The sequence below is a fragment of the Mucilaginibacter gynuensis genome (assembly GCF_039541195.1).
In the GTDB taxonomy this organism is placed as follows: domain Bacteria; phylum Bacteroidota; class Bacteroidia; order Sphingobacteriales; family Sphingobacteriaceae; genus Mucilaginibacter; species Mucilaginibacter gynuensis.
Window position 1 is genome coordinate 57,672 of sequence record NZ_BAABFT010000001.1, and the last position, 57,671, is coordinate 115,342.

At 43.2% G+C, this 57,671-nt stretch carries 38 protein-coding genes (2 of these 38 cut by a window edge); 30 read left to right on the forward strand and 8 right to left on the reverse strand.

The genetic code is table 11. From position 1 onward, the window contains the following. The 4 genes in view from ABD894_RS00185 to ABD894_RS00200 are tightly spaced (at most 34 nt apart) and all read left to right on the forward strand, a layout consistent with a single transcriptional unit that may run on beyond the window. A protein-coding gene (locus tag ABD894_RS00185) for a phosphatase PAP2 family protein (protein WP_345208947.1) crosses the window boundary here: on the forward strand, window positions 1-116 show its final stretch. It extends 517 nt beyond the left edge of the window; the window shows 116 of its 633 coding nt (coding positions 518-633); the start codon falls outside the window, past its left edge; the stop codon is at window positions 114-116. Further along, window positions 106-3,717, forward strand: a complete 3,612-nt coding sequence (locus tag ABD894_RS00190; protein ID WP_345208948.1) for a BamA/TamA family outer membrane protein — start codon at window positions 106-108, stop codon at window positions 3,715-3,717. Before ABD894_RS00185 ends, ABD894_RS00190 begins: the two co-directional genes overlap by 11 nt. A gap of 14 nt (window positions 3,718-3,731) precedes the next feature. Continuing rightward, window positions 3,732-6,071: a hypothetical protein gene (locus ABD894_RS00195; protein ID WP_345208949.1), complete on the forward strand. Its 2,340-nt coding sequence runs from the start codon at window positions 3,732-3,734 to the stop codon at window positions 6,069-6,071. A gap of 34 nt (window positions 6,072-6,105) precedes the next feature. Next, window positions 6,106-8,703, forward strand: coding sequence for a BamA/TamA family outer membrane protein (locus ABD894_RS00200; RefSeq protein WP_345208950.1), 2,598 nt, complete (start codon window positions 6,106-6,108; stop codon window positions 8,701-8,703). A gap of 28 nt (window positions 8,704-8,731) precedes the next feature. On the opposite strand, the gene ABD894_RS00205 is transcribed toward ABD894_RS00200, so the two are convergent. Then, complete coding sequence (locus ABD894_RS00205) at window positions 8,732-9,691, reverse strand: glycoside hydrolase family 43 protein (RefSeq protein WP_345208951.1); 960 nt, start codon at window positions 9,689-9,691, stop codon at window positions 8,732-8,734. Window positions 9,692-9,908: 217 nt separating this feature from the next. On the opposite strand from ABD894_RS00205, the gene ABD894_RS00210 reads away from it, so the two are divergent. Together ABD894_RS00210 and ABD894_RS00215 are read left to right on the forward strand one after the other, a co-directional pair. After that, window positions 9,909-13,073 (forward strand): ligand-binding sensor domain-containing protein, encoded by a 3,165-nt coding sequence (locus tag ABD894_RS00210; RefSeq protein ID WP_345208952.1) that lies wholly within the window; start codon window positions 9,909-9,911, stop codon window positions 13,071-13,073. Then, the gene (locus tag ABD894_RS00215; RefSeq protein WP_345208953.1) at window positions 13,058-13,876 is read left to right on the forward strand and encodes a response regulator transcription factor; all 819 of its coding nucleotides are present in this window, start codon (window positions 13,058-13,060) and stop codon (window positions 13,874-13,876) included. The genes ABD894_RS00210 and ABD894_RS00215 overlap by 16 nt, the downstream gene beginning before the upstream one ends. Window positions 13,877-13,962: 86 nt before the next feature. Here the strand turns inward: ABD894_RS00215 and ABD894_RS00220 are convergent, their stop codons facing one another. From ABD894_RS00220 to ABD894_RS00230, 3 genes are all read right to left on the reverse strand, one after another. Beyond that, window positions 13,963-16,170: an alpha-galactosidase gene (locus ABD894_RS00220; protein WP_345208954.1), complete on the reverse strand. Its 2,208-nt coding sequence runs from the start codon at window positions 16,168-16,170 to the stop codon at window positions 13,963-13,965. A gap of 188 nt (window positions 16,171-16,358) precedes the next feature. Continuing rightward, window positions 16,359-18,323 carry a glycoside hydrolase family 97 protein gene (locus ABD894_RS00225; protein ID WP_345208955.1) on the reverse strand — a complete coding sequence of 655 codons (1,965 nt, stop codon included), beginning with the start codon at window positions 18,321-18,323 and terminating at the stop codon, window positions 16,359-16,361. Further along, window positions 18,320-19,336, reverse strand: a complete 1,017-nt coding sequence (locus tag ABD894_RS00230; protein WP_345208956.1) for an aldose epimerase family protein — start codon at window positions 19,334-19,336, stop codon at window positions 18,320-18,322. The genes ABD894_RS00225 and ABD894_RS00230 overlap by 4 nt, the downstream gene beginning before the upstream one ends. 514 nt (window positions 19,337-19,850) lie before the next feature. On the opposite strand from ABD894_RS00230, the gene ABD894_RS00235 reads away from it, so the two are divergent. From ABD894_RS00235 to ABD894_RS00305, 15 genes are all read left to right on the forward strand, one after another. Continuing rightward, complete coding sequence (locus tag ABD894_RS00235) at window positions 19,851-20,624, forward strand: SDR family NAD(P)-dependent oxidoreductase (RefSeq protein ID WP_345208957.1); 774 nt, start codon at window positions 19,851-19,853, stop codon at window positions 20,622-20,624. 23 nt (window positions 20,625-20,647) lie between these two features. Beyond that, window positions 20,648-21,868, forward strand: a complete 1,221-nt coding sequence (locus ABD894_RS00240) for an enolase C-terminal domain-like protein (protein WP_345208958.1) — start codon at window positions 20,648-20,650, stop codon at window positions 21,866-21,868. Between the two features lie 18 nt (window positions 21,869-21,886). Then, entirely contained in the window at window positions 21,887-23,542 is a 1,656-nt protein-coding gene (locus ABD894_RS00245) for a sodium:solute symporter (protein WP_345208959.1), read from the forward strand. A 5-nt stretch (window positions 23,543-23,547) separates the two neighbouring features. Beyond that, window positions 23,548-23,994 (forward strand): L-rhamnose mutarotase, encoded by a 447-nt coding sequence (locus ABD894_RS00250; RefSeq protein ID WP_345208960.1) that lies wholly within the window; start codon window positions 23,548-23,550, stop codon window positions 23,992-23,994. A gap of 386 nt (window positions 23,995-24,380) precedes the next feature. Then, complete coding sequence (locus ABD894_RS00255) at window positions 24,381-27,641, forward strand: SusC/RagA family TonB-linked outer membrane protein (protein ID WP_345208961.1); 3,261 nt, start codon at window positions 24,381-24,383, stop codon at window positions 27,639-27,641. Window positions 27,642-27,691: 50 nt separating this feature from the next. Continuing rightward, complete coding sequence (locus tag ABD894_RS00260; protein WP_345208962.1) at window positions 27,692-29,587, forward strand: RagB/SusD family nutrient uptake outer membrane protein; 1,896 nt, start codon at window positions 27,692-27,694, stop codon at window positions 29,585-29,587. Between the two features lie 29 nt (window positions 29,588-29,616). Then, window positions 29,617-30,846 carry a DUF4959 domain-containing protein gene (locus ABD894_RS00265; RefSeq protein WP_345208963.1) on the forward strand — a complete coding sequence of 410 codons (1,230 nt, stop codon included), beginning with the start codon at window positions 29,617-29,619 and terminating at the stop codon, window positions 30,844-30,846. Window positions 30,847-30,874: 28 nt separating this feature from the next. Further along, window positions 30,875-32,083: a DUF4998 domain-containing protein gene (locus ABD894_RS00270; protein WP_345208964.1), complete on the forward strand. Its 1,209-nt coding sequence runs from the start codon at window positions 30,875-30,877 to the stop codon at window positions 32,081-32,083. Between the two features lie 61 nt (window positions 32,084-32,144). Beyond that, window positions 32,145-33,437 (forward strand): alpha-L-fucosidase, encoded by a 1,293-nt coding sequence (locus ABD894_RS00275; protein ID WP_345208965.1) that lies wholly within the window; start codon window positions 32,145-32,147, stop codon window positions 33,435-33,437. A 45-nt stretch (window positions 33,438-33,482) separates the two neighbouring features. Continuing rightward, window positions 33,483-34,247: an SDR family NAD(P)-dependent oxidoreductase gene (locus ABD894_RS00280; protein WP_345208966.1), complete on the forward strand. Its 765-nt coding sequence runs from the start codon at window positions 33,483-33,485 to the stop codon at window positions 34,245-34,247. Window positions 34,248-34,275: 28 nt separating this feature from the next. Further along, a complete protein-coding gene (locus ABD894_RS00285; RefSeq protein WP_345208967.1) occupies window positions 34,276-35,133 on the forward strand; it encodes a fumarylacetoacetate hydrolase family protein in 858 nt (285 codons plus the stop codon). Further along, window positions 35,120-35,950, forward strand: coding sequence for an amidohydrolase family protein (locus tag ABD894_RS00290; protein WP_345208968.1), 831 nt, complete (start codon window positions 35,120-35,122; stop codon window positions 35,948-35,950). The genes ABD894_RS00285 and ABD894_RS00290 overlap by 14 nt, the downstream gene beginning before the upstream one ends. A gap of 55 nt (window positions 35,951-36,005) precedes the next feature. Next, the gene (locus tag ABD894_RS00295; RefSeq protein ID WP_345208969.1) at window positions 36,006-36,740 is read left to right on the forward strand and encodes a (Fe-S)-binding protein; all 735 of its coding nucleotides are present in this window, start codon (window positions 36,006-36,008) and stop codon (window positions 36,738-36,740) included. 2 nt (window positions 36,741-36,742) lie between these two features. After that, the gene (locus ABD894_RS00300; protein WP_345208970.1) at window positions 36,743-38,113 is read left to right on the forward strand and encodes a lactate utilization protein B; all 1,371 of its coding nucleotides are present in this window, start codon (window positions 36,743-36,745) and stop codon (window positions 38,111-38,113) included. Window positions 38,114-38,115: 2 nt separating this feature from the next. Next, the gene (locus ABD894_RS00305; protein ID WP_345208971.1) at window positions 38,116-38,694 is read left to right on the forward strand and encodes a LutC/YkgG family protein; all 579 of its coding nucleotides are present in this window, start codon (window positions 38,116-38,118) and stop codon (window positions 38,692-38,694) included. Between the two features lie 2 nt (window positions 38,695-38,696). Here ABD894_RS00305 and ABD894_RS00310 read toward each other — a convergent pair whose 3' ends face one another. Further along, window positions 38,697-39,596: an AraC family transcriptional regulator gene (locus ABD894_RS00310; protein ID WP_345208972.1), complete on the reverse strand. Its 900-nt coding sequence runs from the start codon at window positions 39,594-39,596 to the stop codon at window positions 38,697-38,699. Window positions 39,597-39,895: 299 nt separating this feature from the next. On the opposite strand from ABD894_RS00310, the gene ABD894_RS00315 reads away from it, so the two are divergent. From ABD894_RS00315 to eutC, 7 genes are all read left to right on the forward strand, one after another. Then, window positions 39,896-41,848 (forward strand): SGNH/GDSL hydrolase family protein, encoded by a 1,953-nt coding sequence (locus ABD894_RS00315; protein ID WP_345208973.1) that lies wholly within the window; start codon window positions 39,896-39,898, stop codon window positions 41,846-41,848. A 27-nt stretch (window positions 41,849-41,875) separates the two neighbouring features. Continuing rightward, window positions 41,876-44,218 (forward strand): glycoside hydrolase family 95 protein, encoded by a 2,343-nt coding sequence (locus tag ABD894_RS00320; RefSeq protein ID WP_345208974.1) that lies wholly within the window; start codon window positions 41,876-41,878, stop codon window positions 44,216-44,218. Between the two features lie 83 nt (window positions 44,219-44,301). Beyond that, on the forward strand, window positions 44,302-46,323 hold the full coding sequence (locus ABD894_RS00325; RefSeq protein WP_345208975.1) for an alpha-galactosidase: 2,022 nt from the start codon (window positions 44,302-44,304) through the stop codon (window positions 46,321-46,323). Window positions 46,324-46,450: 127 nt separating this feature from the next. Next, window positions 46,451-47,635: an MFS transporter gene (locus tag ABD894_RS00330; RefSeq protein WP_345208976.1), complete on the forward strand. Its 1,185-nt coding sequence runs from the start codon at window positions 46,451-46,453 to the stop codon at window positions 47,633-47,635. Window positions 47,636-47,712: 77 nt separating this feature from the next. Beyond that, on the forward strand, window positions 47,713-49,065 hold the full coding sequence (gene eat / locus ABD894_RS00335) for an ethanolamine permease (RefSeq protein ID WP_345208977.1): 1,353 nt from the start codon (window positions 47,713-47,715) through the stop codon (window positions 49,063-49,065). A gap of 1 nt (window position 49,066) precedes the next feature. Next, window positions 49,067-50,449 (forward strand): ethanolamine ammonia-lyase subunit EutB, encoded by a 1,383-nt coding sequence (locus tag ABD894_RS00340; protein WP_345208978.1) that lies wholly within the window; start codon window positions 49,067-49,069, stop codon window positions 50,447-50,449. Beyond that, complete coding sequence (gene eutC, locus ABD894_RS00345) at window positions 50,442-51,203, forward strand: ethanolamine ammonia-lyase subunit EutC (RefSeq protein WP_345208979.1); 762 nt, start codon at window positions 50,442-50,444, stop codon at window positions 51,201-51,203. Before ABD894_RS00340 ends, eutC begins: the two co-directional genes overlap by 8 nt. Here the strand turns inward: eutC and ABD894_RS00350 are convergent. Next, entirely contained in the window at window positions 51,200-51,700 is a 501-nt protein-coding gene (locus tag ABD894_RS00350; protein WP_345208980.1) for a DUF4251 domain-containing protein, read from the reverse strand. The two genes, eutC and ABD894_RS00350, sit on opposite strands and share 4 nt — an antisense overlap. Window positions 51,701-51,776: 76 nt before the next feature. Continuing rightward, entirely contained in the window at window positions 51,777-53,855 is a 2,079-nt protein-coding gene (locus ABD894_RS00355; RefSeq protein WP_345208981.1) for a glycoside hydrolase domain-containing protein, read from the reverse strand. A 144-nt stretch (window positions 53,856-53,999) separates the two neighbouring features. Between ABD894_RS00355 and ABD894_RS00360 the strand changes: the two genes are divergently transcribed. Continuing rightward, window positions 54,000-54,977 (forward strand): glycosyl hydrolase, encoded by a 978-nt coding sequence (locus ABD894_RS00360; RefSeq protein WP_345208982.1) that lies wholly within the window; start codon window positions 54,000-54,002, stop codon window positions 54,975-54,977. A 1-nt stretch (window position 54,978) separates the two neighbouring features. On the opposite strand, the gene ABD894_RS00365 is transcribed toward ABD894_RS00360, so the two are convergent. Beyond that, a complete protein-coding gene (locus ABD894_RS00365) occupies window positions 54,979-55,881 on the reverse strand; it encodes an AraC family transcriptional regulator (RefSeq protein ID WP_345208983.1) in 903 nt (300 codons plus the stop codon). Window positions 55,882-56,275: 394 nt separating this feature from the next. On the opposite strand from ABD894_RS00365, the gene ABD894_RS00370 reads away from it, so the two are divergent. Next, window positions 56,276-57,671: the start of a SusC/RagA family TonB-linked outer membrane protein gene (locus ABD894_RS00370; protein ID WP_345208984.1), read on the forward strand. 1,853 nt of this gene lie beyond the right edge of the window; only the first 1,396 of its 3,249 coding nucleotides appear in the window; the start codon lies at window positions 56,276-56,278; its stop codon lies beyond the right edge, outside the window.

Sequence of the window (57,671 nt, forward strand, 5' to 3'; positions counted from 1 at the left end):
CTTCGGATGTACTTGGCGGAGCAGCGGTTGGAATAGGGAGTGCATTGGCAAGCAGATGGCTTAACCGGCAACTATTTAAACCCTACTACAAAAAGAAACCTACCTATGATCAATAAATTTACTCTATTAGCTACTTTATTATTGGGCAGTTTCTATGCCTCCGCGCAAGATTCGGTTAAATACCGTGTGATATTAATTGGCGATGCCGGTGAAATGGATAAGCAGCAGGGTGAAGTGATGAAACACGCCAGCGCTAAGGTGATTACCAATAAAACCACGGTAATGTACCTGGGCGATAATATTTATCCGCGTGGCATGGGTTTGCCCGGCAGTCCCCAAGAAAAAGAAACCGAAGAGATCTTGCGGTCGCAATACCAGCCATTTCGCGCGGTAGGCGCGCCTGTATACTTTGTACCCGGCAACCACGACTGGGATAGGATGGGGCCGCTTGGTTTGGCCAAAATAAAACGCCAATGGGCTTTTTTAGAAGAACAGAAAGACCCGCAACTAAAAATGGTTCCGCGCGATGGATGCCCCGATCCGGTAGAGATCAACGTGAGCGACAACCTCACTATCATCGCTTTTGATAGCGAGTGGTGGGTATATACTTATAAAAAGGACAACCCTGATGCCGAATGCGATTGTAACACTAAAGACGCGGTAATTGATAAGCTGGAAGAGTTGTTTCAAAAGAACCGCGGCAAGGTGATCTTGCTGGCCTCGCATCACCCATTTCAAACCTATGGTACACATGGAGGCTATTATTCTTTTAAAGATCATTTGTTTCCGTTAACGGCAGCTAACAAGAACCTGTACATTCCATTGCCGGTTATAGGTTCACTGTACCCTTTACTGCGTACGCTTTTCACCAACCCCGAAGATACTGGGCATCCGCTGTATAAAAGCATGATAGCCCGTATTGATAATGTATTTAAAGGCTATCCAAACATGGTGCATGTAGCAGGGCACGAGCACGGCTTACAATTTATCAAAAACAAACAGAAAGTACAGGTGGTAAGCGGTGCGGGCGCTAAAAACACGTATGCCAAAAAAGGTAAGCACTCCTTATTTGCAGATGCTACACAAGGTTATGTAACCGCCGATATATTGCTGGATAACAGCATGGTATTTACCTACTATATTGTAACCGACGAAGGTGTAAAACAAGCTTTCACTTACAAACAACCTTACACCCCTATAAAAGATAAAGAAGTAGCCAAGGCTAAACCTATCGCGGGCGATAGTACCGTTGTGAAGATAAGGCCGGAATATAATAATGTAAGTGGCTTTCATAAATCCCTGTTCGGTAAAAACTACCGTGAGGAGTGGGCGGCTGCTACGAAATTGCCGGTTATAAGAATATCGCAAATTGCGGGCGGATTAAAACCTACCCAATTAGGCGGTGGCTATCAGTCGAAATCGTTACGCTTGGTTGATAAAAGCGGCAAGGAATGGGTATTACGCAGTGTAGAAAAAAGCCCGGAAAAGGTATTGCCGCCCGAATTGCAGGAAACCTTTGCCAAAGATTGGGTGAACGATGCCATGAGCGCGCAGCACCCGTATTCGGCATTGATAGTACCGCCATTGGCCGAGGCCGCCGGTGTGCCGCATGCTAACCCGATAATAGGGATAGTATCTGCCGATGATAACTTAGGTAAGTATGCCGATACCTTTACCAATATGATATGTTTATTGGAAGAACGTGAACCTGCCGGCGATTCAAAGAATACCATAAAAATGATCAAAGACCTGAATAAGGACAATGATAATACTTACGATAGCCGCGAGTTTTTACGTGCCCGCATGCTCGATTTGCTGATTGGCGATTGGGACAGGCACGAAGATCAATGGCGCTGGATACACAAAGAAAAAGACGGCAAAACAACCTACACTGCCGTTCCGCGCGACCGCGACCAGGTGCTTTATACTAACGAAGGGCTGTTGCCAAGCATCGCGTCGTTACCGTTTGTGGTACCTACCTTGCAGGGTTTTGATAGCGATATCCCAAGTGTAAAATGGTCGATATTTAAAACGCGCTTTTTAAATATGTATCCTGCAACACACTTCAGCTTAAAAGAATGGATGCAGATGGCCAATGAGTTTGTAGCAGCCGAAACTGACGCGGTGCTGGAAGCAGGTTTGCGCAGGTTGCCGGAATCAGCCTACAAATTGCGCCATGATGAATTACTGAAAACGTTGAAAGAACGCCGCGCGCATATCCCGGAAGCTATGGCCGAGTACTATCGTTTTATGAATAAGATAGTGGATATACGCACTACCGATAAAAACGAATTGGTAGAAATAAAAGACGATACTGCTAAATCAGTGAACATCGTTATCCGCAAAATAAATAAAGATGGTGTAGTTAAAGACACGCTGTTAAATAACACGTTTGCCGCGGGTATTACCAAAGAGATCAGGCTGTATGTAGAAGATGGGGATGATCATGTGGTCATCAACAAAAAAGAATCGCCCATAAACATCAGGCTTATCGGTAAAAAAGGCGATAAAGTTTACGATGTTGTAAACTCTAACAAAAGCATCAAGCTTTACAACAAAACCAATAAGATAACTTTCAAGGGTGATTCGGGCGTATTTAATAAACATATTTCTGCCGATAGCGCGAACACCGCCTTTGAGCCTGTAAACTTGTATAATACGTTTATACCTATGGCAACCGCCGGTTTGAATGCCGATGATGGCTTTTCTTTAGGCTTGGGCTTCAGATATATACACCAGCAAGGCTTTCATAAACAGCCATATAACTATTCGCAACAGTTAATGGTGAGTCATTCATTTGCAACAAAAGCTTTCGCGGTTAAATATAATGCCGAATGGATACGGGCAATTGGAAAAGCCGACTTAACTTTGCAGGTGTTAGCAAAGGCTCCGGATAATGCGGCAAATTTCTTCGGGCGTGGTAACGAATCTGTTTTTGATAGAACGGGTAATTTTAAAAGATATTACCGTACCAGGTATAATACTTTTCAATTCGACCCGGCCTTGAGATGGCACACGTCATCGGGTAGTACATTAAGTATAGGTCCGTCTGTACAATTGTACCACATGGATGCCAGCGAAAACGTAGGCAGGTTTATCAATAATACTTCGTTAATAGGCTCTTACGATAGCGCTACCGTAGCTAAAGATAAAGCACATGCCGGTGTAATTATAAATTACATCAGCGATACAAGGAACAATGCCATATTGCCAACATGGGGCAATGTGGTGAATATCAAAATACAGGGATATGCAGGGTTAAACAGCTACTCAAAATCATTTATTCAGATACTGCCCGAAGTAGCATTCTATAAAAGCTTAAACTCAACCTCAACTATTGTACTGGCCGATAGGTTAGGCGGTGGGGTTACCATAGGTAAAACAGCTTTTTATCAGTCGTTATTTTTGGGAGGACAACAAAATTTACTGGGTTTCAGAAACTTCCGCTTTGCCGGTCAGCACAGTGTATATAACAATTTAGAGCTCAGAATAAAGATAGGTGATTTTGCAAGTTATGTTTTACCCGGCCAATTTGGCATAACGGGTTTCTTTGATACCGGCAGGGTATGGGAAAAAGGCGAAAATTCTGATAAATGGCACATCGGTAATGGAGGTGGCATTTATTTTGCACCCGCTCGTATGGCAGTTGTACAATTGCTTGCGGGCCACTCTGACGAAGGCTGGTATCCGTATTTGCTCCTGCGTTTCAGATATTAATAATATTTAAGAAAATGCACACCGAGATACTCGAAATAAATGAAAATGTATGCGTTACCTGCCAGGTTGATACGCGGCTGTCGTTTAACGCGCTCATTAATCATCTGGAAGACAGGGTTAAAACAGAGCACCCTATAAAAGCTCAGTTCTACAAGTTTCTTTTAGATAAACTGAACCAGTTAAGCACAAGTGATATCGACATCACTATTGCCAACGTGGAAAAATACCAGGAAGTACTGGTACTGATATACACTATTTTAACGCCGTTGGTGGCCAGCGAAAAAGATTTTTTCTGGGCTATGAGCACACCTGTGCCCGATAAGATCTTCTTTAGCACCGACGCGTTCTATAATTTCTATACCGATCATAAGTTTCATCAGCGTGATGAGAACGAATCAACTGCCGATACGATAGAAAAGAAACAGATCCAGTTTATATATCAGCTAATACTTAAAAAGTTCTACAACTTTACATCGGCATTTAAAAACGAGAAGCTGTACACGTATACCGATCCTGAAACCGGATTGAACCGTTATTACAGCATACAGGCCGATACGCAGTTTATTGATGTAAAAGTGAACGGCGAATTGCCCGAACTTGATTTTGAAGAGATTGCTACCGTAATGCAGGCCGGTAAAGAAATTGAGGTATTAGCCCAGTTATTGCCGCTTAATAAATTCAAGCTCGAAGGTTTTACCATCATCACGATGGAGGACATTACACAGAACCATGCCATTCACAAAATAAGATCGGCACTGGTTAACCATACTTATGAGCGTGAGGCTTATACGCCAATTATCGAATCGTTACGCACACTGGCGGGTAACAGCAAGGTTCATTTCGGGCTAATGCCTTTTCTTACGGTGAATGATAAGCTGGTGGTTGATTCTAATGCCTGCGATGATAGTATATTGGTGATTGCGTCACGCAAAGCCGGTATCGACGATCAGGTGTTTTACGACCTGGTTGAGGAATACCGTAAAGACCCGAAACCGATATTCTACAACAAGATCACCGAAGAGCGTACGCACGACAGCCAGTTCCTTAAAATTATCAGTGCTGCCGGTATCTACTCATATACGCTTATTCCCATCTTTCATAATAACAAGCTGGCTGGTGTAATGGAGCTGTATTCGGATCATGAACTGGTGATCGACGAAGTTTTACTGTCGAAACTAAAAACCGCTATTCCATTGCTCGCGCAGTTATTTAAGTATAGTATTGATGCCTTTAACGCGCAGATAGACGCGGTATTGAAAGATAAGTTTACCTCTTTGCAACCATCTGTACAATGGAAATTTAACGAGGTAGCGCTAAACTACATCCGTGAGCTGAACGATACGCAACAAATACCGGAAATTGAAACAGTAATGTTTGAAAATACCTACCCGCTTTTTGGCGCGGTAGATATCCGTAATTCCACGATTGAGCGCAACATAGCCTTGCAGCAGGATCTTAAAGCATTATTGCTGGTATTGATAGAAACCCTTAAATCTATTAAGGAGCATGTAGTGCTCAGTTTGATAGATAAGCTGATCTATAATACTGAAGAATGGCTCATCAGGATTGGTGATTATACCAGCACTAATGACGAGATCATGCTTAGCGGCTTTTTGCAGGGCGAAGTAGAGCCATTTTTAAAACACGTAAAGGAAAGCAAATCAGTAGCCACACCGGCTGTTGACGCTTATTTTGACGCGGTGAAGGAAGAAAGCGGTATAGGCTTTCAAAAACGGAGAGAGCTGGAGGCATCGATGCAGCTCATTAATACCTCTGTCAGTCATTACCTTGATACGGCGCAATCAACTTTGCAGGAATCGTATCCATGCTATTTCAGTAAGTTCCGTACCGATGGTGTAGAGTATGATATATACATAGGCCAATCCATAGCGCCAGAACGCCGTTTCAGTAATATGTACCTGAAGAACCTTCGCTTGTGGCAAATACGTTCAATGGCAGATATTGCCCGTATCACGGAAGGTTTATCGCACAAGATGGAAAAGCCGTTGTATACTACGCAACTGATCTTCATCCACTCAAACCCGATAAATATCAGTTTCAGGAATGATGAACGCCGTTTTGATGTGGAGGGGGCATATAACATCCGCTACGAAATAGTGAAGAAACGGATAGACAAGGTTTTGATAAAGGGAACAACTGAACGCCTGACCCAACCTGATAAAATAGCGCTGGTTTATTTTCATCAGCAGGAAGAATTTGAATACCTCGAATACATTCAATATCTGCAAGAGCAGGGCAGCTTAACCTCCGAAGTTGAAAAACTCGACCTGGAAGAATTGCAGGGCGTATCGGGATTAAAAGCTTTAAGGGTAGGGGTTAACTATAAAAAATAGATAGATTAGGGATCAATTTTTACATTCATAAATAATGCCTGTACAATTACGTTTAAAGTTTGCAAAGCTTATCTTATTGGCAGGCACTTTTTTATTGTCGCTCCATAGCATTGCTCATGCGCAGCAAAACGCGGCAGGCGATAGTATCACCATTGCCATAGCTCCCGAATACAATAAGGTGAGCAATACACACCGTTTCTTTTTGGGCGATAACCACCGCAGGTTATGGGCTACGCCCGTAAAGATCAAGATATTTCATATAGCTAAAGAAAAGGGCGGACTGAAGATATTACAGTTGGGAGGCGGCAAGCAAACCAAATCATTACGCCTGGCCGACCCAACCGGGCAGGAATGGGTGTTGCGTACCATCCAAAAATTCCCGGAAAATGGATTACCCGCCAACTTGCGCAAAACGGTAACCAAAGATATTTTACAGGATCAGGTATCGGCAGCTCATCCTTTTTCAGCCTTAACGGTACCGCCGTTGGCCCAGGCCTTGGATATTCCGCATTCAAATCCACAAATAGTTTATGTGCCCGATGATGCCGCTTTAGGTGAATACAGAGAAAAGTTTGCTAACCAGGTGTTTCTGTTTGAAGAACGTGAACCGATAGACGCGGAGAAAACGTACAACACGGTAAAGGCACAGGAGAAATTAAAGGAAGATAACGACAACCATGTTGATCAGAAACTGGTTTTGCGCGCCCGTTTACTGGATATGCTGCTGGGCGACTGGGACCGCCACGAAGACCAATGGCGCTGGGAAAAGATAGATGAAAAGAAAGGCGCGAATCTTTACAAACCCGTTCCGCGCGACCGCGACCAGGTTTATTATAAAACTTCGGGACTTTTCCCGTGGATAGTATCGCACCAGTGGTTAAACTCTAAATTTCAGGGCTATGATTATGAAATAAGGGATGTAAAAGGCTGGAATGTGCAGGCTCGTTATTTTGATCGTTACTTTTTGAATAGTTTAAGTGAAGATGATTGGAAAAAGGAGATAGGCTACGTTCAAAATACCCTTACCGACGAACTCATCACCACAGCGGTAAAGCGGATGCCTGATAGCATTTACGAGATATCGGGTAAAGAGATAGTTGCCAAAATGATATCGCGCCGTAATTTGTTGATGAAACAAGCTATGGAGTATTATCGTTTCATAGCCATTTATGTAGATGTACCCGCTACCGACAAGCGCGATAATTTTGCGATAGTTAACAAAGATGACGGCACTTTAGAGGTCAGTATAAACAAAATCAAAAAAGACGGCACTTTGGATCAAGTGACCTATCACCGTATTTTTGATCCGGCTGTTACCAGGGAGGTAAGGCTTTATGGTTTTGCCGGTAAGGACGATTTTAATGTAAGCGGAACTAAGCCGTCGCCTGTAAAATTGCGCATTATAGGTGGCGACGATGAAGATAGTGTAACGGTAAATAAAGAACTGCACAACAAAGGCAATATTTATGTGTACGACAGATCGGATCAGCCGAATGTTGTGCCCACTTCATCGCAAGCTAAATTGCGTTTATCAAAAGATACCACGGTAAATAGTTACGATAAGCAAAGCTTTAAATACGACAGGTTTATGCCTATTACGCTGGCTAACTACAGTATTGATAATGGCATTTTGCTGATAGGTGGTTTCTCTTACGAAAAGCATGGTTTCCGTAAAGAGCCTTATGCTTTTAAACACGAGTTACTGGCTAATTATTCCATCGGTCGTAAATCGTTCATATTTACTTACACGGCCGATTATAAGGGCATCTTCGGTAAGAACAATCTATTGGTCAGCCTTAGATCGCTTGGCCCTAATAACCTGAGCAATTTTTTTGGTATAGGTAACGAGAGTGTTTTTGTGAACGAGGGCGATAAAGAGATCAGCTACTACCGCAACCGTTACGATCTGATAACAGGCAATGTTTCCATCTATCGTGATTATAATAACTGGCGGTTCAGCGCGGGGGCTGCGGGGCAGTTTTATACCAGCGAGGAAGCCGATAACCCGAAACGTTTTCTGCTTGATTATAATCAGCTGCATCCCGATGAAAAGGTATTCGATGATAAATTATATGCAGGTTTCGTAACCAGCGCCTTGTATGATAGTCGCAATAAACCATTGATGGCTACACAAGGTATTTATTGGTCTACCACTATATCAGGTTACAAGGGAGTTAAGCATGCCGATAATAAGTATATGCGTATCGCCTCGGAATTTGGTGTCGCTTATAATCCTGATAAAGATTCAATACTGATTATTAGCAATCGTACCGGAGCGGCAACCACCATAGGTCATGCCGAATTTTTTCAGAAGGTAAAATTAGGCGGTGTGCAAAATCTGCGCGGCTTCCATACGGGTCGTTTTACAGGCGAAACCATGGCCTATAATGACCTGGAAATGCGCGTAAAGGTGCTTGATTTTAATTCGTACCTGCTGCCCGGCTCCATCGGCCTTATCGGTTTTAACGATATTGGCCGTGTATGGACACCCGGCGAAAGCTCGAACGCTATACACGTAGGCTACGGCGGCGGTTTATACGTTATCCCCGCTAAACTGGTACTGATTGAGGCGGTGTTTGGCTTTTCAAAAGAAGGGTCATTGCCTTACATCTCATTCGGGGTTAACTTTTAAAATTTCTTAAACCGCCAGCTTTACTTTACTAATCCAGCAATAAAAAGCGGAATGTACTTTTATCCACTATCATTTTAGCGGGTTTATCATTAGTGAACTTTGCCTTAATGATAGCTGTTTTACGCTTGCCAGTTTTTGAATTAGTTTCGTGCGTGTGCATTACATAATTTAAATTACCGGCCTTATCAATAAAGAAGTCGCCATGCCCGGTACCGTTTCGCCCGGTTACTTTACGGCTTAGTATTGGGCTGTCCTTTTGTTTGGCCCATGGCCCCATAGGGCTTTTTGAGGTGGCGTAACCCACGGCATAATCAATATTGCGGTAATCATTTGCCGAATAGAAAAGATAATACAGTCCGTTATGTTTCAACACTGTAGGGCCTTCGGCGATTGTCCACGGCGTACTTGCCGTATTTTCCCATCCCGTTTCGGAGTGTATACATTCTTTGGTAGTGCTGCTGTCAATGTCTGACAGGTCTGCTTTCATCCTCGATACATAAATGCGGTTGCCATTTTTTAAACGAACATGATACAGGTATAGCTTACCATCGGTATCTTTAAAAATATAAGGGTCTATTTGTTTATCAGCCTCGGTTATACTGCCGAACTTTTTCTGTGTAAATGGCCCCAGCGGACTGTCGCCTTCTGCAATGGCAATGTGCTCGTTAGCGGTATAAGCCATGTAATATTTGCTTTTGTGCTTAAATAACTGCGGAGCCCAAAAGCCTTCGGTACCATAACTTTCGCCTTTAATTAGCGCATGGCCGTCGCGTTTACCAACAGGGCCTTTCCATGTTTTCAAATCAGTTGAACTATATACCAGGAAACCCTTGCTACTGCCGGTACCATATAAATAGTAAACGCCTTTATCTAAAAAGATGGTAGGGTCGGCCATCTGCAAGGTATCAGGAGCAGTTTGTGCTTTGGTATTAATAGAAACACATAGCATCGAGATGATGGCGAGGCAATAATTGAGTGCTTTATTCATAGTGCAGTAGTCGGTGGTTTATAATGTATGTTAACGATTTACCCGGTAAATCATCAATAACCAAATATGGGTTATAAGGCTTAATCATTCATCTTATTTCGTTTCAATATTTCATCAATTCGTCTCAAACAAATTAAATAACGCTCGTTAGTTTACATCGATGAGCTTTAGTGCGGCATTTCAATTATATTTGAATTACCTAAAATTCAAATAAACGTTGAGGTACAAATTATTGCTGGTGTGTTTGCTGTGCTTTTTACAAAGCAGGCTAAACGCGCAATCTTACTATTTTAGCCATTACCAGGTAGAGAACGGCCTGTCTAACAACGCGGTGATATGCGTGTTGCAGGATAGGATGGGCTTTATGTGGTTTGGTACTAAAGATGGTCTCAACCGTTTTGATGGTTACACCTACAAAGTTTTTCGTAACGATCCCGCTAATAAGCGCAGCCTGGGCAGCAACTTTATTTTCTCGGTTTTTGAAGATCATTATGGCGTTATATGGGTAGGTACCGAGAGGGGCCTGTATTATTATAACCGCGAAACAGAAGACTTTACTTTTTTGAACAACAGCCTGATTAAACCAACCCGCAGCATTATGATGGATAACGGGCATAATTTGTGGTTTGTATCCGGAGGTTTATTCAAATACACTCCTAAAACAAAGAAACTGGTATCATATACCAGTTTTTGGTCGACTTCGGTTTGCACTTCGAGCGATGGTACTATTTGGGCATCTACCCCCGACGGTATGCTGCAAAAGTATAATCCGAGGTCAAACAGCTTTTCGCCTTACTCTATGTTCAGTCACTCAAAACCCACCTCAAATAAGGCGATTGAGAAGATTTATGATGGCGGCAATGGGCATATACTGGTAGCTACATCAACGCAAGGCGTTAAAGATTTTGATACCCATAGCAATACTTACACCGATATCCTCACGCAGGACGATGCCTTCGACGAGATCTACGCCCGCGATTTTGTATACCGGTCGCCTAACGAACTTTGGATAGCGTCGGAATCGGGCATTTATATTTATGATAAAACTCAGAACAAAATAACCAATCTGCGCAAACAGTATAACGATCCTTATTCCCTGTCAGACAATGCGGTGTATTCCCTGTGTAAGGATAAAGAAGGCGGTATTTGGGCGGGTACTTATTTCGGCGGAGCCAATTATTATCCAAAGCAGTATACCAATTTTGAAAAGTATTTTCCTAAAACCGGGCAAAACTCCTTAAGCGGCAACGCCGTACGCGAAATTTGTAAGGATAGTAATAATAACCTTTGGATAGGAACTGAAGATGCCGGGTTAAATAAGCTGAACCTTACAACGGGTAAGTTTTCGAGCTTCAAGCCCAATGGTGCAAAAACAGGCATCAGTACAACCAATATCCATGGTTTGCTGATCAATGGCGATCAATTGCTGATAGGTACTTTTGAACATGGCTTGGATGTGATGGACCTGCGTACCGAAAAAGTTGTAAAACATTTTAGTGCCGGGCCCGGTAAGAACGACCTGAAGAGCAACTTTATTTACACCATGCTCAAAACCCGTGAAGGCGATATTATCATTGGTACATCCTGGGGTTTATTCAGGTATAATGTAAGTGACAATAACTTTACCCATATTTCGGCCATGCCGCGAACTTCCTTTTATACCAGTATTATGGAGGATAGTAAGGGCAATATTTGGGTGGGCACTTTCCGCGACGGCGTGCATTGTTTTAGTATTGAGGGGAAAGATAAGTTTGTAGTTAAAAAGCACGATTTTAAGATAGACATGAGCGTAAGCCGTATCACGGGACTAATTGAAGATTCGGAACAGAATATTTGGATAGGTACAGAGTCAGGCTTGTATAAATACACGCCATCAACAAAAAAAACAGTCGAATACTCGGTAAGAACAGGGTTGCCTAACGAGCTTATTTACAGCATGCTCGAAGATGCTCAAAAGCGACTTTGGATAAGCAGCTCAAAAGGGTTGATGTGTATCGATATTAAAACTAATAAGCTGATAAGGTATACCCGATCCAACGGTTTATTGAACGACCAGTTTAACTACAACTCTGCATTTGAGGATAGCAACGGCACCATGTATTTTGGCAGCGTAAAAGGGATGATCAGTTTTAACCCGGCAACCTTTAAGCCTGTTAGCTTTACACCGCCTATATATATTACCGGTTTCCAGGTGCATAACAAGGAGCTGGCGGTAAACCGTAACGGGTCGCCGCTTAAAAGATCGGTATTATTGTCGCGGGAGATTACGCTTAATGATAACCAATCGTCGTTTAGTATTGATTTTTCTTCACTTAGTTACACGTCGCCGGCCACTACCGAGTATAAATATAAGCTTGATGGCCTCGACCGCGATTGGACATTCATTAAAACTAACAGGCGTGCCTATTTTACCGAGCTTGCTCCGGGCAAGTACCACTTTAAGGTAAGGGCTGCCAATAGCAATAATATTTGGCAGGATGCCGAGGCGCAGCTATACATTGAGGTATTACCTCCATTTTGGAAGAGTACATGGGCCTACCTTACTTACAGCATCATCTTTTCGTTTAGCCTGTATTGGCTTATCACCATTTATCACGACAGGCTGGAGAATAAGAACCGCCGCAAAATGGAGGATTTTGAAAATAAAAAAGAGAAGGAAATATACCAGGCCAAAATTGAATTTTTTACCAATGTAGCACACGAAATACGCACACCGCTAACCTTAATAAAGGGGCCGATGGAAAAGGTGATAAAACAAGCGGGAGAGATACCGGCTATTGAAAAGAACCTGCGTATAATGGATAAAAATACCGAACGGCTCCTGCATCTCACCAATCAACTACTCGATTTTAGGAAGACGGAATCTAACGGCTTCTCGCTCAATTTTGTTAAGGTTGATATAGTCGAACTGCTTAAAGAATTATGGAATAATTTTCAGGATTCGGCAGAGCAAAAGAATATCGATTACCAGATAATTCTTCCTAAACAACAACTGTTTGCTTACGTTGACCACGAAGCTTTCACCAAGATCATCAGTAACCTTTTGGATAACGCGCTTAAGTACTGCAATTCAAAAGTTAAGCTGTCGTTACTGCCCGTTGCCGATAACGAAGACCTGTTTACCGTTAAGGTATATAATGACGGAAAGCAGATCCCGAACGAACTGCATGAGAAGATATTTGAGCCATTCTTCAGGATAAACGGGCACGATAAAAAGACCGGAACCGGGATAGGGCTTTCAATATCAAGGGCATTGGCCGAGCTACATAAAGGAAAACTGGAAATGCAATATTCCGGAAATGAATTTAATATATTTGTACTCACACTGCCTGTACACCAATTAATTGAGTTTAACCTGAATAGCCGATGGAGAAAACATTAACTACACCTGTAAAATTTGCTGATACGGATGCTGATAAAGCTGTTATTTTATTGGTTGACGATAGTGACGAAATACTTGATTTTATATCAGACGATCTCAACGAAAAGTATAACGTTTTAACTGCGTTAAACGGAAAAGAAGCGCTTGATATATTGCACAGTAATATTGTGCAACTGGTGATAAGCGATGTAATGATGCCCGAAATGGATGGCTTTGAACTTTGCGAAACCATTAAAAAAAGCTTCGAACTGTGCCATATCCCTGTTGTGCTGCTTACTGCAAAAACCTCGCTACAATCAAAAATCGACGGCTTGGAACTTGGGGCTGATGCTTATGTAGAAAAGCCGTTTTCGCTGGAATATTTGCATGCACAGGTAGGCAGCTTGTTACGCAATAGGAGCAAGATAAAAGAGTACTTTTCGAACTCGCCGCTGGTGCATATTAAAACCATTGCTTACTCCAAATCAGATGAGTTATTTTTAGAGAAACTAAACGACGACATTTTCAGAAATATGAGCAATAAGGATTTGGATGTAGAGCACTTGGCCGATATCATGAATATGAGCCGCCCCACGCTGTACCGTAAAATTAAATCGATATCAAACCTTACCCCAAACGAGTTGATCAATTTGGCAAGGCTGAAAAAAGCGGCCGAGTTATTAAACGAGGGTAATTTGAAGATCTACGAAATATCTGATTTGGTAGGCTATAGCTCGCAAACACATTTCGGGCGTAATTTTTTAAAGCAGTTTGGTATGTCGCCAACGGATTATATCAACCGCCAAAACCCGGAGCAGGTTTAATATCATCAGCAATAATATTTATAAAAATACAAAAGCCGGATGCTCAACACATCCGGCTTTATCATGTAATAATATAACGTTAAGGTTTAATTCGCCGCGTCAATTTGCAGTACCACACTGGTACGGCCCGAGTTTACGTCGGGATTGTAACCCACCGTCATCAGGAAATCGCCTGTGTAAGTTTTTGATTCGTCCAACGATGAACGGCTATCAGGATACAGGTTGATCTCTTTGATCTTGTATTTTTTAGCGGCATCCAGTCCTTTCAGTCGGATAGGTAATTTACTGCCTTCGCCATACCTGTTATTTACCAGGTAATTGAACATTACCGCGCCTGATTTTGCTTCGTTAACGTACAATACCGATGCTACGCTGTTTTTACGCGGATCAGCCAAACGGTATTGATCGCCCTGCCATATAGTGGATTTTAGGGCATTGTAGTTTTTGATAGCATCCTGGCAATATTGAAGATCTTTACCGCTCAAGTGGCTCACAACGATATCAAAACCCAGTTTACCCATCATAGCTACATCGGTACGGAACTTAATAGGCTGTTTGCCCCAGTCGGTTACGTGGTTTGAGCTGCTAATGGCAGGGTAGAAGTATGAGTATTCCCATTGTATAAAGATACGCTCCATCGGGTCGGTATTATCGCTTGGCCAAAACTCGGTGAAGTATTTATGCGCGGCATAATCAACACGGCCACCACCGCCCGAGCACAACATCATAGGTACGGTAGGGTATTTGGCACGGATGCGCTCAAGCACTTTATACAAGCCACGCATGTACTCAATATAAAAATGGTTCTGATTTTTTAAATGTGCCGAATAAGCGTTGAACACCACAGCATTACAATCCCATTTTATGTAAGCCAGTTCAGGGTTCTTGGTAAACAGGTCATCCACAATTTTAAATACAAAATCTTGCACGGCCGGGTTACTCAGGTCAAGCTCCAGTTGGTTACGTAAGTAATGCTCCTCGCGTTTAGGCTGCTTAACTACCCAATCCGGGTGTTTTTCGTATAGTTCACTCTTAGGGTTCACCATTTCCGGCTCAATCCATATACCAAATTTCACACCGTTGGCAGTAGCTTCTTTTACTAATGACGATACACCGTTAGGCAATTTCTTTTTGTTTTCCTCCCAATCGCCCAAGCCCGCAACATCACCATTACGTGGGTATTTGTTGGCGAACCAGCCATCATCAAGCAAAAACATATCTACACCTAATTTCTTGGTGTCTTTTAATAGTTCGGCAAGCTTAGCCTCATCAAAATCAAAGTAGGTGGCTTCCCAATTATTTAAAAGGGTAAGGCGGTTTCCTTTGCCATCCAGAATACGGTAATTACGTGCCCAGCGTTGCAGTTTACGGCTGGCATCGCCTTTCCCCTTGTCAGATAGGGTGTACAGGAACGCCGGGGTAGTAAATTCTTCATTCGGTTTTAAAGTATATGCCGAAGCGTAGTTGTTGATACCTGCAATGATCCTCAAATTATCAAGGTTATCCAGTTCAAGATCCACACGGAAATTGCTGCTCCATTCTACCGAGCCGTATAGTACGGTGCCTTCATCTTCGGTAGCCGGTTTATCTAACGATACCATAAATACCGATGGCGCAAATAAATTGGCACGGGTACCCAATTTGGTATCAAGCGTTTTTATGCCGTGGGTAAGCCTGGTTTCTTCAGGCTGCATTTCTTTGGCCCAGTCGCCGTGGTATTGGGTAAGGTAATAGCTGTCGCTTTTAAGGTACAGGTTAGCTGATGCGAATTTTTGCAGCGTAACGTTACCTTTTTCCTTGTGTTTAATCACGCTCCATTGCTCTACTACATCTTCTTTGTAGTATGATTTGTAGTATAGTGTAACCTCAAAATCATAAACAGGATCTTTCAATACGATGCTCAGTAATGATACATCGGCATCAACTTTGGTAACTTTATGACTTACGTAACGTAAATCCAACGAGTTATTGCCGTCGGCATGGGTTACAGATATGGCCGGTTCAAACAGGTTGCGTGAACCCGATGGTGTGTAGGCCGAATTGATTAAGCCGCCGGTGTAATCTGATGCCTGCCTGTAAACAGCAGGAATTTGCTCATACTCAGCCGCGGCTGACAGCTTTTTGCCAAGGTAAATAGTACCCAGATCTTTGTTTTTACTTACCTGCAAAACCAGGGCATTATTGCTTGTTTCAACCGGGATGGTAATGTTTTGAGCAACAGTGCTGTAGGTGCAGGCAGCTAAAGATAATACACAAAAAGAAATGCGATAAATAATTGGTAATTTAGATTTCATTCGATAAATATAATAATTACTGTCATTAGTACGGATATAATTATTCAAGAACTATAACAGTGTATTGTAAGATAGTGATCTGTTATTTGCTTAGCTTTTTATTGGTTTATTCAATGCGTAAAAATGTAGGTAAATATCATGATTACCAATGAACAAATCTGCGATTTACATGGACTATTCTATTATAATTATGGGTGAATATACATAGCCGCGCCGCCGCCCTTAGCTAAATTTATATCGAGTTTGGTTTTATTGGTAACCGTAATGGTTTTGTGAACGTAACTGGTGGCCACCTTATCGGCATCCGCCCCATCGGTATAAATATCTGCCTGATAAGTAACACCTGCCGGGAGAAACGAGAAATCAATTTTGATAGTTCTTGCTGCCCAATCCGTCATGGCGCCTAAGTACCAGTTCTTGTTGTTTCTTTTGGCTATTACTGCATATTCACCCACCTTACCGTCGAGTACTTTAGTTTCCTGGAAAACTGTTGGTACTGCCGAGACATATTTCATAATATCGGGATACTTTTCATACTCTGTTGGCGAATCTGACAGCATAGCGAATGTTTGATCGAAAATAACATACATGGCCAGTTCATGACAACGGGTACCCAATGATGACGGCAAGCCCGGATCAACTGGCTTAAACGTTTCCATTGTAGCATTGCGCATAGAGCCGGGTGTATAATCGAGCGGACCGGCTAACATCCTTGTAAACGGAAATGTTAAATGGTGTTTAGGATTGGCTGTATAATCCCATTTTGAACATTCTTCGCCGCGTACGGCTTCATAATTTACAATATTAGGGTAGGTGCGCTGTAAGCCGGTTGGTTTACTGCAACCATGAAAATTGACCATCAATTGCCGCTTGGCTGCCTCTTTAGCGATCAATTCGAGCCAGCTGATGGCTTCCTGATCGTCGCGGTCGAAGAAATCAACTTTGATACCTACCGCGCCCAGGCTTTTTATAAAATCGAGGTTCTTGCCGAGGTCTTTTAACAGCGGCGATGCCACGCACCATAAAAATACGCCCACATTTTTCTTTTTGGCATAGCTAATTAATTCGCGCATATCTACCCGCGGACTGATCTTGGTTACATCATAATTATTTGACCACCCGGCATCTACCATCAAATACTCCAGTTTGTTTTTTGCGGCAAAATCTACATAGTATTTATACAATACCGTATTGCGGTTAGGCATGCCCGAAGGAATATCAGCACCCGGCAACATGGCATCGTGCCACCATTCCCAGGTTGCCTTGCCCGGTTTTATCCACGCGGTGTTTTTAATTACCGATGGTTTAGATAGCTTGTATATCAGCTCGTTATTCAATAATGTTTTGTCATCATCAGTAGCGATGATCACCCGCCACGGATAGGTTCTGGTGCCTTCTGTTTGCGCGATATAGTTTTTACGTTCTTTTACTACAGATACGAAATCGCCCCAGCTACCCATTACGGTAACTGCCGGGTATGCGGCGAAATTACCTGCAAAATGCTTGCCCTGCTTTTGAATATACATGCCCGGGTAATTGAACAGGTCGGCTTCGGCAACTACTACTTTAATGCCGGATTTATAAGCGAACAGTGCAGGTGTTAAAGCCCTTTTGCCATTCGCGATAGAATCGGTTGATTGATGCTCAATATAAGGCACTTCCCATGCGGTATAGTTATCTGTTTCAGGCAATATGGCCGCTGGTGCTCCTTGCAGGTTAAAATTGGCCTGCTCACTTAATACCTTTACCGAATCTTTTAACGCGGTAATAAAACGATAGGCCACGCCATCATTATAAGCCCGTACTATAAGCGAATACGATCCCGAAAAATCAATAGTTAGCTGATTGTAATGCTCCGCAAGATTTGCAACCTTACCAAAAGGCGGATGAATCACAGTATTTACTGTGCTTGTGACTGTCTTTTTCACTTTTGCATCTTTACCTAAAACCTCCTTATCTAAAGTAAGCGAAATGGCAGACGGCAATAGTATGTTCGTGTTTTTATAAGCCACCGAATAAGTGATGCTATCCTTTACGTTGATACTGATCTTGAAGTTATTATCGGGCGATTTTAGCTGATACGTTTGTGCCGATGCTGTTGTAAAACTTAATAGGCCAACGGCGAATATGAGTATGGTAGAAAGTTTTCTCATATCAGGCCAAATTTGAAATTGATGTATTCGTCATATACTTTATGCTTTTTTAAAACAGGCGAGGGAAATTGAGGGTGGTTTATACTATCCGGATAGTGCTGGCATTCCAGGCAGAGGCCTTCAAACGGCTGGCAGTACCGGTTATTATGGTTGAGGTATTGGCTTGCAAGGTAATCGCCGGTATATAAAAACACACCGGAATAGGAGGTGGTCACTTCCAAAAACCGACCGCTTGTTTCATCAGTCAGCTTGGCGGCGTACCCGTTAGCGGCAATATCATTATCGTTTAGTATATAAAAGGAGTTGATGCCGCTATTCTGCTGTAATATTTCTTTTAAAATATCGCCTTTAAACTCAATTTCAGCTGCAGGCTTTATTTCTCCTGTCGGGATATAATCCTCACCGGCATCTACAATGGTATCGCCGCTGATGGTTAAGCGGTGATCGAGCATGGTTTCGGCTTCCGAAAGATTGAAGTAAGCGTGATTGGTGAAATTTGCTATGGTATCCTGATCGCTCACCGCCGCGTAATGGATGGATAGTTCGTTATCGTCGCTCCATTTATAAGTAACCCTTAAATTCAGGCTTCCGGGGAATCCACCGTCGCCATCATTACTGTGCAGCACCAGTACCAAATGATCGTCCACAATTTCAAAACCGAATACCCGATAATTGAATCCGCTTGACGCGCCATGATTTGAGTTTACGCCATCATTAGCTTCGAGGTGGTAAGTTTGCCCATTAAGTTCAAATTTAGCACCCCCTATACGGTTGGCGAAACGGCCTACGGTTGAGCCGATGTAACATTTATCATCCAGGTAAGCAGCTGCTTCAGCAAAGCCTAATATTACATTGCCTTGGTCGCCATGTTGATCAGGCACCACTACTGATACTAACGTTGCGCCGTAATTGCTTATCTCGGCGTAGGCTCCTGTGCTATTGGTTAGTTTAAATAAATAAAGGTTTTCGCCTTTGTGTGTTCCCCAATCTTTACGGGTAATAGTTGTACTCATATTTTAATAGGCTGAAATTTATTGGCGTGCTAAATGGTATTTAAATATCAATTATTTATTGGGTATTGGTTAGAATGATTGGCCGGGATAAACCTACTTCAAAATAGAAGTTGGTAAAATGGACAAAAATTAAAAATACATGGATTATTTGGATAGTTAAACAAACAGGTTGTAGTCTGCATAAATCGTGCTTTAATTGTTAAATTGTATTTAATCGTATAATCCATTAAAAAAAAGGTATCCTCTATTCTAAAAGGTATTGCACGCAACTAATTTTGGCTTAAATCAATAAACCACGCTGAACAACCTATTATTAAACCAATGCCAAATAAAGCAATGCTAAATCATTCAGGCTTGTTCAGGTAATTAAACAAACACGGTTATAAATTTTTAGCACAGCCATAGTACTTAACATTTCATTGTCAGGATGTTTTGATGGCATTGCCGGGTTTTATAACGTGGTTTAACGATTTAACAGATATTAATATTTAACAAAACACGCGTCCTAAACAATATGCAGTTATTAAAAGATAAAGTTGTTTTTTTAACAGGAGGCACCGAAGGGATAGGTTTTGAATGCGCAAAAGTTTTTCGCGCAGCCGGAGCACAATTATCCATCATAGCCAACTGCCACGAAAGCATAGAACGAGCCAATGAAAAGCTAAACGGCGATGATGTTTTGTACGTTAAGGCTGATGTTTCAAAAGGCGACGAAATAAAAAATGCCATTGAAAAAACGGTAGAGCGTTTCGGTAAAATAAACGTAATACACAATAACGCCGGCATTTCCGATCCCTCAAAGCCATTACACGAAACCACAGAAGAGGAGTGGGGACGCTTATTTGATGTTAATGTAAAAGGTTTATATAATACTACCCGTTACGGCATTAACGAACTGATAAAAACCAAAGGCAACATATTAAGTACAAGTAGCATAACTGCCGAAATTGGGCAGGATATACATGCCGCTTACACAGCCACCAAGGGCGCTATCAATTCGCTTACTAAATCAATGTCGATAGATTACGCGCATTTGGGTATTAGGGTGAACGCTATTGCGCCCGCGGGTGTTTGGACACCTATGCTAAGGAACTGGAGCAGTCAGCAGCCCGACCCATCATCGATAGAGAAATATCTGGATAACATTCATTTGTTGGGCTATTGCCCCGAAGCCGATGTAATTGCCGATGCTTGTTTGTTTTTGATATCGGAACAAGCCCGCTTTATAACAGGCTGCATAATGCCGGTAAGCGCCGGTGCCGAACTCGGTTATCGCACCAATAAATAATACCCCAATCAGCACAAAATACAATGATTAAAAATATACAAGTTAAAGACGTTCGTTTTAAGTTAGATGGTAATGCAGGCAGCGATGCCATACACCGCGACCCCATATACTCTTACGCCGTAACCGAATTGCAGGATGATAGCGGTCTTATAGGTACCGGCCTCGCATTTACATTGGGTGAAGGCAACGACCTGGTTTGCAAAGCAGCGCAGTTTTACGCCGAAAAATTCAGAGGGAAGGATATTGAAGAGGTAATGGGGGATTTTGGCAGTATATTTTTGCAACTGTCAAACGAGCAGCAGTTCCGCTGGCTTGGGCCTCATAAGGGTGTGGTGCATTTGGCGTTGGCATCGGTTACCAATGCCTGTTACGATCTGTGGGCCAAAAAACGGGGTGTACCGCTATGGAAATTACTGATCGATCTGTCGCCCGAGCAAATTGTGAATACGCTTGATCTTTCGTATCTCGAAGACGAGCTTACCCGTGAGCAGGCGATCAGCCTTATTGCAGGGCAGCAGGACGGAAGTTTAGCACGCCAGTCTGTTTTAGAAACCGGTTACCCGGGATATGATACCTCGATTGGCTGGTTCAATTATTCCGACGAAAAAGTGCGAGAGAATTGCCATAAGGCTATTGCCGAGGGTTTTACAGCAATGAAGCTGAAGGTAGGTTCTGCCGATCCTGAAAGGGATATCCGTAGATCGAATATTGTAAGGGAAGTAGCCGGAGATAACGTAAAAGTAATGCTTGATGCCAACCAGCAATGGAACCTGCCGCAAGCCATAGCCATTTGCGGCGAACTGAAGAAGATGAACCCATACTGGATAGAAGAGCCAACGCACCCCGACGACGTACTGGCGCATAAAACACTGGCTGATGCTATTGCCCCGGTAAAGCTGGCATTAGGCGAGCATGTGCCTAACCGGGTAATATTTAAAAACTACCTGCAAACAGGTGCCGCTGGCTTTATACAGGTTGACGCGGTAAGGGTAGGTGGCGTAAGCGAATTTATTACCACCAGTTTATTATGTAAAAAATATGGCGTTCCGGTTGTACCGCACGTAGGCGATATGGGGCAGTTACACCAGCATTTGGTTTTATTTAACCATATAAAACTTGGGCACGAAGCTTTATTTTTAGAGCACATTCCGCATTTGCAAAAACATTTTGTAAACCCGGTAAAGATTGAGAATGGGGTTTACATTACGCCGCAGGTACCCGGCAGCAGTTGCGATTTTAAATAATATACAGCATTTAATAAAATGATAGGTTCTCTTGATATTACTATAAGTGCCTTATACATACTGGGTATAGTGCTGGTGGGTTTGTGGGCCGGTATAAGGCACCAAAGTAAAACCAAAAACAAGACCAATGCCGCGGGCGAATATTTTTTGGCGGGTAAAACGCTTCGCTGGCCGATGATAGGCTTGGCACTTTTCGCTACCAATATATCTTGTGTGCATTTGGTGAGTTTGGCGCAAAGCGGTTTCGATACTGGCTTGCTTAACGGCAATTTTGAGTGGATGGCATCGTTCACGCTGATATTGCTATCGCTGTTCTTTGTGCCTTTCTACATCAAATCAGGCGTAGCAACGCTGCCCGATTTCCTCGAGAAACGATACGACCGTTCAAGCCGCGATTGGCTGGCTATCGTATCGGTGGTATCGGCTGTCATTATTCATATCTCGTTCTCGCTATTGGCCGGCGGCATTGTGTTGCAAACATTGTTTGGGGTGGATATGTATACGAGTGTGATCATCATTTCTATCCTTACCGCTATATATACAGTGGTGGGCGGTTTAACCGCGGTGGTAGTGACCGAATCGATACAAACCATTGTGCTTTTAAGCGGCGCGGTGATCATGAGCGTGGTGGCCTATAACAAAATGGGCGGCTGGGAGCCAATGGTTGAGGTGCTTAAAAACAGCGGACAAATGGATAAATTATCTATGATGCGCCCGCATGGCGATAGCAGCGGCATACCGTGGTATTCCATATTTTTAGGTTACCCGGTGCTGGGTATATGGTACTGGTGTGCCGATCAAACCATTGTGCAGCGTGTATTGGGTGCAAAAGATGAGAACCATGCCCGTGTGGGGCCGCTGTTTTGCGGCTTTATTAAAATACTACCCGTATTTATTTTTGTATTACCGGGCCTGTTCGCTTACACATTATCAAAAAGCGGTCATTTAGATATATCAGCGTTAACCAATGTGCAGGCAGGTAAAGAGGTAGTGAACAGTAAAGGTATCTACACATTGATGATCATCCAATTAATCCCGAAAGGATTGATCGGGGTACTGGTTGCCGCGTTGTTATCAGGCTTAATGAGCCAGATCTCGGGCGCGTTAAACTCCATCTCAACCATGGTGAGCTACGATATTTACAAACGCTACAAACCCGATGCTACAGATAAAAGCCTGGTGAAAACAGGTAAGATCTCAGCAGGTGTAGCCATGATATTATCGCTGTTGTTACTGCCTCTGCTGAATAGTTACGAAAGCATTTTCAATGGACTGAACGACATTATAGCGCACATAGCCCCTCCAATAACCTGCGTGTTTTTATTAGGTGTATTTTGGAGTAAGGCATCGGCACAATCATCAAAATTAACCTTATGGATAGGTTCGGCAATCGGGGTGGCAGTGTTCACGGTGAGTAAGTTATATCCTGATACCCTTATTGGTCATGTGCCCTTTATGATGATGGCATTTTACCTGTTCTGCGTTTGTGTACTGTTGCAGGTTAGCTTCTCGTACATATACCCGGTACGGCACACTGCCGAAAGCGAGAACCTGTATTGGAAATCACCGTTCGAATCATTTAAAACTCCGGGATGGAGCGGCATAGGGAATTATAAGCTATTGTCCATCGTGCTGCTGCTTATCATGTCGGCACTGTTTTGGATCTTCAGATAAATTTTATGAAACAAACACGCTTAACATTATTAAATATTATCGCGCTAATTATTATTTGCGTTGCAATATCGTGTACAAATACGGAGCTAACGTCATCTGAAGCGCCTGCTAAGCCTCAGCGTTTCGGCATGGTGACGGGCCTTAAACCCGAAAAATTGGAATATTACAAAAAGCTGCATGCCAATGCCTGGCCCGGTGTATTGAAAAAAATTAAGGAATGTAATATTCAAAACTATTCCATCTACCTGCAAAAAATAGATGGTAAGTATTTCTTGTTTAGCTATTTTGAATACACAGGGGCCGATTTTAAAGCCGACATGAAGAAAATGGCGGCCGACAGCACCACGCAAAAATGGTGGAAAGAAACCGCCCCTGCACAAATACCATTACCAGAGGCCGCCGCCAAAGGCGAAACATGGGCAAACATGGAAGAGGTATTTCATACCAATTGAACCATACCCATACAATGATGCATTATTTGCTCATTAAACATACTTCAAATATGTATGATGGGGCTTGTTTTGTCTATTAAAGTCCATCTCGTTGAAATTGTCGTTGTTTAAATGGTATTATTTTGATTAAAAACTTACCATCTTAATAAAATAAGGTGTGTTCAAATTCGAAAAATAAAAAAGGAATTAAATAATCGAATAGTCCATTATAATAAAAGAATACACCATTTATAGCCGTATCAGCTTACTATACATTTGTTTCATAAGCCAAATAATTTTTTAGATATAAAACCAAGCTTTCATTAATGAAAATGAAGGTGCAATAAAAGTGCATCCCTGTATCTTTTTGATTATAAACTATTTATAACTAATTATTAAACCATTTTATGAAGCAAATTTACGAATTAAGTAAACGCCTCCTGGTGTTAAAAATTCCAAACAAGTATGCAGCCGTTTTTTGCCGGTTACTGTTCTTGTTAATTGTGTTTGGATGCTGTGACAGCACATTTGCGCAAAATCAAACAAAAATTACCATAACGGGTACAGTGGTTGATACCCTTGGCGTAACGGTAATTGGTGCCAACGTTGGCCCCGCCGACAAAAAAGGCCAAAGCACATCAACCGACGCGAACGGTAAATTTGTGCTTGATGTAGAGCCCGGTACCTTGCTAAAGATAACCTATGTAGGTTATACCGATAAAACCTTTACCGCATCGGCCAGCCAACGCTCGGTACGCATCGTTTTAAAAGAATCAACCAATACACTGGCCGACGAAGTGGTAATTACCGCTTACAGCCGTAAGCAAACCCGCGAAGCCATTGTAGGTTCTGTTACCACAGTTAAGCCCGGCAACTTAAAAATACCTGCAAGTAACTTAACCAACGCGCTGGCAGGGCAGGTGGCCGGTGTTATCGCTTATCAGCCAAGCGGCCAGCCTGGGCAGGATAATTCAAACTTCTTCATTCGTGGTGTAACTACTTTCGGTTATAAAAAAGACCCGCTTATTTTGATTGATAACGTTGAGCTTACCGCTACGGATTTAGCCCGTTTACAGGTTGACGACATAGAGAGCTTTTCGATATTAAAGGATGCAAGTGCTACCGCATTATACGGTGCACGTGGTGGTAACGGTGTTATTTTAGTAAAAACCAAAGAGGGTAAAGCAGGCAAGCCACAGATCAATGTAAGGTTAGAGAACTCGCTTTCTCAATCGGTAAAAACGCTTGACCTGGCCGATCCGATCACTTACATGAGGCTTTTCAACGAAGCTACCGTAACCCGCGATCCGCTGGCTATCCGTCCGTTCACCGAAAATAAAATATTAAATACCCAGGCAACTTTAAACAACGCGCCGGGCAGTAACCCATACGTTTATCCGGCGGTCGACTGGCTAGATATGCTCTTCAAAAAACGCACGTCTACCCAACGTGGTAACTTAAACCTTCAGGGTGGTGGCGGCGTAGCACGCTATTATGTTGCCGGTTCGTACACTAACGATAACGGTATTTTACGTACCGATATCCGTAACAATAACAACAACAACGTTAAGTTCCAAAATTATCAGTTGCGTTCTAACGTAAACATTAACGTTACCGATAAAACAGAGTTGATCATCCGTTTATCGGGTACTTTCAACGAGTATAACGGTCCGCAAACACCTGATGGTGGTTTCTCAACCGACCTTTATAACCTGGCATCACATACCAGTCCGGTATTGTTCCCGGCATTTTACGAGCCCGATGCAGCTAATCAGAATGTGCAGCACATATTATTCGGTAATACGCCGGGTGTAAGTACTGGGTCAACCGAAAATATTAACCCTTACGCGTACTTGCTGCAAGGCCACAAAAACTCATCAGAATCGAGGATGCTGGCTCAACTGGAGTTAAATCAAAACCTTGATTTTATTACTTCGGGTCTTAACTTCCACGGTATATTCAGCACCAACAGGCATGCAAGCTTCCAGTCTTCTACTTATTATAGCCCGTTTTATTATAATATTGATACGTACGATAAGCTTTCAAATACCTATGTGCTTAAATGGTTAAACAACCAGCCCGGCCAGGCGCAGGAATACCTTTCCTACTATCCCGGTGCCAGCGTATTGGATAACTTCATTTACTTTCAGGGCGTATTAGATTATGCCAAAACATTTGGTAAAGATCATAACATCAGCAGTGCGTTGATCGGTACACGCCAGCAAACGCTTTATGCCAATGCCAACAGTTTATTTAACGCTTTGCCTTTCCGTAACCTTACACTGGCAGGTCGCGCTACCTACTCATACAAAAGCAGGTATTATTTAGAGTTCAACTTTGGCTATAACGGTTCAGAGCGTTTCTCTTCGCAGCACCGTTACGGTTTCTTCCCAACCATTGGTGGTTCTTGGATCGTGTCTGAAGAGAAATTCTGGGGTGACCTTTCTCAAGTAGTCGACCGCTTTAAATTGAGAGCCAGCTACGGTTTAGTAGGTAACGATGCCATTAGCGACAGGAGGTTCTTCTACCTGTCCGACGTAAATCTTAACGGCGGTGCAGGCTCATCATTTGGTAGCAGCAATGGTTACAGCCGCAATGGTGTTACCATACGTAACTATCAAAACGATGACGTAACCTGGGAAACCTCAAAACAGATCAACTTGGGCGTAGAGTTTACTTTGTTCAAGAACTTTAACGTAGTTGCAGAGGTATACAAAAACAACAAATACAATATTTTACAAAACCGTAGCTTCAGCAGTATACCAAGCACTACTGGTTTAGAGGCCGCTATTGCAGCTAACATCGGTAAAGCTGAATCAAAAGGTATTGATATTCAAATTGATGGTAAAAGGCAAATAGGCAAAACCGGCTTTATATCGGCACGCGGTAACTTTACTTATACCGAAAATAAGTATACCAAATTTGAGGAGCCCGATTATCCCGAAGCTTATCGTCATTTAACCGGTCAGGCCATTAACCGCAATTTCGGTTATGTAGCCGAGCGTTTATTTGTTGATGATGAAGAAGCCCGTAACTCGCCTACACAGATCTTCAGTACAGGTGGTATCGCTCCAATGGGTGGTGACATCAAATACCGCGATTTAAATAATGATGGTAAAATTGACGGCGCCGATCAAACATTTTTAGGTAACCCTTATATTCCGCAAATTGTGTATGGTTTTGGTGTATCAGCCGGATACAAAGGTTTTGATATATCAGCGTTCTTCCAGGGACAGGCTAAGGTATCTTTCTTTATAGACCCTGCACGTACCAGTCCGTTCATCAAAAGCCCTGATTCATATTATACCGGTAATACCCAGCTATTGCAGGATTATGCCGACAATCACTGGTCGGAAGATAATCAAAACCTGTATGCCATGTACCCAAGGTTAGGTGCCAACGGCGCGCAAATTGAAAATAACAGGCAAACAAGTACCTGGTGGATGCGCGACGGTAGCTTTATTCGTCTGAAATCGGCCGAGATAGGTTACAGTTTAACCGCGACAGCTGCTAAAGTTTTAGGCCTAAGAACCGCGCGTATATATGTTAACGGCTTGAACCTTATTACCTGGAGCCCTTTCAAAATGTGGGATCCGGAATTGGGCGGTAATGGCTTCGCATACCCTATACAAAAAGTGTTTAACATGGGTATAAACGTGGGTATATAACATTAACTGATAAATATTTAGATATGAAATCGTACTATAAATATATATACATGATAGTTATCGCTGTAACAAGCGTATCGTGTAAAAAGTACCTTGATGTTACGCCTGATAACGTAGGTACTATTGATTATGCATTCAGGAACAGGAACGAAGCCGAAAATTACTTATTCACCTGCTACAATACTTTGCAAAATTTCGCGGGTACGCAAAACGATCCGGGTTTTACTACCTCGGGCGAGGTGATATTCCCGAATAACCTTACCGATAACCAAGGTGTTGATCCAACCGGCTTTAACATTATTAGAGGTACTCAAACCACTCAAAATGTAGGTTTGAACTATTGGGATGGCGAAAATGGTGGTCAAAAAATATTTGTTGCATTAAGAAGATGCAACACCATGCTGGAGAACATTGACAAACCTATTGACCTTACCGTAGGCGAAAAAGCCAGATGGATTGCAGAGGTTAAATTTTTGAAAGCCTACTATAATTACTTTTTGTACCGCATGTATGGTCCTATTCCTATTATGGATAAAAACCTGCCTGTAACCAGTCAGCCTGAAGATTTAAAGGTGAAACGCGCCCCGGCAGATTCTGTAGTGAATTATATAGTAAGGCTTATTGATGAAGCAGTGCCTGATCTGCCACCATTCATTCAAAACCAAACCCAGGAACTGGGCCGTATTACAAGGACTATAGCACTTAGTGTAAAAGCCGAAGTGTTGGCAACAGCTGCAAGCCCGTTATTTAATGGCAACCCTGATTTTGTAGGATTAAAAAATAAAGACGGTGAAGCATTATTTAGCCCTACTTATGATGCCACAAAATGGGACAGGGCTGCAATTGCCTGCAACGAGGCTATACAAAATGCTGAAGCTAATGGTTATCGTTTGCATACGTTGCTTACGTCAGCATCAATCCCTCAAAACTTAACCGACTCATTAAAGAAAGTATTAAACCTGCAAACTACTGTTACCGATAAATGGGAAACCAACCCGGAGATAATATGGGCGTTAAACCCAACCTTCGGCTTCGGCAACCAGGAATATTTTATGCCAAGGTTAACGTCAGACGCGGCTAAAAACCTGATTGCTCAGGGTACACTGGCAGCGCCTATAAGCCAGCAGGAGTTGTATTATACTGAAAATGGCGTACCAATTAATGAGGATAAAAACTGGGATTATAATGGGCGCTACAATTTGCAAACAGGTGATGATGCTAACAGGTTCTACATCCACAACGGTTATCAAACTGTAAAAGCACACTTTCACCGCGAGGCTCGTTTTTATGCCGATCTTGCTTTTGATGGTGGTGTTTGGTATGGTAATGGCATTTTGGGCAACGGTGAAAACGCGTTATGGGTATCAGCCCGAAGCAGTTCGTCATTTGCCGGCCCTAAAGATAATATCCGTATTAACGTAACAGGGTACTGGCCTAAAAAACTAGTTAATTACTTAACGGTATACGATAAAACCATGACCTGGGAGGATTTTCGCTTGCCTCGCATCAGGTTAGCAGGCATGTACCTGCTATATGCCGAAATACTGAACGAACAAGGCAGGCCTTATGCTGAGGTATTAAGCTATGTTGACAGGGTTAGGGCTCGTGCAGGTTTAACAGGTGTTGAAGAGGCCTGGACTAACTTCTCAAGAACGCCAACTAAATTCACCACTAAAGATGGCTTACGCCAGATCATTCACCAGGAAAGAAGAATAGAACTTTGTTTTGAGAAACAAGCAGGTTGGGATTTGCGCCGTTGGAAAGAATTGCAAACTGCCATGAGCAGGCCATTGCAAGGTTGGAACGTGGCAGAAGAATCACCAATAAACTACTATCGCCCGCGTACTATTGTAACACCGGTTTTCAATACACGGAATTACCTGTGGCCAATTAAAGCCGACGCGCTGATAGTAAATACTAACCTTGTTCAAAATCCGAATTGGTAACCTGTTATCCAATTAATAATTGTGAGATTATGAAAAATATTAAAAATTACTCATTACAGGTACTAATAGGCTTGCTAATGATTGGCATAGCTTCATGTAAGCGAAACGATGGTTACAACACCGGGCCTATATCAAATGATGGTACAAAACCGGGCGTGGTAACCAATATTAAGGTAGATAACTTTAACGGTGGTGCCAATATCACCTATGACCTGCCGAACTCCGACAATATTTTGTACGTGTTGGCTAAGTATCATATTAATGATAAAGCATCACGCGAAACAAAATCATCATACTACAAAGATACCGTTGTGGTAAATGGCTTTAAGGCCTCGCAAGATTATGATGTAACATTGTATACGGTTAGTCGCGCCAATGTAATGTCTGATCCTATTACGGTAAAGGTTCACCCCGAAACCCCGGTTTATCAACTGGTGCGCCCAAGCGTAGCTATTACGCCCGATTTTGGTGGTGTTAACGTAAAAGCGCTTAATCCGCTACGTAAAGAGATAGGTATTATAGTAGTGGCTTATGATGATGTAACCAAAACACTGGAAGTGCAGGATCAGCATTTTACCAAAACCGATACCATTGATTATTCCTTACGTGGTTATAATACAGATGCCCGCGATTTCGGAGTTTACGTTACCGACCAATGGGGAAATATTTCTGATACACTTAAAGCAAACCTGAATCCTCTTTTTGAAGAAATGCTTGATAAAAGTAAGTTCTTCAACTTTCCGTTACCAACAGACGCGCCGTTATATTCGGGCGGTGGTTGGATAGTTAGAAACCTTTGGGATGGCAATACCGGCGAACCGGGCTGGCATACAGATGGTTCTACTCCGCCGTTTACCTGCACATTTGGTGTAGGCCCAACTTATAAATTAAGTCGTTTTGTAATGTGGGAAAGATCGGGTACCTGGTCTTATGGCCATGGTAACCCACGCGATTTTAGTATATGGGGTTCAAATGCTAACTCACCTGCCGATGCCAGGTTGCCGTTGCAAGCTCCGGTAGGTGCTGTTGTGGGCGATTGGATCAATATGGCTAATTATCATTTTCCTGATCCGCCGTCTGGTTTCCCGCCTACAGCTATAACACCTGCCGATATCGATTTTGTAACCAAGGGTGTAAACTTCAATGTGCCGTTTAATGCGCCATCGGTTAAGTTCATCCGTGTTTCGGTAGCCAGAACATGGTCGGGTGGCGATTTCGCGCATATTTTGGAATTCTCCTTCTATGGCAAACCGGAATAAGTTTTTGAACTATTAAAATCAGCAAAAAATGAAAAAGATCATATATATCATATTTAGTTGCCTGGCGCTTGCTGCTGTGTACAGCTGTAATAAGCAGGTGACCGATTTTAAGGAATTTTATAACGACCACGAAATTGTATATACAGGTGCAGTAGGTAATGTAACCACCCACCCAGGCAATTTACGTGTAGAATTGAAATGGAAATCGAGCACCGACCCAAGTATCACAAAGTATGTGGTGTACTGGAACAACAGGGCCGATTCGCAAGTGGTTAATATCACTGCTAAAACTGATAGCGTTAGCACTATCATCAATGGCCTTAACGAATTTGTTTACTCATTTGTAATTTACTCTCAGGATGGTAAGGGTAACCGGTCAATATCCAAAGAAGTAAATAACGTTAAGGTTTATGGCCCAATTTACAACAGTACACTGTTAAACAGGGCTTATGATGGCAATACCCCTTTTGTTAATTTAACAACAGGTGCGGTGCGTTTAAACTTTACTAATGCAGATACTATCAATATTGCTACCGAAATACGATACACTAAAACTTCCGGAGAAAATGTAACGCTCAATTTAAGCGGCGATAGTTCGAGCATCTTACTACCCGATTTTAAATACGGTACTGATGTTACTTATAAATCATCATACATACCGGAGCGCTCGTCAATAGATGTTTTCCAGGTGGCCGATTATAGTACCTATCCTACAATCTTCAGGTTGGTACAGTGCCCTAAATCATTATTTAAAGCGATAAGCCTGCCTAATGATGTACATGCCGATTTTGGTACCAGTCTCGAAAAAATGTGGGATGGTAGCGTAGGTCCGCAAGGCTATCCTAATATCTTTCACTCCAATGAAGCAAGGTTGCCGCATCATTTCACCTTTGATTTGGGCGCAGTATACAATTACCTGGCCCAAGTTGAAGAAACCGGCAGAGATCAATCGCATAATCCGCTTGATTTTGAAATATGGGGTATAGCTACAGATAATATCAATGCCGCGGCTACAAATTTACCATCAACCGATGCCGGCTGGAAAGATGAAATGGTAGCCAAAGGCTGGACGTTGCTTAAAGAAGTTGTAAGAACGGATGACGGAAAGGCGGCATATAAAACTGACTTGTTAAGCAGTCCTCATCCCGTACGTTATATAAGGATTCGTGTTAAAACAAACTTCTCCGGCGAAAACTACAGCAATATCAGCGAGTTTACCTTCTGGAATAGAGAATAAAACAATTGAATAACATTAGCCCGGCCAATCACCGGGTTAATGTTTTATAATAGCATCTGTTATGAAAAAATATTTATTAGCCATATTCCTGTTATCTGTATTAAGTACAAGCTTTGGGCAGGCACAGCTTAAAACACCCAAGGCGGTTATGGATAAGTTTATGGATCATCGCTTTGGCATGTTCATCCACTTTGGGCCGGTAACTTTGCGCGGTACCGAAATAGGGTGGAGCAGAAACGAACAGGTTCCAGGCGATGATTATGATAACCTGTACAAAGAGTTTAACCCGGTACTGTTTAATGCTGATGAATGGGTAAAAACGGCGAAAGATGCCGGTATGAAATACCTTACCATCACCAGCAAGCACCACGATGGTTTCTGCCTGTGGCCTACCGCTTATTCTGATTATAACATTACCAAATCGCCATTTAAGCGCGATATAGTTGGCGAACTGGCCAAAGCCTGTAAAAAGCAGGGGATTGTATTCTGCATATACTTTACCGTGCTCGACTGGCATGATGCCGATTACCCCGAACACCGCAATGCTAAAGAGCCTAAAGTAAAAGGCGACATGAAAGCGTTTGTAGGTCGTATGAAAAACGAACTGACGGAAGTCATCACTAAATACCACCCGGCAATGCTTTGGTTTGATGGCTATTGGGAAGAGCCTTGGAAAAATGAATACGGCCGCGAAGTGTATAACCACATTAAAAGCCTTGATGTAAATATTGTGGTGAATAACCGCTTAGGCAAGGATCCAAATACACTTTCGGGCGATGGCGCGGTAGGGGATTACCTCACTCCGGAGCAACAAATTGGCAAGCTGAACATGGTTGAACCCTGGGAAACCTGCATGACTATATGTAACCAATGGAGCTGGAAACCTAACGACGGTATGAAATCGGCGAAAGAATGTATACAAACCTTGGCTAAAACCGCCAGCGGCAATGGTAACCTGTTGTTCAATGTTGGCCCCATGATGGATGGCCGTATTGAACAGCGGCAAATTAACCGTTTAAAAGAAATGGGTGATTGGTTAAAAGTATATGGTTCTGCTATTTACAGTACGAAGGGCGGCCCTTATGTACCTAATGATATTTACGGCACTACACGTAAAGGGAATAAAATATTTGTTCACCTCTTTAAAAAAGAAGGCAATATGCTTACCTTGCCGGCCTTAAAGGAAGCCGTTATTAAAAAAGCAACCTTTATGAATGGCACCGTATTGAGCTTCAAACAAGGCGCTACAGTAACCATTGATCTGCCGGATAATTTACCTGATGCAAACAGTAATGTTATTGTGCTGGAATTGGATAAAAACGCTGAAAGCCTGCCGGTGGTTACAACCTCATAATTTTGTAATCAACACTTTATAAATATATAACCGTATAATAATTTAATGTTCAACTTACAAAACAAACATGCCGTTATTACCGGCGGAGGTAGTGGTATAGGCAGGGCAATATCTGTTCTGTTTGCCAAGCAGGGCGCTACAGTGCACATCATCGAATTAAACAAAGCCGCGGCCGAGCAAACTGTTGCCGAAATTGAGGAGGCCGGTTCAAAGGCTTTTTCTTATGAGGCCGATATCAGCAAGCAAGAGCAGGTATTAGCCGTTTTCGCGGAAATTGGTAAGGTAGATATCCTGGTAAATAACGCGGGCATAGCACATGTTGGTAATCTCGAAAATACTACGGAGGCCGATCTTGACCGTCTGTATAATGTAAATGTGAAGGGCGCGTACAACGCGTTATATGCTGTCATCCCGGTGATGAAAGCTAACGGCGGCGGCGTTGTGCTAAATATGGCATCGATTGCATCGTCGGTAGGCATCAGCGACAGGTTTGCTTACTCCATGACAAAAGGCGCTATTTATGCCATGAGCCTTTCCGTGGCACGCGATTATATTAACGATAATATCCGTTGCAATACCATTTCGCCGGCACGTGTACATACACCGTTTGTTGACGGTTTTATCGCCAAGAACTACGCCGGTAAAGAAGCCGAAATATTTGAAAAACTATCAAAAAGCCAACCGATAGGCCGTATGGGCAAGCCCGAGGAAGTAGCAGCGCTGGCATTATACCTTTGCTCTGACGAGGCCGGTTTTATTACCGGTACAGATTACCCTATCGATGGCGGGTTTATCAAACTGAACAACTAATTTCCATATACCACAATACAAATACTTCATGAAACTGATAAGATACGGACAGCCGGGTAAAGAGAAAACCGGTGTGATTATAGATGATATAAAATATGATACATCTGCCTTTGGCGAAGATTACAACGAAGCTTTTTTTGAAAATGATGGCCTTGCCCGTTTACAGCAATATGTAGATGAGCACAATGCAGCGTTAACTGTAATTGCTGACGCTGAAAGATTAGGCTCACCGGTAGCGCGCCCATCTAAAATTGTATGTATCGGTTTAAACTACCGCGATCATGCCGAAGAAACCAATGCGCCGATTCCATCAGAACCGGTGATCTTTTTTAAATCGACCACCGCGCTGGTTGGCCCTAATGATGATATTACTATCCCTAAAAATTCGGTTAAAACCGATTGGGAAGTGGAGCTGGCTATCGTTATCGGCAAAAAAGCATCTTATGTTGAAGAAGCGGAAGCGTTAGACTATGTAGCAGGTTATTGCCTGCATAATGATGTATCTGAACGTGAGTTTCAGTTAGAGCGTAACGGTACATGGGATAAAGGTAAGGGCTGTGATACTTTTGCGCCGGTTGGTCCGTTTTTGGCCACTAAAGAAGAAATAGCCGATGTGCACAACCTGCGTTTATGGCTAACCGTTAATGGCGAAACCATGCAGAATGGCTCAACCTCTAACTTTATATTCAACGTGCCTTATCTGATCCACTACGTAAGCCAGTTTATGACCTTGCTTCCGGGTGATATTATTTCTACCGGTACACCGGCAGGTGTTGGTTTGGGCTTTAAACCTCCGGTATACTTAAAACCCGGCGACGTGGTTGAGTTAGGCATTGACGGATTAGGCACTTCAAAGCAAACGTTGATAGCTTATGCTAAAAATTGATTCGCATCAGCATTTCTGGATATATGACCCGGTAAAAGATGCCTGGATAACCGACGACATGAGTGTTATTCAAAGGGACTTTTTACCTGACAACCTCGCGCCTTTATTACAATACAATCATATAAGTGGTTGCGTAGCTATACAAGCCGATCAATCTGACAAGGAGAGCGATTTTTTGCTTGGACTTGCAAAGGATAGCCACATAATAAGAGGTGTAGTAGGCTGGGTTGATTTTCAGGCTGATGATATTGAATCGCGTTTAGAGCATTACAGCCGGTTTCCGAAATTGAAAGGTTTCCGGCATGTTTTACAAGCCGAGCCCGATGTTCGGTTTATGCTTGGCGCCAAATTTATGCACGGTATCTCGCTGCTTAAAAAGTACGATTTTACTTACGATATTTTAATAAAGCCGCAACATTTACAGGCAGCCGCCGAGTTTGTTGCGGCTTTCCCCGAACAACGCTTCGTTATTGATCATTTGGCAAAACCGCTGATCAAAGATGGCCTGATAGACGAATGGCAGGAGGGTATAGGAAGGTTGGCCAAATTTCCGAATGTATATTGCAAGGTATCTGGTTTTGTAACCGAGGCCGACTGGCACAGCTGGCAGGCCGCCGATTTTATACCTTATTTTGATATAGTTTTTAACTCATTTGGTTTAAAGCGGGTAATGTTTGGTTCCGACTGGCCGGTTAATGTCCTGGCAGGCGGATATAACCGGGCATTAAAGGTACTTACCGATTACACAGCTAAGTTTACAGAAACAGAGCAAGCACAATTCTGGGGGCAAAACGCAATGGACTTTTATCGTCTTTAAAAAACCGATAATCCATGTTTTTGATGAAAGAAGGCAGCTATCTTTACCAATTACTATGAAGGTCGGATTATTTATTCCTTGTTATATTGATCAGTTTTATCCCAAGGTAGGTATAGCAACATTGCAACTATTAGAGAAGCTTGGGGTTGATGTGGATTATCCTCAAAACCAAACTTGCTGCGGGCAGCCCATGGCCAATTCGGGCTATGAGCATTTAACAAAAGGCACTAACGAATTATTCATTAACAACTTTAGCGGGTACGATTATATCGTCTCTCCGTCAGGGAGTTGTGCTTTGCATATCAAAGATCACCTGCACTCTGATAAACAGCATGCCGCGGGCGAAACCATCAGAAAAAGGATATATGAGCTTACCGAGTTTTTAACCGATGTGCTGCATGTAAAGGAATTGAAAGCAAACTTTCCGTACAGGGTTGGCCTGCACCAAAGCTGCCACGGGCAACGCGGTTTGAAAATATCGCAAATGACGGAATTAACTGCCGAGCCTTTTTCAAAACCGGGCACGCTTTTAAGCATGGTGAACGGGATACAAATGGTAAACTTAAGCCGTAACGACGAATGCTGTGGCTTTGGTGGTACATTTTGTGTTACCGAAGAAGCCGTATCGGTAAAGATGGGAAAAGACCGTGTTGCCGATCATATACAACACGATGCCGAGTACATTACAGCGGCAGATATGTCGTGCCTGATGCACATGGAAGGGATACTTAAACGTGGCAAAAGCCCGGTTAAAGTGATACATATTGCCGAAATTTTAAATGCCGAATAAGGATGAGTGAGATAAAAGACCATGCAGCCTTATCAGAGGTTTTTAATAAGGATGAAGACCGCGTTAACTGGCACGACGAAACCCTTTGGTTTATACGCGAAAAACGCGACCGTGCCTCACATGGCATAGCAGATTGGGAATTATTGCGCGAAACGGCTTCGTTAATAAAGCATAATGTGCTCTCAAACATGCACAAATACTTGGTGCAGTTTGAGGCGAACGCGCAGGCAAATGGCATAACCGTACATTGGGCTGCCAATGCTGCCGAGCATAACGAAATTGTGTTATCCTTACTTAAAGAGAAGGAGGTAACACGCATGGTGAAAAGCAAATCGATGCTTACCGAGGAGTGCCACCTGAATGATTACCTGCAAAAGCATGGGGTAGAGGTGATCGACTCCGATTTGGGTGAGCGCATTGTACAATTGGCCAATGAACCGCCAAGCCATATCGTGCTGCCCTGCATCCACAAAAAGAAAGAAGAAATAGGCGATATATTCCACAAGCATTTGGGTACACCGGCAGGTATGTCTGATCCGCAGGTACTTACTGAAACAGCACGAATCCACTTGCGTGAAACTTTCCTTACGCGTAAGGCGGCTTTAACAGGTGTAAACTTCGCTATTGCCGAAACCGGCGAGTTTGTGGTTTGTACTAATGAGGGTAATGCCGACATGGGGGCGCACCTGGCCGATATACATATTGCCAGTATGGGGTTCGAAAAGCTGATACCCAAACGTGAAAATTTGGGCGTGTTTCTACGCTTGCTTACCCGCAGCGCTACCGGGCAGCCTATTACCACCTATTCCAGCCACTTTAAAAAACCGAGGCCGGGACAGGAAATGCATATTGTTATTGTAGATAACGGCCGCAGTGTGCAATTGGGGCGTGAAGATTTCCGCAATTCGCTGAAGTGTATCCGTTGTGGAGCCTGCATGAATACTTGTCCGGTTTATCGCCGGAGTGGCGGGCATAGCTACCATACAGCGGTAGCAGGTCCAATAGGTTCTATATTGGCGCCTAACCTGGATATGGAAAAATATTCCGATCTGCCGTTTGCTTCAACACTATGTGGTTCATGCTCAAACGTATGCCCGGTTAAGATTGATATCCACGATCAGCTGTACAAATGGCGACAGGTAATTGTAAAAAACGGTTACAGCAGCAAGCAAAAAAGCCTGGGGATGAAAGCCATGACGTTTACACTGTCATCATCATTTGTATTTAAAACAGCAGGTAAGGCCGGGCGACTGGTAATGAAATACGCGCCTTTTGCCGTAAGTAATAAACTGAACCCATGGTACAAACAGCGCGATATGCCCGAACCACCGGCAGAATCGTTTGGGGAATGGTATAAAAAGAACAGAAAATAACAGTGAACAGCAGAGATAAGATACTACAGGATATTCTAAAAAATCAGCCGGAACCTACCATATTACCCGAAGGTGTAATATTCGGTTTTGCCGATGCCGATCCGGTTTCAAAGTTTATTACGACAGCCCAAACTATTGGCGCAAAGGTATACGAGGTAAACCAGCTTGAAGAAATAGCCCCGCAAATAGCCGAATTATTTGATAAAGAAGGACGCATAGTTAGCGTAGTTGAAGGTGTAAATATCGGCGAGCCCTATGCCGCCGCTGTACCGCATACATTTGAAGATGTAAACGTAGCTATAATAAGAGGGCATTTTGGTGTTGCCGAAAATGGCGCTATATGGGTAACCGAGGATGTATTAGGCCATAGGGCTTTGCCTTTCATTTGCCAGCATTTAGTACTCATTATAGAGAAAAGCAAAATAGTACGGTTGATGCAGGATGCTTATGAAATCATAGCCGACAGTGATTATGGCTACAGCGCTTTTATTGCCGGGCCATCAAAAACTGCCGATATCGAGCAATCGCTGGTTATAGGCGCGCATGGGCCAAGGAGCTTAAGTATCTTCCTTTTACCATAAAATTATCGCTTGGCCGTTAACCGATATTGCTCGGGCGATGTACCCATGAATTTCTTGAAGATCCGCGAAAAATAATAAGGATCGTCATACCCGAGTTCCATGGCTACATTTTTGATCTTGGTTTCATCCGAATACAATAGTTGGCAGGCCTTCTGCATTTTCAGGTGGATGAAGTAATCAATAGGGGGCATCCCGGTCGATTTTCGGAACAGGATAGAAAAATAGGAACTGGAAAGGTTATGCTGCTTCGCCATATCCTCTACTGTTAATTTCTTATCCAAATTGGCGCGCATGTGCACAATGGTAAGCGTAATTACATCGGTGCTTTCATCTTTAGCCACTGTAATATGGCTCTCGGGGAATAGAAAGGTAGCTATGAAATTATACAGGCAAAAATTGGCATTGCACAGGTTTTCAATACTATAACCCATCTCCAGACACTGAAATATATTGTGCCATATATCAATTGCTTTATTATTAAAGGGGATACTTACAGGTCCCTTATGCGCATCTAAATTAAGAAAACTGTTAAAGCCATTCATGTTATCCCCGCTGAAATGTACCCAGTAAATAGTCCATGGATCGTCGCTATCAGCCCAATAGCGTATATATTTATCGGTGGCGGGTATAAAAACATATTGGTTGGCTACTACTTCATAGCGCTTATCATCCAATATGTAATGGCCCTTACCTTGCAGACAGTAAAAGAAAATATTGTCCTCACAGCCCTTGCGCCGTTCACGGTAATGAAAGTGTGCCCGGGGGAAATATCCTATGTGCGTAATGAAAATTTGAAAGAAAGAAGGATCTCTTTTCGACACATCCTTCCAAACCTTTTGCGGTATACTGATGAACTTTTCACCCTCAAACCCATCTCTTCTTTTTAAAACAACATTGCTCATCAAGAATATAGTAACAATATGTAACAATAATAGGATACTCCATTACAGGGTTTACGGCTGTATGGCAATGCTATATTAAAAAAATTAAACGGCAAATCAAATTTTGTCATACATATTGATAAAATGAATTAATACAAAGTATAAATCACTTAATTTATGCTTGCGGTAATGTTATAATTTCGTTGGTGAAATAAGTAGAACAGCATTATCCATCTAATTTAAAGGTTAATCCATTTTAGATAGAATAGTACAGTAATATTTTTATCAAACCGAATATAGCCATTTTAAAATCCTGATCAATGATCATCAAGTTCAAGTATTTAGTAATATTTATTGCTGCGTTATCTTTTTGTGTAAAAGCTAAAGCACAAACCACCACCGGTAAATGGAACGGGTTTGAGCAGGTAAATTTTACTATCGGTGCTCATAAAGCTTACTATGTAAAACCTGCAAAGCCACTGCCGGGTAACCCGTGGGTATGGCGCGCTTCGTTTGCCGACTGGCATATCGAAATGGATACTATGTTGTTGTCGCGAGGATTTTATATTGCCTATGTGAGTGTAGATGATCAATACGGCAGCCCGTATGCTATGCAGGTTTGGGATAAATTCTATCAGTATCTTACTAAAAATATTGCTTTGGCACCAAAAACCAGTTTAGAGGCCGTAAGCCGTGGGGGTCTTTACGCTCTAAACTGGGCCAAGCGAAATCCGGATAAGGTGAACTGTATTTATGCCGAAACCCCTGTTTACGATTTTAAAAGCTGGCCGGGCAATAAAGGCAAGGGTCCCGGCGATACCACCTTATGGAAACAGCTGAAACAGGTTTATAACTTTACCGAGCAACAAGCTATCAGTTATAAGGATAACCCGATTGATAACCTCGAAGGGCTGGCATCTTTTAAGGTACCGGTAATGAATGTGATCGGTTTGGATGATAAACTGGCGCCGCCTGCCGAGAATAGTTTGCTCTTTGCAGAGCGATATATCGCTTTAGGTGGCCCGGTTGCTACGTACCCGGTTACCGAAGGCCCGCAGGAATTAAGCGGGCACCATTTTCCATTGAAACATGCTAAGGAGTTTGCCGATTTTATTTATTACAACTCATACCCGGTAAAATCTGTACTGCCTTATAATAAATACTATACCGTGCGCGGCGGCTTGCCTAATTTTTATAACGCGGTAACTGTTCGTAAACAAGCTACTGTTGGTTTCCTGGGCGGATCGATCACATTTAACCCGGGATGGCGCGATAAAGTTTGCGCCTTTCTGAAAGAGAATTATCCGCAGACGGATTTTCATTTTATTGCCGCTGGGATACCCTCATTAGGCAGCCTGGCGCATACGTTCAGGGTGCAGCGTGATATATTGGATTCGGGCAAGGTAGACTTGCTCTTTGTTGAGGCCGCGGTGAACGATAGGGGCAACCTTACCGATAGCCTTACCCAGGTGCGCGATCTGGAGGGGATAGTACGCCAGGCAAAAAAGAGCAACCCAATGATGGAAGTGATCCTGATGTCGCTGGCTGATGGTGATAAAACCGGGGATTACACCAAAGGCATCACACCCATAGAAATTAAGAACCACGAACTGGTGGCAACACATTACAACTCGCCGTCTATCAACTTAGGCAGGGAGGTGTACGAAAAAATAAAGAACAACGAATTTAACTGGAACGACGATTTTAAAGATATCCACCCGGCTCATTTTGGGCAGGAGCTATACTTCGCCACCATAAAAGATCTGCTCTTCGCCGCTTTTAAAGAAGCTGCTGACTCAAAACACAAACCAACTGCTGCCAAACTGCCGGCTTTATTAAACAAAGCCAGCTTTGAAAACGGCACTTACTACAATATTACCAATGCCCAAACTGATAAAACCTGGACACTCGATAAAAACTGGGATCCGAAAGATGGACTGTCTACCCGTCCCGGTTATATCAATGTGCCCGTGTTGTACTCAACCCAGGCAGGTGGTACGTTAACCTTGCCTTTTACTGGTACCGCAGTAGGTATGGCCATAGCATCAGGACCTGATGAAGGCATTGTGTCGTACACTATTGATGGTAAAACTTACAAAGATATCGACCTTTTTACGCCTTACAGTACCTGGCTGCATATACCAACCTACCTGCTTTTCGAGGGCGATTTAAAAAGAGGAAAGCACACTTTAATATTAAAGATCACTCCAAATAAAAACAATGCAAGCAATGGCACAGCCTGCCACATTGTTTACTTTTTGGTAAACAAATAACCACAACCAATTTTATAACCTAATTAAATGACTGTTAAAAAACTCCTTGTAATTACCGCTGCTTTTGTAGCACTGTCGGCAGCGGCAATGGCGCAAACCAAGCCGTTAAAGCTATGGTATACCAAACCCGCCGCGATTTGGGAAGAAACCCTGCCGTTGGGCAATGGCCGCCTGGGTATGATGCCCGATGGCGGCGTTGACAACGAAAAGATAGTACTGAACGATATTACGCTATGGTCGGGGGCGCCGCAGGATGCCAATAATTATGAAGCCTACAAAAACCTGCCCGAAATACGCCGGTTGCTTCAGGAAGGTAAAAATGATGAGGCGCAGGCCCTGATCGATAAAAACTTTATTTGTAAAGGTGTTGGCTCGGGCAGCGAACCATTTGGTTGCTACCAGGTATTGGGCGAACTGAATATCCGCTTTGATTATGGCAAGGGTAAAGATCAGCCGGCGGAATTTAAAAGCTACCAGCGCGAACTATCGCTCAATAATGCGGTAGCCAAAAGCACCTACACCGTTGACGGCGTTATTTATAAAAGGGAATACTTCACCAGCTTTGGCGATGACGTGAGCATTGTAAAGTTAACTGCCGATAAGCCCGGAAAATTGAATTTGAGCATCAGTATCAGTCGCCCGGAAAGGTCGGCTACAACGGCCACTGAAAATTCATTGCAGTTATCGGGCGACCTTAAAAGTGGTACGCCTGATATCGGCATGCAATATTTGGCCACGATAAAGGCGCAGTTAAAAGGCGGTACTCAAAGCACTAGCGATAACACGCTGGAAATTAAGGATGCTACAGAAGTTATCCTTTACATATCTGCCGGTACTGATTTCAAAAATCCGGGATACAAACAAAAGATAGAGATGAATTTAGCCGCGGCCATGAAAAAACCTTACGAGGTTCAAAAAGCGCAGCACATTGCCAAATTTCAAAAGCTATTTAACAGGCTCAGCGTAAATTTAGGCGAAAGCACTGCAGCCGATGCTTTGACGACTGATAAAAGGTTAGTGGCTTTTCATGCTAACCCGGCATCTGATAAAGGCTTGCCTGTATTGTTCTTTCAGTTCGGCAGGTATTTGAGCATCAGCAGCACAAGGGTTGGCTTATTGCCGCCAAACCTGCAAGGCTTATGGGCCAACCAGGTGCATACCCCATGGAACGGCGATTATCACCTTGACGTTAACGTACAAATGAACCACTGGCCTGTGGAGGTAGCTAACCTTTCGGAACTGAACCTGCCGCTGGCCGACCTGGTTAAAGGTATGGTTGCACCGGGCGAACGAACCGCTAAAGCCTATTACAATGCAGATGGCTGGGTAGCGCACGTAATTACCAATATATGGGGTTTTACTGAACCGGGCGAAAGTGCATCATGGGGTATAACCAAAGCCGGTTCAGGCTGGTTATGTAATAACCTTTGGGATCATTACGCTTTCAGCAACGATAAAAATTACCTGAAAAAAATCTACCCGATATTGAAGGGTTCGGCACAGTTTTACAGTAGCATTTTGATTAAAGATGGTAAAACAGGTTGGTTGGTTACATCGCCTTCATCATCGCCCGAGAATACTTTTTACCTGCCAAATGGTAAACACGCCAGCATTTGCATTGGCGCTACTATTGATAACCAGATCATCAGGGAGCTATTCAACAATGTGACCATCGCAGGTGAGCAGTTAGGTGTTGATGCCGATTTCAGGAAGGTGTTGAAAGAGAAGATCAAAGGTTTATCACCGGCAGTAAACATCGCAAAAGATGGCCGTGTAATGGAGTGGCTGGAAGATTATAAAGAAACTGACCCGCAGCACAGGCATATTTCGCACTTATATGGCTTATATCCTGCATCGTTAATTACTGCCGAAGGCACGCCTGAATGGGCCGAAGCCGCTAAAAAGACTTTGGAAATTAGGGGCGATGACGGACCAAGTTGGACCATCGCGTACAAACTATTATTCTGGGCACGCCTGCACGATGGTAACAGGGCATACAAACTGTTTACCGAAATTATGAAACCCACCCAGCGTACCGATATTAATTACGGTGCAGGTGGCGGTATCTACCCGAACTTGTTATCTGCCGGTCCGCCGTTTCAAATTGATGGTAACTTTGGTACCACAGCCGGTATAGCAGAAATGCTGATACAAAGCCACGAAGGTTACATCAACTTTATACCAGCTATACCTGATAGCTGGAAAGCATCCGGAGAAATAAAAGGCTTTAAAGCACGCGGCAACTTTGTGGTCGATCTGAAATGGAAAGATGGCAAGGTGGTCAGCTATAAAGTAGCTTCAACCACGCCACGCAAAGTAAAGATTAAACTTAACGGAAAAGTTACCACAGTAATGGCTTCCAAAATATAAATTTACGCCTGTTACTGTCAATTGTACATTTTATGAGGAGAAGCTTTTCTTTAATTATTTCAGCTGCTTTAATAAGCGGTGCTTTGTTAACAGCAAACACAGCAACAGCATTACCGGTACCGGCAATTTATACATCTGCGGAGCAGCAGGTTAAAATACCTTATGGCAAAAGCGGTTTTATTACTTATGATCTTACTAAAGGTCTGCTTAATGTAACCAATAATGGCGAAAGTGTATTTACCAATATTTTTTCGTCGGTTAAATTGAACAATGCTACCATCACTTCAAAAGCTTACACGGTAAGAAAGTATAGTAAAACAACTGCTACCACAGGGTTTGGGAAAGGTATAAAGCACGTGATTACTTTAACGGGGAAAGATGTGCCGCAAATGGAGCAGGTGTTTTATACTTATCCCGGGTATAAGTACTTCTTTATGGAAGTATCTGTAAAAGGTACTAACCTGCAAACAAACGATTTGGTACCTTTTGAAGGTAACTTTAAGAACATTACCGGCGATACACGTAGCCTGTTTATGCCTTTTGATAACGATACCTTTATCAGTTACGATGCCCGTCCGTTTAAGAAACCTACCGATGTAACCAGTGCCGAAGCCGGTGTAGTGTACGATAACACAGCTCGTAATGGTTTGGTTGTGGGCTCTGTTGAACATTCGATATGGAAAACAGGTGTTACCACAGTAGCATTTCCGGATAAGGCCAACTTTATACAGGTACAGGCCGGTTATTCTGCCGAAGCGGTTACCCGCGACAAAATTCCGCATGGAATGGTTAAAGGCAATACAGTTAAATCGCCATTGATCTTCGTTGGGTATTTTGCCGATTGGAGAACAGGACTCGAAACGTTTGGTAAAGCTAACCGTATTGCCGAGCCGCCTGTTGTTTTCAACTGGACTAAACCCACACCCGTAGGCTGGAACAGCTGGGGTGTAATGCAGGAACACCTGAATTATGAAAAAGTAACCAAAGTAGCCGACTTTTTTGCCGACAGCCTTAAAAATTTCAGATCGGGGAATACCGCGTATATCGACATGGATTCGTACTGGGATAACATGACCCGCGGCGGATTAAATGGTGATTTCAGCAAGTTGAAAGAGTTTGCCGATTATTGTAAGGCCAAAGGTTTAGAGCCGGGTGTATACTGGGCGCCGTTTACCGATTGGGGCTGGGGCGGCGGTCCGGATAGAAAGGTAGATGGCGGCGATTATACCTTCGGTGAAGTTTGGACAAAAGTTGGCGACAAATACCACGATATAGATGGCGCCCGCGCGATGGATCCCACACATCCGGGAACCAAGCAGCGCATCGCTCTGGTGATCAAAAAACTAAAGGATTGCGGCTTTAAAATGATCAAGATAGATTTCCTTGGTCATGCTTCGGCAGAATCTACACATTTTTATGATACTACGGTAACCACAGGTATGCAGGCTTACCGTAAAGGGATGGAATACCTGATCAACCAGCTTGGCAATCAAATGCTGATCTATGCTGCCATATCGCCAAACCTGGCAACAGGCCGTTATGTGCATACCCGCCGTATTGCTTGCGACGCGTTTAAAACCATTAAGGATACGCAATACACCCTAAATAGTGTAACGTATGGCTGGTGGCAAACCTATTTGTACAATTATGTTGATGCCGATCATATTGTGTTATCTACCGAGCAGGAGGGGGCTAACCGGGCAAGGTTACTGTCGGGCATTATTACCGGCACATTTATTACTGGCGATGATTTTTCGGCATACGGCCAATGGTCTGCAAGGGCAAAAGCTTTTTACCAAAATCCCGAATTGCTTAAAGTAGTGGCCAATGGCAAATCATTTAAGCCTGTGGATGGCAATACCGATAAAGGCGCTTCGGAAGTATTTACCCGTAAAATTGGTAACAGCTATTACGTAGCTGTATTTAATTACGGTAACGAGCCCAAATCATTTAAACTTGATGCCGCGAGGATCGGTTTGCCGGTATTGAAAACTTATACCGCTACCGAGGTTATACAGAATAACAAAGCGACCTTTACAAATGCTGCCATCAATATAGAATTGAAACAGGCCGATGCTGCCTTATATAAATTTGATATTAAGTAAGCGCTTGCTGCTTATGTAACAAAAAGATCACCCAAAAACAGGTGATCTTTTTGTTTAGCGGTGGTTTTGAAAGATATTATGGCAATACTTTAACAGAAAAATTAACGCCTAATAGCACCTTTGCAACATGCAACACAAGGGACTAAGCAAATCGCAGATCATCATAATGGCTATCACAGCCGGGGTTTGTGTGGCTAACATCTATTACAACCAACCCATACTAAAAGATATAGCTGCCAGTTTTCATGTTCAGGAAGGGGCAGCTGGTATTATATCGGTGCTATCACAGGCTGGTTATGGCATGGGCTTGTTCTTCCTTACCCCACTTGGCGATAAGGTAAATCGCAAAAACCTGATCCAGTTTTTACAGATCGGCCTCATACTATCCCTCATCGGGATGACCTTTATACAAAGCCTTAGTGGTATTTATTTTATGAGCCTGCTTACCGGCGTGTTGGCTATAGCAGCGCAGGTAATATTACCCATGGCAGCCACGCTCGATCCGGCAAATAAAGGTAAAACAGTGGGAATCATTTTTACAGGTATTCTGGTAGGTATCCTGTCGGCTCGGGTATTCAGCGGGTATATCGCGTTATGGTTAGGCTGGCGGTACGTATACGGCATATCGTCGATACTGGTAGGTATAAGTGTTTTTATGGTAAGGTTTTCCCTGCCCGATGTAAAGCAGGAGTTCAGCGGGCATTACGGCAATCTATTACAATCTATATTTGTACAGGTAAAAAGATTTCCGCTGCTTAGGCGCACGGCATTACTTGGCGCATTGGTATTTGGAGTGTTCTGCTCTTTTTGGACGACGCTTACCTTTCACCTGAGCGCGCCGCCGTTTAATTACAATACCGATACCATCGGTTTGTTTGGTATCCTCGCTATTGGGGCGGCTTTGCTTGCGCCTATTTTCGGTAAACTGGCAGATAAGGGTAATCCTGCCCGCTCGCAGGTGATCACGGTATTGATCGTGCTGGCTGGTGTTTTGGTGGTGAAGGTCTTCCCGCATTCTATATATGCTTTCATTTTGTCGGTATTACTGCTTGATATTGGCGTACAGGCCACAAACGTAACCAACGTAGCCACTATTTATACTTTGGATGCTACCGCACACAGCCGGATCAACACAGTTTACATGACCACTTATTTCATCGGCGGCGCTTTGGGTACTTTCGCGGGTGTACAGTGCTGGCGCATAGGCGGCTGGGATATGGTTACCTGGCAACTATTACTTTGGGCTGTATTGGCATTAGTGCTGGCTTTAAGTAGTTTAAAGCAAAAAGCAGTACAAGCTACAGGCGCGTAATTACTGTTTAAACTTATTTTGATTTTACACGGGAGTTGAGTATTTTAAGGCGGCGCAAACGCCTTTAAAATACAAACATGGCCTCACCTGCAACTGAACAGTTAAAACGCGTTCTGAAACCGATCCATTTATGGGCGATAGCTGTTGGTTTGGTTATCTCGGGCGAGTACTTCGGTTGGAATTATGGTTGGGGCGTATCAGGCACCGTAGGCTTTTTAATAGCCACGCTCATCATCACGGTAATGTATGTTACCTTCATTTTTAGCTATACCGAATTAACCACAGCAATACCTCACGCGGGCGGGGCGTTCGCCTACGCTTATCGTGCTTTGGGGCCTATTAGCGGCCTGGTGGCCGGTTATGCTACATTGATAGATTTTTTGCTTGCCACGCCTGCAATAGCGTTCGCGTTGGGGAGTTACCTGCATTTCTTATATCCGGCTTTGTCTGTATTACAATCGGCCATGTTTTTTAATGTGGTATTTATCCTGCTCAATATTTCGGGGGTAAAAGAATCGGCAACGTTTTCGGTGTTCATCACCATACTGGCGGTGGCCGAATTACTACTTTTCATGGGCGTTATCGGTCCGCATTTTAAAATGGATAATTACCTGGCCAACCCGATGCCGTTTGGCTGGGGAGGCGTTTTCGCGGCCTTACCTTTCGCGGTATGGTTTTACCTGGCCATTGAGGGCGTAGCTATGGTGGCCGAAGAAGTGCAGGATCCTAAAAGAAACATCCCCCGTGGTTACATATCGGCCTTAATTACATTGGTGCTATTGGCTTTAGGGGTGATGATACTCACCGGCGGTATTACCGACTGGCGTAAACTTAGCAATCTCGACTATCCGCTGCCAGAAGCCATAGCCGTGGTATTAGGCAAATCAAACGGCTTAACTAAAGTCTTCGCCAGTATTGGCCTATTCGGGTTGGTCGCGTCATTTCATGGTACTATACTGGCATCGTCAAGGCAGGTATTTGCCATGGCCCGCAGCGGCTATTTACACCGCGGACTTGCAAAAGTAAACCATCGTTTTAAAACGCCGCATTGGGCTATTGTGGCCGGGGGCTTTATTAGTTTTGCCGCCTTATACACAGGCACAACCAGCCAAATTATTATCTTATCCGTATTGGGCGCGGTGGTGATGTACATGATGAGCATGATCAGCCTGTTCGTTCTCCGCAAAAAGGAACCTGATTTAGAGAGGCCTTTTGCTTCGCCGTTTTATCCTGTATTTCCGGCTGTTGCACTGATCATCTCTACCGTATGTTTATTCGCCATAATTTATTACAACCCTGATATAAGCATTGTTTTTATAGCCGGGTTAATAACTTGTGTAGCCATATTTGTAGCAATGGGCAAGCATAAAGTGAAAATTATGGACGATGTATTGCTTGAAAAGGCGGACGTAATAATTAAAGCCGAATAACATGAGTTACCGGTATACTATAAAAAATAAGGTTTACCGGTTTGATGACCTGAAAACCCTGCTTGCAAAAGCATCGCCACACCGAAGCGGCGATATATTGGCAGGTGTAGCTGCCGAAAGTTATGAAGAACGTGTAGCAGCCCAAATTACCCTTGCCGATGTTCCGTTAAGAACTTTTCTTAGTGAAGCCATAATTCCTTACGAAGAAGACGAAGTTACCCGCCTCATCATCGACACACATGATTATGTAGCATTTGACCCGATAAGTTCGTTAACCGTTGGCGAGTTTCGCGATTGGTTGTTGAGCGACGAAACCGACAGCCATCTACTGCAAAAGATAACTAAGGGCATCACGCCTGAAATGGCCGCCGCGGTATCAAAACTGATGCGCAACCAGGATTTGATAGCGGTAGCACATAAATGCGAAGTGATTACTAAATTCAGAAATACTATCGGCCTGAAAGGACACTTCTCTACGCGCCTGCAACCGAATCACCCGACTGACGATCCTAAAGGTATAGCGGCCAGTATTATAGATGGTTTGCTTTACGGCAGCGGAGACGCAGTTATCGGGATTAATCCGGCTACAGATAATCCGTCGGCAGTATTTAACTTGCTTAGGCTGATAGATGGGGTGAGGGAGAAGTTTGATATTCCTACGCAATCCTGCGTGTTAACACATATTACCACTACGCTTGAACTGATCAATGCAGGCGCGCCTGTCGACCTGTGCTTTCAATCGATAGGTGGAACCGAAAAAACAAATTCGAGCTTCGGTATCAATCTCAATTTAATTGAGGAAGCTTACCAGGCAACGCTTTCATTAAACCGTGGAACGGTTGGTAATAACGTAATGTACTTTGAAACCGGGCAAGGCAGTGCCCTTTCGGCTAATGCGCATCATGGTATCGATCAGCAAACCTGCGAGGCAAGGGCTTATGCCATTGCGCGTCAGTTTAAACCATTGTTGGTAAATACGGTTGTGGGCTTTATCGGACCTGAATATTTATATGATGGCAAGCAAATTATCCGCGCAGCACTCGAAGACCACTTCTGCGGAAAGCTCTTAGGATTGCCCATGGGCGTTGATGTTTGCTACACCAACCATGCCGAAGCCGACCAGAATGATATGGATAACTTGCTGACCTTATTGGGGGTTGCAGGTTGTAATTTCATTATGGGTATTCCGGGGTCTGATGATATTATGCTGAACTACCAGTCTACCTCGTTTCATGATGCTTTGTATATCCGCAAAATGCTGGGCTTAAAACCCGCACCGGAGTTTGAACAATGGTTGATCCGGCAAGGAATTACCAATGCCAGCGGTAATATTATAGCAGATAACAGCAATAAACTTTTAAAGAGCTGGGAGAATTATGGCTGATATACCCGACGATAAACCGGCGCAATCGTGGCAGTCATTGCAGCAATTCACAGCTGCCCGTATCGCTTTGGGCAGGGCCGGGGTCAGTATCCCGGTAAAACAATCGCTGGAGTTTAAAATGGCACATGCGCATGCAAGGGATGCCGTTTACTCCAAACTGCACTTTGATGAACTGGTCGAAGCCTTTAAACAGTTTAACCTGCCGGTGGTGCACCTGCATAGCAAAGCGGGGTACCGTGAGCAATACCTGCAACGCCCTGATTTGGGCAGGCGTTTAAGTGAAGAATCGTGCCTGCATTTAAGCGGCTACTCCGCAGAAAATGATATTGCCATCATTATAGCCGACGGTTTATCGGCCACTGCGGTTAACGAAAACATCATCGACCTGTTGATCTTATTTTTACCCTTATTAAAATATGCCAATATAAAACCGGCGCCTATTTGCCTGGTTGAACAGGGCAGGGTAGCCATCGGCGACGATATCGGCTCGATACTGAAAGCTAAAATATCTTTGGTACTGTTAGGCGAACGCCCGGGATTAAGTGCTCACGATAGTTTGGGTGCATATCTCACCTATAACCCTCAACCGGGCTTAACAGATGAATCGCGCAATTGTATATCTAATATTCGCCCCAACGGTTTGAATTTAGAAGAAGCTGCCGCCAAAATGTTTTACCTTGTTCAGCAATCACTTAAGCGGCAGCTAAGCGGTGTACAACTTAAAGATGACACCAGGGCAGGATATTTTCCTTAATTATCGGTAACTATACTACCGATATAGGTAATAGGCTGACGGTTAATGCTGCTGATCATTAATGTAGCGCTGCCGTTAGCAAAAATATCAATGGTTATTTTATCCCTGTTTTGGGTGTCCTTTGTATCGGCCCTTACTTTCCAGCTACCCTTTTTACCGGGAGTTACTTTGTAACTGAAATTTGTAGAAGTAAACTTTACACCACCATCAGTTGAAGGTGTGATAGCCGCGCCCGAAAATGCCCTGCCGAAATATGGCAGATAAGCGATGAGGCTGTCTTTACCAATCTTCAGATCGTAATCGGCATTAAGATAACGTTGCCCGCCGGCCAATGGCAAAACATAAGTGGCTTTAAAGGTGTACTTTCCCGAATCTATTTTGTTTTTTACCTCGGTTGCTTTAGCGGCGGCCTTTTCTTTTTTGGTAGTTTGGGCTGCAGCCGGGTTCATAATACCTATAACAAGGCCTATGAACAATACTTTAATTAAGGTTTTCATATTTAGGATTTTATACATAAATATAGAACGAATATTATGTATAAATAATATTTACCTGTAAAAAGTTTTGTCTGCCTTATTTCATATTAATATCTGATACCCATTGGTTTGCCGTGCCCCAGGTTTCAACTGGTGTATCTGAAGTGGTAAATACCAGTGTACCGCCATCCATAATCTCCTGTTGAGTGATCCAGTTACGGTCGAGTTTTTTTCCATTTAGTATTACCTGCTTAATATAGCGGCGGTTGTCGGTATAGTTATCTGTTTTGATAACCAGCGATTTACCGTTAGTCCACTTAAAAGTAACTGATGGGAACAATGGCGCGTTCAGATAATAAACCGGCCAGCCTACGCAAGCAGGTGAGAAGCCACAAGCGGCAAAAACATACCATGCCGACATGGCGCCTGCATCATCATCCATAGTACGAACATAAGTATTCGGCTTATTTTGATAGATGACATCCACAAAAGGATCTATACCACGACTGTTATCGTTTAAATAATATTGCACTACGGTATCCACAGCATATTTATGCATCAGGTTTTGCGATTTCCAGGGTTGCGCAGTCATGTTATACATTAACGGAACCTGAATGTCAGGTTCGTTAGCGTGGTTATACAAGTCGTTGTCGAAAAAACGATCTAACTGCTTGGTATATTCCTCCTTACCGCCGGTTAATTCAATCAATCCTTTTACATCAAAAGGCACAAACCAGCGGTATTGCCATATAGTACCCTGGTATAAGCCACGGGCCTGCATACGGTCAACATCATTTTTGGTAAGGTCTTTAAAATCCTTGTTCCAGCCTTCTTTGGAGCCTAATGCTTTTTGCTTGTACTTATCGCTCAACTCCTGTTTGCCGGTAATAGCCAGTATTTGCGATAACGCCCAGGCATCATAACTTGATTCCAGTGCCTTATCCGGGTGCGAGAAATCCAGCTTATCTACCTCGTTGATCAGCGAATCGGTGATCTTACTAAAGTCAATAGGGTAGCCTTTACGGTAAGCATCCAGCAGTACCACTATGGCGTGTTCGGTACGTACGGTGTTTGATGGCTCATGCGTAGTAGCGTAATCTTTTTTACCATAAGGGTAAAGGTTAGCTATTGATTGCGCGATAGCTTTATATCTTTCAGGATAAGTAACTGATAATAATGGTAGTTGTGTACGGTAGTTATCCCATATTGCCCAGCCATTATAAGCTGCGTCTTTGCTTTGTTGTAAGCTGCCATCAATAGCGCGAAAGCTGCCATCATTTTCAGAAACCACATAAGGCGATTGCACGGTACGATATAATAAAGAGTAAAAGGTTTTCTCCCGTTCAGGATTGCCCTTTACTACTATGCGTCCCAGTATATCGTTCCAGGCCTGCTGGCTTTTTGCTTTATAATCGTTTACCGAGCCATTGTTGATGCCCGCTTTGGCATGTTCAACATCAACCGATGAAAAATTAATCCTGATATCGGCTTCGGTATCAGTATTTTTTAACGTTGCAATCAGTTTATGTTCGGCAGCTTGCACAAACTTTACAGCTTTATTAAATGATAGATAATAATAAACCCTGTAGATACCCGCGTTACAAGTAGTGCCCGATTCTACCCAGCCACTCAATGAGTTATCATCTAACTGGTGTTGCTCGGCTACAAAACGATTGGCCAGCGTATGGCTCAAATCTATCATAAACCCTTTACTGCCTGCGGGGAATGTATAATGCTCAATACCTGCGTTTTGCGCTACCGCGATTGACGTTTTAATCCCGTTAGAAAATCCAACTTCGTAATTACCCGGTGAAGCTGATTCGCTCGACTTTAACAGTTTGGTAGCAGCGGGATCGGTACCTAAAAAAGGTTTGATCAGTATATTACCGCCACTACCCTGGCAACCTACACCTTCCATGCGGTTATGCGTAAAACCTAAAAACACTTTGGCGTTATGCTCGTACCCCATGTGCAGGTTAGGGTAGGTTTGCGGCGCAATGCTCATCATGCCGAAAGGATATGATGCAGCGGGCGACATCTGGCCATGATCGCCGGATGAGCCTAAGAATACATTCACCAGTTTTGCAGGTTGCGGCATGGTTGTTTTGGGTGATTTTGGCTGTGCTTGTGCCGCAAAAAAAGCAGATAGTAGTATAGCTGTAAAACGTAATTTCATGGTGCCCGAAAATTAAGAAAACTATAGCTAAATCGATCTGCAATATTGTGTTGAGTTTGTAACAAGTGTGTACATCGTTATCCGCAGTAAAAAAACGTTATCTTAGTTTACTGAACTACAGGCCAATATTAACCCTATCCATTCATGAAAATGTCCCTGAAAGCTTGTTTTCTAATATGCCTGACGTTGTTTGTATGCGTATTTCAAGGTTATTCGCAGTCGAAAGTGCCCCGTACGCTCACAGGCAATAGCGGCAAAAGCATCGAGACGTATGGCATTAAGCAAGAAATATTAGGCACGTGGATGGGGCGTTCATCATGGAAAGATATTGCCGATGCCAACTGGCTGATGGTAGAAGGCAGCGGTGCCCCAAAATGGAAACGGGAACATTTCGACAGACCGATGGATGTTGGCGTGCCGTTGATCCCCACAGATAGTAAAAATGAATTTAATGAGTTGCTGAAAGAATCCATTTCAGGTTCGCAGGACAGTACTTATATTTCATTGGGCCGAAACTTGGCTAAGTATTGCAGTAAAACTGTTTATGCCCGTTTATGGTGGGAGTTTAACATGTACCCGGTTAAGCAGGATGCAAATCTGTTTGTTAAAGCATGGCAGCGTGCCGTGCCCCTGATTAGAAAAGGGTTTAAGCAACAGGCTTCCGCAGGGCAAACGCTTCATATTGTTTGGTGTACTAACGCAGGGCAACCCAATCCGGAACCATTTTATCCCGGTGATAATGTGGTGGATGTAATAGGTTCGGATACCTACGGGATGACCTGGGGAGATAGCGACCCGACAGCGGAACAAATAATACGCCGTATAATAAAAGAGCCGTACATGTTGGAGTGGCAGGCCAAATTTGCCGATCAACATAAAAAGCCAACCTGCATAGGCGAGTGGGGGAACGTAGCTAAAAAAGGCAACAAAGTGCAGGATACACATGGCATTGGCGATTGCCCCGAATATATAGATGCCATTTACAATTGGACAAAAACCTGCAAGTACGGCTGCATTTATGTATGCTACTTTAACCTTCCAGATGGCGGCATATTAACAACGCTCGATGAACAACCCGAATCAGTTAAAAGGTTAAAAGTGAGGGCTGCAGCGGGGAAATAACCTACTTTTTATGCTGCTTTTTATATTTAGCCGGCGACATACCAATAACACTGCGGAACAATCGGGAAAAGTAAAATTGGTCGTCAAAGCCAAGTTCCGAACAGATCTCTTTAATGCTGCGATCTGTAAAATAAAGGTACTGGCAGGATTTCTGCACCTTGAGTTGGTTAAAATAATTGATAGGAGACGAGCCTGTTTTTTGCTTGAACGAGCGGGAGTAATGCGATACCGAAAGGCTTTGCTGCTTAGCCAGTTCCTCAATTCCGAATTTTTCGTGAATATTCTTCTTCATGAAGGAGATGGAGTTACTGATAGAATCGGTATTGTATACAGCCGGGTTGGCTTCTTTATAATAAATGAGCGAGGTGATAAAGTGCAGCAGGTTAAAGTTCATGATCTCCATTTCCTTTTCGTTAAAGCTATGCTCTAATATGGAGTAGATCTGTTCAAATAGCGTGATGCGGTTTTCATCATAAGGTATGGCGTGTACCACGGGCTGATTATCGATCAGGAAACGCTCATATATTTTTTCGGCGGTATCGCCGGTAAAGTGTACCCAGTAAATACTCCATGGGTTGTTTTCGTTGCTGTTATAACGGTGCGGTACGTTTTTCGGGATGATGAAATAGGTATTGGGTTGTAATTCGTGCTGAATGCCATTGATGTATATATAACCGCCGCCTTCAACACAGTAAATAAGTATATATTGCGAGCTGCCGGTTTTCCTTTCCCTATCATGATGTGTAGCCTTTGGATAATGCCCTATAGCGGTAAGATAAAAATTCCGGATCAGTGGATTATGAATAATTCTGCGTTTAATATTGGGTGGCAGTACAATCATTCGTTGCCCTACAAAGCCCTCTTTCTTCCTTGTTTTTTGCACCACCGTCGAATTGTCCATCATTCTGCTAAATTGTTTTTTAGGGTTATATATGACATATAGCTTGCCGGGTTTAATTATCGTAAAGCATATACAAACGCATATATAGCAATAATTTACCACTTTTTAATAGGGTAATATTATCCATATTTTTTTGAAATTTCTCCATTTCAACATGGACTATTTCATTCTATGTTTACAGCTCCATTTATAGAACCATTATTAATTTAAAGTATGAAAAGATTTTTTACGAAATCACAAAGCTGTAATGCTTTGCATCACATGCCATACCCGGCAACACCGTTTTTTAACTCCGTTAACCGATCAGACTGAGCATTTATTGAATGATGAAGGCTAATCCGCATTGGATATGCCCCGCCTTACATTGTGTTTAATAAACTTAATTACTAATCAAATTATGAAGTTAATTTACGATCTTAACAAAGGCCTGCTGCGCTTAAAAATCCCGGTGATCTTACTGTTCTTGATCATCAGCAGCAACGCTTTTTCACAAACCAATATTACCGTAATAGGTACTGTAACCGATACCACCAAGGCCACCTTACCGGGTGTAAGTGTATCTGTAGAGGGCAATACCAAGCTGGGTACCATGTCCGACAATAACGGTAAATTCATCCTCGATGTACCCAGCGGATCGGTCATCAGGATCTCTTACGTGGGTTATAAAGCTCAACGGATTACCGTTACCGCCGATAACAAGATCTTAAAAGTCACGCTTAAAGAGGACAACATACTGGCCGATGAGGTGGTGATCACCGCTTTTGGCCGTAAGGAACGCAAGGAAGCGGTGGTGGGTTCGGTAACCAGCATTAAACCAGCCGATTTGAAAATACCGGCCAGCAACCTTACCAACGCGCTTGCAGGCCAGGCGGCGGGTATTATCGCTTACCAGCGCAGCGGCCAGCCGGGGCAGGATAACGCGTCCTTCTTCATTCGTGGTGTTACTACGTTTGGTTACAAACGCGATCCGCTGATATTGATAGATAACGTGGAGCTGTCAACCAACGATCTTGCCCGCCTCAACGTTGACGACATTGCCAGCTTTGTGATACTGAAAGATGCCAGCGCGACAGCCCTTTACGGTGCCCGTGGTGCAAACGGTGTTATTTTGGTGAGTACAAAAGAGGGTAAAGAAGGTAAGGCGAAGATCAATTTCCGTTCGGAATTTTCCTCCTCACAATCGGCACGAACACTTGACCTGGTTGACCCGATCGAATATATGAACCTCTACAACGAGGCCACCTTGACACGCGATCCAAAACTGCCGTTACCTTTCTCTCCAACCAAGATCAGGAATACACAGGCAACCATCGACGGTGCTCCCGGCAGTAACGAATACGTATACCCAGCGGTTGACTGGCTCGATCTTTTATTTAAAAAAACAGCCACTACTCAGCGTAACAACCTGAGCGTAAGCGGTGGCGGCGCACTGGCCCGATACTACATAACCGGCGCGTACAATATTGATAACGGTGTTTTAAATACCGATGTACGCAACAATAACAACAATAACGTAAAGTTTAAAAACTACCAGTTACGTTCAAACATCAACGTAAATCTTACCAAAACTACCGAGGTAATTGTAAGACTATCGGGTACTTTTAGTGAGTACAATGGCCCTGTTACTACGGATGGCTCTTTTGCTTCCGATTTGTACAATGTGGCTATTCACACCAGCCCGGTATTGTTCCCGGCTTATTTCCCGGCTGATGAGGCTAACCGTAACGCGCAGCATATATTATTCGGTAACAGCGGCGGGCCCGATGGCACCAGCAGCAATAATATCCAATACA

Coding starts and splice junctions, on each gene's coding strand:
- ABD894_RS00190 (WP_345208948.1), top strand. CDS start 106: ATGATCAATAAATTTACTCTATTAGCTACTTTATTATTGGGCAGTTTC.
- ABD894_RS00195 (WP_345208949.1), top strand. CDS start 3,732: ATGCACACCGAGATACTCGAAATAAATGAAAATGTATGCGTTACCTGC.
- ABD894_RS00200 (WP_345208950.1), top strand. CDS start 6,106: ATGCCTGTACAATTACGTTTAAAGTTTGCAAAGCTTATCTTATTGGCA.
- ABD894_RS00205 (WP_345208951.1), bottom strand. CDS start 9,691: ATGAATAAAGCACTCAATTATTGCCTCGCCATCATCTCGATGCTATGT.
- ABD894_RS00215 (WP_345208953.1), top strand. CDS start 13,058: ATGGAGAAAACATTAACTACACCTGTAAAATTTGCTGATACGGATGCT.
- ABD894_RS00220 (WP_345208954.1), bottom strand. CDS start 16,170: ATGAAATCTAAATTACCAATTATTTATCGCATTTCTTTTTGTGTATTA.
- ABD894_RS00225 (WP_345208955.1), bottom strand. CDS start 18,323: ATGAGAAAACTTTCTACCATACTCATATTCGCCGTTGGCCTATTAAGT.
- ABD894_RS00230 (WP_345208956.1), bottom strand. CDS start 19,336: ATGAGTACAACTATTACCCGTAAAGATTGGGGAACACACAAAGGCGAA.
- ABD894_RS00235 (WP_345208957.1), top strand. CDS start 19,851: ATGCAGTTATTAAAAGATAAAGTTGTTTTTTTAACAGGAGGCACCGAA.
- ABD894_RS00240 (WP_345208958.1), top strand. CDS start 20,648: ATGATTAAAAATATACAAGTTAAAGACGTTCGTTTTAAGTTAGATGGT.
- ABD894_RS00245 (WP_345208959.1), top strand. CDS start 21,887: ATGATAGGTTCTCTTGATATTACTATAAGTGCCTTATACATACTGGGT.
- ABD894_RS00250 (WP_345208960.1), top strand. CDS start 23,548: ATGAAACAAACACGCTTAACATTATTAAATATTATCGCGCTAATTATT.
- ABD894_RS00255 (WP_345208961.1), top strand. CDS start 24,381: ATGAAGCAAATTTACGAATTAAGTAAACGCCTCCTGGTGTTAAAAATT.
- ABD894_RS00260 (WP_345208962.1), top strand. CDS start 27,692: ATGATAGTTATCGCTGTAACAAGCGTATCGTGTAAAAAGTACCTTGAT.
- ABD894_RS00265 (WP_345208963.1), top strand. CDS start 29,617: ATGAAAAATATTAAAAATTACTCATTACAGGTACTAATAGGCTTGCTA.
- ABD894_RS00270 (WP_345208964.1), top strand. CDS start 30,875: ATGAAAAAGATCATATATATCATATTTAGTTGCCTGGCGCTTGCTGCT.
- ABD894_RS00275 (WP_345208965.1), top strand. CDS start 32,145: ATGAAAAAATATTTATTAGCCATATTCCTGTTATCTGTATTAAGTACA.
- ABD894_RS00280 (WP_345208966.1), top strand. CDS start 33,483: ATGTTCAACTTACAAAACAAACATGCCGTTATTACCGGCGGAGGTAGT.
- ABD894_RS00285 (WP_345208967.1), top strand. CDS start 34,276: ATGAAACTGATAAGATACGGACAGCCGGGTAAAGAGAAAACCGGTGTG.
- ABD894_RS00290 (WP_345208968.1), top strand. CDS start 35,120: ATGCTAAAAATTGATTCGCATCAGCATTTCTGGATATATGACCCGGTA.
- ABD894_RS00295 (WP_345208969.1), top strand. CDS start 36,006: ATGAAGGTCGGATTATTTATTCCTTGTTATATTGATCAGTTTTATCCC.
- ABD894_RS00300 (WP_345208970.1), top strand. CDS start 36,743: ATGAGTGAGATAAAAGACCATGCAGCCTTATCAGAGGTTTTTAATAAG.
- ABD894_RS00310 (WP_345208972.1), bottom strand. CDS start 39,596: ATGAGCAATGTTGTTTTAAAAAGAAGAGATGGGTTTGAGGGTGAAAAG.
- ABD894_RS00315 (WP_345208973.1), top strand. CDS start 39,896: ATGATCATCAAGTTCAAGTATTTAGTAATATTTATTGCTGCGTTATCT.
- ABD894_RS00320 (WP_345208974.1), top strand. CDS start 41,876: ATGACTGTTAAAAAACTCCTTGTAATTACCGCTGCTTTTGTAGCACTG.
- ABD894_RS00330 (WP_345208976.1), top strand. CDS start 46,451: ATGCAACACAAGGGACTAAGCAAATCGCAGATCATCATAATGGCTATC.
- eat (WP_345208977.1), top strand. CDS start 47,713: ATGGCCTCACCTGCAACTGAACAGTTAAAACGCGTTCTGAAACCGATC.
- ABD894_RS00340 (WP_345208978.1), top strand. CDS start 49,067: ATGAGTTACCGGTATACTATAAAAAATAAGGTTTACCGGTTTGATGAC.
- eutC (WP_345208979.1), top strand. CDS start 50,442: ATGGCTGATATACCCGACGATAAACCGGCGCAATCGTGGCAGTCATTG.
- ABD894_RS00350 (WP_345208980.1), bottom strand. CDS start 51,700: ATGAAAACCTTAATTAAAGTATTGTTCATAGGCCTTGTTATAGGTATT.
- ABD894_RS00355 (WP_345208981.1), bottom strand. CDS start 53,855: ATGAAATTACGTTTTACAGCTATACTACTATCTGCTTTTTTTGCGGCA.
- ABD894_RS00360 (WP_345208982.1), top strand. CDS start 54,000: ATGAAAATGTCCCTGAAAGCTTGTTTTCTAATATGCCTGACGTTGTTT.
- ABD894_RS00365 (WP_345208983.1), bottom strand. CDS start 55,881: ATGATGGACAATTCGACGGTGGTGCAAAAAACAAGGAAGAAAGAGGGC.